Origin of the sequence: Duganella vulcania, from assembly GCF_009857655.1 — a bacterium.
Taxonomy (GTDB): Bacteria; Pseudomonadota; Gammaproteobacteria; order Burkholderiales; family Burkholderiaceae_D; genus Rugamonas; species Rugamonas vulcania.
On sequence record NZ_WWCX01000006.1, the window covers coordinates 1 to 57671 of the forward strand.

The window sequence follows — 57671 nt, forward strand, 5'->3', positions numbered from 1 at the left end:
GGTTGCGGCGTGGGGATGGTCATCGCCAGCACCCGGCGCTGCGGCCGATGCGCCCGCCTCCGTGGCAGTGGCGCCGTCCGGCCCGCTGGCGATGACCATCCCCACGCCGCAACCGGCGGCCACCTCCCCTGGCGGCGGCCTGCTGCAATCGTTGTTCGCGCTGATATTCGTCGTGGCCTTGATGCTCGGCGCGGCCTGGCTGATGAAGCGTTTCGGCCCCAGGAACTTCGGCGGCGGCAACAGCAACGTCAAGCTGGTCGGCGCGCTCAGCGTCGGCGCGCGCGAGCGCATCCTGGTGGTGGAAGTGGGCGAACAATGGATCGTGGTGGGCGCCTCGCCCGGCCGCATGAACGCGCTGGCCACCATGCCGCGCCAGGAAAGCAGCGAACCGGCCGCCACCGCCGCGCTGCCGACCGCCAACTTCGCCGAGTGGTTCAAACAAACGATCGAAAAACGCAATGGCAAATAAGCAGGCCGGCCTCACCCCGGCCACGGCCGTCAAATCCCTGTTGATGCTGGCCGCGCTGGCCCTGCCGCTCGCGGCCGGCGCCGATTCGAGCATCGGCATCCCGGCCTTCAACGCCACCCCGGCGCCGGGCGGCGGCACCAGCTACACGCTGCCGATCCAGACCATGCTGCTGATGACGGCGCTGACCTTCATCCCGGCCGCGCTGCTGTTGATGACCAGCTTCACCCGCATCATCATCGTGCTGTCGCTGCTGCGCCAGGCGCTGGGCACGCAGTCGGCGCCGCCCAACCAGGTGATGGTCGGGCTGGCATTGTTCCTGACGCTGTTCGTCATGGGCCCCACCTTCGACAAGATCTACACCGAGGCCTACCTGCCGCTGCAGGAAAACAAGATCAACATGAGCGTGGCGATGGACAAGGGCGCGGCGCCGCTGAAAACTTTCATGATGAAGCAAACCCGGCAGGCCGACCTGGCCTTGTTCGTGAAACTGTCGCGCAGCCCCGCGCTGCAGGGGCCGGAAGACGTGCCGCTGCGCATCCTGGTGCCGGCCTTCGTCACCAGCGAGCTCAAAACCGCGTTCCAGATCGGCTTCGCCATCTTCATTCCATTTCTGATTATCGACATGGTGGTCGCCTCTGTCTTAATGTCGATGGGCATGATGATGATGTCGCCGGCGGTGATCTCGCTGCCGTTCAAGCTGATGCTGTTCGTGCTGGTGGACGGCTGGCAGTTGCTGCTGGGCTCGCTGGCCCAGAGCTTTTACTAGGAGCGTGCCATGACACCCGAAAGCGTGATGACGATGGGCCGCCACGCGATGGAGGTGACGCTGATGATCGCCGCCCCCATGCTGCTGGTGGCGCTGATCATCGGCCTGGTGGTCAGCATCTTCCAGGCCGCCACCCAGATCAACGAGGCGACCCTGTCCTTCATCCCCAAGCTGGTCGGCATCTTCGTGGCGCTGGTGGTGGCCGGCCCGTGGATGCTGGCGGTCATGCTCGACTACATGCGCGAGATCTTCGGCGGCATCCCCGGCCTGGTCGGCTAGACACTTTGCCAATATGTAACAATTTACGATTCGCTAAGAAGTTGTTTTAAAATAAGAAGGTTGATGCTCGGTGGAAATAAATAGGGAAAACGCCTCATGATTTCGTTCTCCACTGCCGATATCAATCTGTGGATCGCCGGTTTGCTGTGGCCGCTGACCCGCATCCTGGGCTTGCTGGCGGCGTCTCCGCTGTTCGGCAACTCCAGCGTGCCGGCCAGCGTCAAGATCAGCCTGGGCGTGTTGCTGGCCATGGTGGTGGCGCCGGCCGTGCCGCCGCTGCCGGCCGCCGACCCGACCTCGCTGGCCGGCCTGCTGATCGTGCTGCAGGAGCTGCTGGTCGGGCTGGCGATGGGTTTCAGCATCCGCATCGTGTTCGCGGCGGTGGAGATGGCGGGAGAAATCTCCAGTTTGACCATGGGCCTGGGGTTCGCGACGTTTTTCGACCCCAACACCCAGGGCCGCTCGTCGGCGATCAGCCAGTTCCTGGCGCTGGTGGCGACCATGACGTTTTTGGCCGTCAACGCCCACCTGGTGCTGCTGTCGGCGCTGGTGGAGAGCTTTTACACGCTGCCGGTGTCGGCCTCGCCGGTGTACGGGGGCGGGTTCAAGCAGCTGGCCGACTGGGGCGGCAAGATTTTCAGCACCGGTGTGCAGCTGTCGCTGCCCATCGTGGCGGCTTTACTGATTACCAACGTCGCGCTGGGCATCCTGACACGCGCGGCGCCGCAACTGAATTTGTTTGGGATCGGATTTCCGATCACCTTAGGTGTAGGTTTGCTGGTCATCGCCACGACGCTCCCGTACTTGGCGACGCCCGTGCAAAACCTGTTTTTGGATGGCATAGAACGCGCGCGGCTGATGCCGCGGACGTGGTCGCAGCGCCCCCCGACGGCTCCGCCGGCAAGCTTGCCGGTTCGACCTCCCGGGCCGCGGCCATAGCGAAATTCAATAGCCAGCCAGTGATTTTTGGTTTCCATGAGGCAATTATGCGCGTATCATGGAAGCTCCCCGGGAGAACAATGCAATGACTTCGATCGTTACCAGTTTCACAACCGACCAGATCATCAGTCTCACGACTGCGCAGATCGGCCTGTTCACGACCGAAGACATGCAGGCGCTCAGCTCCGACCAGGTCGGCGTGATGAGCTCGGCCCAGGTGCGCGCCATCAGCACGCTGCAACTGAACTTCCTGACCACCGACGGCCTGGCCGGCCTGTCCACCGACAACGTCCCCACCCTGACCCAGCAGCAGGTCGGTGCGCTCAACAGCAACCTGATCGCCGCCCTCAGCACCAACCAGATGGTGGCCCTGAGCACCCGCGAGATGCAGGCGCTGAGCAGCCGCCAGCTCAACCTGCTGAACTCGGACCAGGTCGCCGCGCTGGAAACGGTGGACCTGCGCGCGCTGTCGACCCTCCAGCTGGGCGCGCTCGGCTCGGACCAGGTCGCCAGCCTCACCAGCGACCAGCTCGGTTCGCTGGCCACCCAGCAGCTGCGCGCCCTCAGCACCAGCGCCGTGCAGGCAATCGGCACCGACCAGGTGCACTCGCTGGCCATCGCCATGCTGGCGCAGCTGACCACCAGCCAGCTCAACGCCCTGACGCAAAACCAGCTGGCCGCCATCACCACCGACCAGATCGCCGGCCTGAGCTCGCTGCAGGTGAGCCTGCTGGCGACCGCCTCGCTGGCCAGCCTCGGCAGCGAGCAGGTGGGCGCGCTGGAGACCCGCGACTTGATCGGCCTGAGCAGTGGCCAGGTGGCCGCGCTGGGCGCGCTGCAACTGGCCGGCCTGAACAGCGACCAGCTGCACGCGCTGCGCAGCAACGAGATCGCCGCGCTCACCACCGACCAGCTGCCGCTGCTGGGCACCGAACAGATCAACGCGCTGAGCTCGCTGGCACCGCTCAACTCCGCCCAGGTCGGCGCGCTGACCACCGACCAGGTCGCGGCGCTGACCACCCGCACCATCGCCGCGCTCAGCAGCGCCCAGCTGGCCGCGCTCACCGCCGGCCAGGTGCAGGTGCTGGGCAGCGACCAGATCATCGCGCTGTCGACCGCCCAGGTGGCGGCCCTGAGCAGCGCCGTGCTGGCCGCGCTGACCACCGGCCAGATGCTGTTCATTGAAACGCGCGACATCGGCGCGCTGACCTCGGCGCAGGTCCGCGCGCTTGGCAGCGACCAGCTGGCGGTGCTCACCACCGACCAGATCGCCGCGCTGAGCACGGCCGACGAGGCCGCCCTGCTGCCCGAGCAGCTGGCCGCGCTGGGCACCGACCAGCTCAACGCGCTGCGCAGCGTGGCCCCGCTGAGCACGCTGCAAATCCAGGCGCTCACCACCGACCAGGTCGCCGGCCTGGACAGCAAGGCCACCGTCGGCCTCAGCAGCGTGCAACTGGCCGCGCTGACGGTCGACCAGGTGCGGGCGCTGGGCAGCGACCAGATCATCGAGATGACGGCGCTCCAGTACGCCAACCTGAGCAGCAATATGCTCAACGCCCTCACCGCCACCCAGCTCGGCCTGATCGAGACGCGCGACATCGCCGCGCTGCGCGCCGCGCAGATCGCCCACCTGGCGACCGACCAGCTGGTGGTGCTGCTGAGCGACCAGTTCGTCGCCCTCAGCAGCAGCGCCATCGGCGCCCTCAGCACCGACCAGATCAGCGTGCTGACCACCGAGCAGCTGAACGCGCTGTCGACGCTGGCCGGCCTGTCGGGCAACCAGATCGCCTCCTTCACCACCGCGCAGCTGAGTTCGCTGTCGCTGCACAACCTGGGCACGCTGGCCAGCGGCCAGCTGCGGGTGCTGAACTCGGACCAGATCCAGTCGCTGACCACCGACCAGATCATCGCGCTGAGCGCGGCCCAGTTCCGCGGCCTGAGCTCGGCCGCCATCGCCGCCCTGAGCACCGAGCAGGTGGCCGCCATCGAGACCGCCGACCTGGCCGGCCTCAACACCCAGCAGATCAACAAGCTGGGCACGGCCCAGGTCGCCGCGCTGAGCACCGACCAGATGTTCGCGCTGACCTCGGCCGAGACCGCCGCGCTGGCCACCGACCAGGTGCAGGCGCTAAACAGCGCCCAGATCGACGCGCTGCGCTTCCTGACCGCGCTGACCACGCGCCAGATCCGCGCGCTCACCACCGACCAGATCGGCAACATCACCACCGCCGACCTGTCCAGCCTGACCACCCGCCAGTTCACCGGCTTCACCAGCGACCAGCTGCAAGCCTTGAACAGCGACCAGATCGTCGCGCTGAACTCGGCCCAGCTGGTGGCGCTGAGCACCAGCGCCATGGCGGTGCTGTCGACCGCCGCCATCGCCGCCATCGAGACACGCGACATCCGCGCGCTGCGCACCGCCCAGATCGCCCAGCTGAGCACCAACCAGATCATGGCGCTGACCACCGGCCAGCTGGCCGCGTTCACCACCGGCGAGATCCGCGCGCTGACGTCGGACCAGCTGTCCGTGCTCACCAGCGACCAGATCGTCGCGCTGTCGACGCTGGGCCCGCTGCTGACCAAACAGATCGCCGGCCTGACCACCGACCAGATCATGCAGCTGACCACGGCCGACTTCGCCGCGCTGCAGACCAACCAGCTGGCCGCCTTCAACACCGACCAGGCCGCCGCGATCAGCAGCGACCAGGTGGTGGCGATGTCGACCGCGCAGGTGCGCGCGCTCAGCGCGGCCGCCATCGCCGCGCTTGGCACCGACCGCATCGCAGCGCTGCGCAACGCCGACCTGGTCGCGCTGAGCACGCGCCAGGTGGCCGCGCTCACCACCAACCAGCTGGCCGCGCTGAGCACGCAGCAGCTGCGCGTGCTCACCACCGCCGAGATCGCCGCGCTGACGCTGGGCCAGATCGCCGGCCTGAGCAACGGCCAGCTCGACGCCCTGGCCACGCTGGGCGCGCTGACCACCGCCCAGGTCGCCGCCCTCAGCAGCGACCAGCTGGCCGCGCTGAACCTGCCCGACCTGCGCTCGCTGAGCTCGAAACAGATCCACGCCCTCAACACCGACCAGCTGGTGGCGCTGACCGTCGGCCAGATCGCCGGCATGACCACGGCCCAGCTGCGCGGCATCGCCGCCGGCGACATCGGCGCGCTCACCACCGACCAGATCGTCGCGCTGACCAACACCGAGCTGGCCTCGCTGAGCACCAGGCAGCTGGTCGGCCTGAACACCGCCCAGATCGTCGCGCTGACCCTGGGCCAGGTGGCCGCCCTGACCACGCAGGAGATCGCCGCGCTCACCACCGACCAGAAGGCCGTGCTGAGCAGCGACCAGATCGCCGCGCTGAGCTCGCTGGCCAGCTTCACGCCGGCCGCCATCGCCGCCCTCACGACCGACCAGATCGCCTCGCTGCCGCCTGCCATCCTGGCCGGCCTGACCACGCGCCAGATCGCCGCGCTGACCACCGACCAGATCGGCGTGCTGACCACCGACGAACTGGCGGCGCTGTCGACCGCCCAGTTCCGCGCCCTCACCACCGACCAGATCGGCGCGCTGACCTCGGCCCAGGTGCCGTCCCTGCCGCTGGCCGACGTGCGCGCGCTGTCGACCCGCCAGGTGGCGGCGCTGACCACCAGCCAGCTGAGCCAGCTGACGCCGGCGCAGTTCGGCGCGCTCAGCACGGTCGACATCGCCAACCTCAGCACGCAGCAGATCGCCGCGCTGTCGCTGGCCCAGGTGGCCAGCTTCGCCTCGCTGGCGCCGCTCACCAGCAAGCAGATCGCCGCGCTCACCACCAGCCAGATCGCCAGCCTGGCGCTGGCCAAGATCGCCACGCTCAAGACCAGCCAGATCGCCGGCCTGACCAGCCTGCAGGTGGGCGCGCTCACCACCGACCAGATCGTCGCGCTGAGCACGGCCCAGGTGCGCAGCCTAAACGCCGCCACGCTGGCCGCGCTGTCGTCCGAGCAGGTGGCCGCGATCGAGGCGGTCGACATCGCCGCGCTCGGCACCAACCAGATCACCGCGCTGTCGAGCGACCAGATGGCGGCGCTGACCGCCGGCCAGTTCGCCGCGCTCAGCACCCGCACGCTGGCCAGCCTGACCACCGACCAGGTGGCCAGCCTGCTGCTGGCCCAGATCGCCAGCCTGGCCTCGCTGGCGCCGCTGACCACCAACCAGGTCGGCGCGCTCACCACCGACCAGATCGTCAGTCTCGGCCTGGCCCAGATCGCCACGCTGGGCAGCCGCCAGCTCAACGCGCTGGCCAGCGCCCAGCTGCAGGCGCTCACCGCCGCCCAGATCGTCGCGCTGGAGACCGCGCAAATCCGCGGCCTGAGCGCGGCCACGCTGAACACGCTCTCCACCGACCAGATCGCCGCGATCGAACTGGTCGACATCGCCGCGCTGCGCACCGCCCAGGTGGCCGCGCTGAACACCACCCAGGTGGCCGCGCTCACGCTGGCCCAGCTCGGGTCCTTCACGTCGCAGGAGATCGCCGCGCTGACCACCGTCCAGCTGGGCGCGCTCACCACCGACCAGTTCGCCGCGCTGGGCAGCCTGGCCGGCCTCAACACGCGCCAGATCAGCGGCCTGTCGAGCGACCAGATCATCGCGCTGACGCCGGCCCAGGTGGCCGCGCTCAAGACCTCGCAGATCGCCGCCCTGAGCAGCACCCAGATCCGCTACCTCACCAGCGACCAGATCCCCGTGCTCACCACGGCCCAGGTGCGGGCGCTGTCGGCCGCCGTGATCGCCGCGCTGACCACCGCCCAGATCGTCGAGCTGAGCGGGCCGGACCTGGCCGCGCTCAAGACCAGCCAGCTGATGGCCCTGACCAGCGACCAGCTGGGCGCGCTGTCGCTGACCCAGTACGGCACCCTGATCAGCAGCGAAGTGGCCGCGCTGACCACCAGCCAGCTGAGCTACCTGACCAGCGACCAGATCGCCGCGCTGGCCAACCTGGCGGTGCTGACCACCGCCCAGATCAGCAGCCTGACCACCGGCCAGCTGGCCACGCTGTCGGTGCCGCGCTTCGTCTCGCTGACCACGCGCCAGCTGGGCGCGCTGGGCAGCCGCCAGGTGGCGGGCATCAACACCGACCAGATCATGGCGCTGTCGACCGCGCAGATCCGCGCCCTCAACACCAGCCTGCTGGCCGCGCTCAACAGCGAACAGCTCGACGCCATCCAGGCGCAGGACTTCGGCGCCCTGACCACCAGCCAGCTGCGTTCGCTGACCACGGCGCAGATGCAGGCGCTGCTGACCGACCAGCTGCACGCGCTGAGCTCGGCCGGCATCGCCGCCTTCACCCAGTCCCAGCTGGCCGCGCTCAGCAACGCCCAGGCCGCCGCGCTGGGCAACCTGGCCGACTACTCGACGCTGCAGATCGCCGCCATGTCGACCAGCCGCATCGCCGGCCTGTCGCTGCTGGACATCGACCTGCTGAGCACGCGCCAGATCGGCGCCCTGTCGTCGACCCAGGTGTCGGTGCTCAGCAGCGACCAGATCATCGAGCTCAGCGGCGCCCAGGTGGGCGCGCTCAGCGCCGCCGCGCTGGCCGGCCTGAGCACCGAGCAAATCACCTACATCGAGGCGGGCGACATCGCCGCGCTCAAGTCGGCCCAGCTGCAGGCGCTCTCCAGCGACCAGCTGCAGGCCCTCACCAGCGACCAGGTCGGCGCGCTGACCACGCGCGAGGTGGCCTCGTTCAAGGCCAGCCAGATCCCCTTGCTGACCGCCAGCCAGCTGGCCAACCTGGCCGGCATCGCCGGCCTGAGCTCGGCGCAGATCCGCGCGCTGGGCTCCAACCAGCTCGCCGCGCTGCTGCCGGACCAGATCGCCGCGCTGCGCACCGCCCAGATCGCCGCGCTGAGCAACACCCAGATCGTCTACCTCAACAGCGACCAGATCATCGCGCTGACCACCGCCGACATGCTGGCGCTCAACACGCGCAGCCTGGCCGCGCTGACCGCGGCCCAGATCGTCGCGATCGAGCTGGCCGACATCGCCGCGCTGCGCTCGGCCCAGCTGTCGTCGCTGACCACCGACCAGCTGGCCGCGCTGACCACCGACCAGGTCGCCGTGCTGGGCAGCAACGCCATCAACGGCCTGACCGTCAACCAGGTGCGCGCGCTCACCACCGACCAGATCGTCAACCTGACGGGCGGGCAGCTGGCCGCCCTGTCGACCCGGGCCATCGCCACGCTCAACTCCGACCAGTTCGCCGCGATCGAAGTGGGCGACCTGGCCGCGCTGCGCACCCAGCAGATCCGCGCGCTGACCTCCAGCGAGCTGATCAACATGACCACCAACCAGCTGACCGCGCTCAGCACCGCGCAGATCGCCGCGCTGAGCACCGCCCAGCTGAACTACCTGACGCCGGACCAGTTCCTGCTGCTCGGCTCGCTCGGCTCGCTCAACACCAACCAGGTGTCGACGCTGACCACCGACCGCATCCAGGCGCTCACCGACGACCAGCTCGGCGCGCTGAGCACCGCCCAGCTGACCGCGCTGACCAGCCGCCAGCTGCAAGCGTTCAACACCCACCAGATCCAGCAGCTGTCGGTGGCGCAATGGCGCGCGCTGAGCACCTCGGCGCTGCGCGGCCTGTACAGCGACCAGATCACCGCGATCGAGGTGGAGGACCTGGCGGGCCTGAAGACCAGCCAGATCGCCTCGCTGAGCACGCTGCAGATCGCGCAGCTCACCCTCGACCAGTTCGGCGCGCTCACCACGGCCGAGGTGGCCTCGCTGACCGCGGCCCAGGCCAAGGCGCTGACCACCGACCAGCTCAACGGCCTGGCCACGCTGGCCGGCCTGACCACGCTGCAGGTCAGCGCGCTGACCACCGACCAGGTGGTCGCCCTCAACGGCGACCACATGGCGACGCTGCGCACCGCGCAGATCGCCGCGCTGACCAAGAACCAGCTGCAAGCGTTCACCACCGACCAGGTGGTCAACCTGAGCACCGCGCAGGTGCGCGCGCTGAGCGTGGCCGCGCTGGCCGGCCTGAGCACCGACCAGATCCAGCTCATCTCGCTGGACGACATCCCCGCGCTCAGCAGCATGCAGCTGAACGCGCTGACCAAGGCCCAGTTCACGGCGCTGACGCTGGGCCAGATCGGCAGCCTCGCGACCCAGCAGATCGCCTCGCTGAGCCCGGCCGACATCACCGCCCTGAGCACCCAGCAGATCAACACGCTGAGCACGCTGGGCGTGCTCAACGCCGGCCAGGTGGCGGCGCTGACCTCCGACCAGCTGGGCGGCATCGACGTCGACCACTTCGCCACCTTGCGCTCGGCGCAGATCGCCGCGTTCACGCTGCGGCAGATGGCGCTGCTGACCACCGACCAGCTGGGCGCGCTGAGCACGCAGCAGGCGCGCGGCCTGAACATGACCATCCTGGGCACCGACCAGATCGCCGCGCTGAACGTCGACGCGGTGGCCGCGCTCACCACGGCGCAGCTGCAAACGCTCAAGACCAGCCAGATCAGCGCCCTCACCGGCGCCCAGTTCGCCGCGCTGTCGACCCGTTCGCTGGCCTCGCTGGCGGTGACGCAAATCCGCGGCCTGAGCACCGACCAGCTGGCCGCGCTCGGATCGCTGAGCGCCTTCACCGCCAACCAGATCACCGGCTTCAGCTCCGACCAGATCGTCGGCCTGTCGGCCGACATGATCAACAGCCTGCGCACCGCGCAGATCGCCGCGTTCGGATCGACCCAGTCGCTGGGCCTGACCACCACGCAGATCTCCTCGCTCGACCCGAGCCTGGTGGCGTCGCTGTCGGTGACGGCGATCAACGCGCTGAGCGCCGACCAGGTCCACGCGCTCGACGGCAACGACATCGTGGCGCTGAAGACCGCGCAGCTGTCGGGCCTGAGCGCGACCACCATCACCAACTTCTCGCTCGACCAGGTGGCCGCGTTCTCGACCGCGCAGATCCGCTCGTTCAAAAGCACGCAGATCAAGGCCTTCACGCTGGAGCAGATCGCCGCCCTGACGGTGGGCGAGATCTCCGCGCTGGCCTCGACCCAGGTGTGCGCGCTGACCGCCGAGCAGCGCGCCGCGCTCACCGCCGAGCAACTGGCGGTGCTGCCGGCCGGCAGCCCGGTGATCCTCGACCTGAACGGCGACGGCATCGCCACGCTGGGCATCGAGGCCGGCGTCAAGTTCGACCTGTACGCCGACGGCGAGCGCATCAACACAGGCTGGGTCGGCCGCGGCGACGGCCTGCTCGCGCTGGACCGCAACCACGACGGCCAGATCAACGACGGTAGCGAGCTGTTCGGCACCGCCACCCATCTGGCCGGCGGCGGCAAGGCCAGCGACGGCTTCGCCGCGCTGGGCGACCTGGACAGCAACCACGACGGCGTGGTCGACAGCAAGGACGCGCAATTCGGCGACCTGCGGGTCTGGATCGACGCCAACGCGGACGGCGTCAGCCAGGACGGCGAGCTCAAGACATTGAACGCGCTGGGCATCGCCAGCCTGACGGTCCAGGCCGACAAGGTGAGCGAGCTCGACAACAACAACTGGATCGGCCGGCGCTCCAGCTACACCGGCACCGACGGCGTGGCGCACCAGGCGGCCGACGTCTGGTTCCTGGCCAGCCGCGCCGCGCAAACCAGCGCGCTGACGCAAGCGATCGGCAGCTACGGCCAGCAAGCGGCCGCGATCGACAGCGGCGGCGGACAGCTGACGCAACCGTCCGCGCCCGGCCTGGCCGGCAATGTTGCCGCGCTCACCGAGCAGCTCAAGCAATACGACGCCACCACCAGCCTGAGCGGCAGCGCAACGGCCGGCGAGCAAGACTGGTTCCGCAAGCCCAACACCGCAACCGGCCTGCTAGCCGCCAAATAAAATGGGGGCAAGTCCGACATTCGGACACTAAAATTGGGGTCAAGTCTGGCATTCGGACACGAGCTCAGCTGTAGCGCCCTGCTAAAGCTGAGCTCGTGTCCGAATGCCAGACTTGACCCCAAAGTTGTAGCGCGATGCTACGGTAGAGCACGTGTCCGAATGTCAGACTTGACCCCAGAATTGGCGCAAAAAAAAAGCCCTGAGCGCGCAAGCGTCAGGGCTTTTTTTGGGGCCGCGCTGCGGCGGCGGGATCACGTGATGTAATTGAACAGCGATAGCCCCGCCAGGCTCTTGAACGATTTCTGCGCCGCGTCCAGCGTGGTCTGCTGCTGCGTGAACAGCGAGATCGCCTTCACCGTGTCGACGTCCTGCAAGTCCGACAGCGTGGTGGCGTATTGCAGATTCAAATCGTCGCCGGAACTGTCCAGGTAGTCCAGCTCCTTCAGCCGCGACCCCACCTCCGACTGGATCGACAGCAGATTGTCGGTGGCGTTGTCGATGTTCATGTGCGCCTGGTTCAGCTTGTTGTTCAGGCTGGCCTGCCCCGCCGCGCCGTCGCCCGGCGCGCGCAGCGCGGCGATCAGGTCGGTCACGGTGGTGAAGACCGATTGCTTGGTGCTCGGCTGCACCGTGAAGTTGTCGAGGTCGGCCGGGTCGCCCTTGACGTCGAACTGCACGCCGTCGAAGGTGATGTTCTGCCCGCTGACATAGGGCTGCGGCACGGCCGGCACCGGCGCCGGCGGCACCGGCTGGTTCAGCGTCAGGTCGGTGACGGTGTAGGTGGTCACCTTGGGCGTGCCCGGCGTGGCCGGCACCACCTGGAAATCCACCTGGTACTTGTGGCCGGTCAGCTGGGTCGCGTCCTTGACCGAGCCGGCGCTGATGATGCCCGAGCCGCCGCGCGTGAAGTTGGCCGGATCGGCAGTGGTGACGAAGGTGCCGTTGCCGGTCGCGTTGTTCTCGAACACCGACTCGCCGGAATCGCTGATCGGCAGCTTGCGGGTCGAGCCCACCTGCAGCTCGCGCTGGCCCTGGTCGCCCTGGTAGGCGGCGCCGGTGGCGGTCTGGGTGAACGGCAGGGTGGTCGACTTGTAGCCGGAGAACACATAGCCGCCCGTGCCGTCGGCGGTGTTGGCCTGGCCCAGCAGATCGGCCAGACGCCCCTCCAGCTCGGTCGCCAGCGACTCGCGGTCCTTCTGCGTCATGCTGCCGTTGCCGGCGTTGACGGTCAGCGTCTTGATGTCCTGCAGGATCGAGGTCGAGCTGGCCAGCGCCACCGTCTCCAGCGACAGCGTGCCCTTGGCGTTGGAACGGTTGGTCACCAGCTGGGTGTTGATCGACTGCGACTGCGTCACTTCCAGCGCGCGCGCGGTGGCGATCGGATCGTCGGCCGCGGTCAGGTTCTTGCGGTTGGTCGCCAGCTGCTGCTGGGTGCGGGCCAGCGCGCTCTGCAGCGTGCCGATCTGCCCGACGCCGACGTCGTAGATCGTCTTGGAACTGATGCGCATGGTCATGATAATTACCTAATGTTGAGCAGGACATCAAACAGCGTGCTGGCGACCTGCATGACTTTGCCGCTGGCCTGGTACGCCTGTTGATAGCGTAACAGATTTGCCGCCTCCTCATCCAGGTTCACCCCGGACACGCTCTGCTGCTGCGTGGTGGCCTGGGCCACGGCGGCGTCCGCGGCCGAGCCGCTGATCTGCGCCTCGCGCGCCTTGTTGCCGACGAAGTTGACCATCTGCGCGTAGGTGGTCTGGTAGGTGGCGTTGCCGTTGTCGAGGATGTTCTTGGTCTGCAGCCCGGCCAGCAAGGCGCCGTTGCGGCTGTCGCCCACGCCGCTGACGTTGGGGCCGACGGTGAACGTGTCCAGGTCGGCCGGCGTGCCGCTGATGTTGAAGTTGATGCCGCCGAAGCTGATCGCCGCGCCCGGCGTGTACGGCACGCTCGGCGTGCCGGCCGGATACACCGTGGCCACGCCGTTGACCGTCACCGTCACGTCCTGCGCCGGCGGGAAGCCCGACAGCGATCCGCTGGCCTTGTCGTAGGTCAGCGTGACCGGCGCGGCCAGCGCGTTGCCCGGCGTCAGGTAGGCGGGATCGACCGTGCCGGCGCTGATCTTGGCGTTGCCGGCGTTGGCGGTCGGCGCGGCGGTGGCGATCGGCGCCGCCAGCGCGATCTTGGTGCGGTCGGTGATGGCCACCTTGAAGTCGTTCGCCGCGTTGTAGGTCGGCCGCACCAGGAAGTTGTCCTTGGCCTGCGGCGCGCCGGTGATCGTGTAGTCGACGCCGTCGATGGTTTGCGGCACCGTCTGCGGGAAAGGGTTGATCTGCGTGATCTGGCCGTCGCTCAGGCGGGTGACGTTGAAATTGGTGCCGTCGAAGTCCACGCTGTAGTCGCTGGCGGTGAGCTTGCTGGCGTCGGTGACCACCGCGCTCACCGTGGCCGTGCTGGCCTGCGAGTTGTGGCTGTTGACGCCGACATAGGCGTTGATCGGCCCGAAGAACGGCGTGCCCAGCGCGCCGTTCTGGTCCTGGCCCAGCACGTGCTGGGCATTGAAGCTGACCGCCAGCCCGGCCGCCACCTGGCCCAGCGAGTTTTGCGCGCGGTCCATGGTGCCGTCGCGAAACGAGATCAGGCCGCCCAGCTGGCCGCCGGTCAGCACGCTGTCCGGCAAGGCGCTGAAGGCGCCGCTGGGCGACTGGTAGCCCACCGTCACGCGGCTGACATCGGTCGGCGAGGTGGAGGTCGCCAATTGAAAGGCGGTGTTGCCCACCACCAGCGGCTGGCCGGTGCCGAACTCCACCGTCAGCGTGTTGTTGTCGCCGGGGATGACGGTGGTCTTGACCAGCTTGTTCAGCTCGGTCAGCATCTGGTCGCGGTGGTCCAGCAGGTCGTTGGGCGCCTTGCCGTCCACGCTCAGGCCGGCGATGGTGTTGTTCAGGGCGGCGATTTCCTTGGCGAAGGAATTGATCTCGCCGACATTGGATGTGATCTGGCTGTTGACGCCGGAGGCGATCTCGGTCAGCCGCGCGCTCAAGCCCTGGAAGCGCCCGGCCAGCGAATTGGCGCTCGACAGCATCGCCTGGCGCGACGCGGCCGAGGCCGGGTTCGAGGTGGCGTCCTGCACGCCGTTGAAGAAGTCCTGCAGCGCCGGCGACAGGCCGGCGGTGGGATCGGCCAGCAGGTTGTCGACCTGGCTGATCTGCTTGGTGTAGGCGTCCAGCGAGGCCTGGCTGGACTCGGCGTTGCGCAGCTGCACCGCGAGGAAATTGTCGTAGTAGCGGCGCACGGCCGACACCTCGGTGCCGCTGCCGACGAAGCCGAAGCCCTGGTCCTGGGTCGCCGTGTCGGACTGGATGGCGGCCTGGCGGCTGTACCCGGCAACACCAGCGTTGGTGATGTTGTTGCCGGTGGTCGACAGACCTACCTGGGCCGCCAACAAACCGCTTTTGCCGATGCTGAGAAGTGACATGATGTTTTTACTCTATCTGTAAGGTGGTAACGGCAGGCCGCCGCCAAACTTGACTAGCCGGCCAGCGAGCGCTTGATGATGCTGGTCAGCTTGGTCGCGTAATTCGGGTCGGTGGCGTAGCCGGCCTTCTGCAGGCCGTGCGCGAAGCTGCTGGCGTCGCCCGCGCTGGCCAGTACCTTCTCGTAGCGCGGATTGCTGGCCAACAGCTTGGCGTAGTCCTTGAAGCTGTCGCTGTAGCTGTCGTAAGCGCGGAAGCGCTCGACCCGGGTGTGCGCCTTGCCGTTGACATATTCGGTGGTGGTGGCCTCGACCACCTTGCCCTTCCAGTCGCCGCCGGCCTTGATGCCAAACAGGTTGTGGCTGTTGCTGCCGTCGCGGCCCTTGATCTCGCGCTTGCCCCAGCCGCTCTCCAGCGCGGCCTGGCCCAGCATGAACTTGGCCGGGATGCCGGTGGCGCGGCTGGCCTCCTCGGCGTCCGCGCCGAGCTTTTGCTGGAAGCTGCGCACGTGCGCCGCCTGGCTGCCCTTGACCGTGGCAGGGACGGCGCTGTTGTCGTCCACCGAGCCGGCCGCACCGGCGCCGCCGGCCGCCGCGATGGCGCGCTGCAGCTTGGCGTCCATCAGGCTGGCCAGGCCGCCGAAGCTGCCGCCGTTGGCGCCGCTGCCGGTGTCGCCGGCCTCGTTGCCGATCGCCAGCGCCTGCTTGTCGGCGGTCTTGGACAATTGACGGATCAGCATGTCCGACAGGCCGATGCCCTTCTTGGCGATATTCTGGCTGGTCTGCTGGTCCAGCATGGTGGTGAACATCTTGGTTTGCTGGCTGTCCATCATGCCGTCCTGCGGCGTGGCCTCGCGCATGCTCTTCATCATCATGTTGACGAACATGGCCTCGAACTGCGTGGAGGCCGTCTTCAGCGCCTCCGGGCTGCCGGCCTTGGCCGACTGGCGCAGGCTGCCCATGTCTTTGACGTCGAGGGCGAACTTGCTGCTGAGGTCGTTGGAGGTGGTTGGACTGGTCATGATGCGCCCCGCTTAGATGATTTCCAGTTCGGCGCGCAGCGATCCGGCCGCTTTCATCGCCTGCAAAATGGCCAGCAGATCCTGCGGCGTGGCGCCGATGGCGTTGAGCGCCTTGACCACGTCGGCCAGTGACGCGCCGCCCTTGACCAGCATGACCTTGCCGCTGTCGGCCTTGATGCCCACCTGCTGGTTGGGCGCGACCACGGTGCGCCCGCCCGACAGCGGATTGGGCTGGCTGATCTGCGGATCGGCCGTCACCGAGATCGACAGGTTGCCGTGCGAGATGGCGCAGGTGTCGAGCGTGACCGCGCGGTTCATCACCACCGAGCCGGTGCGCGCGTTCATGATCACCTTGGCCGGCTGCTCGGCCGGGTTGACCTGCATGTCCTGCAGGGTGCCGATGAAGCTCACGCGCTGGTCGCTGCTGCTGGGCGACTGCACGCGGATCACGCGGCTGTCCAGCGCGTAGGCGATGCCGGGACCGTATTTATCGTTGATCACCTCGACCACGCGGCTGGCGGTGGCGAAGTCGGCCGTGTTCAATTCCAGCTTGATGAAGTTGCCCTCGCCCAGGCTGGTGGCGACCGCGCGCTCGACCGTGGCGCCGCCGGAGATCTTGCCCACGCTCAGGTGGTTGACGGTCAGCGAGCTGCCGCCCGCGCCGCCGGCCGCCACGCCCACGCCGCCCACCAGCACATTGCCCTGGGCCATGCCGTAGACCTGGCCGTCGGCGCCCTTGAGCGGCGTCATCAGCAGCGTGCCGCCGCGCAGGCTCTTGGCGTTGCCCATCGACGAGACGGTGATGTCCAGCGTCTGGCCCGGCTGCGCGAACGGCGGCAGCGAGGCCGTCACCATCACGGCGGCGACGTTCTTCAATTGCAGCGACGTACCCTGCGGCAGGTTCACGCCCAGCTGCTGCAGCATGGAGACCACGCTCTGCACGGTGAACGGGGTCTGCGTGGTCTGGTCGCCGCTGCCGTCCAGGCCGACGACCAGGCCGTAGCCGATCAGCTGATTCTGCCGCACGCCGCCGATGCTGGCCAGGTCCCGGAGGCGCTCGGCGCGGGCCGGCTGCACCAGCAGCGCGGCCACGGCCAGGAACGCCAGCAGCGCGGCCAGCTTGCACAGGCCGGCCATGCGGCGCACGCCATCGTTGAGTTTGTGATTGCTGTCCATGATGGCCATCAGAAAGGTAACAGGCTTTGGAAGAAGCGCGACGCCATCGACGCCATCTCGGCGCGGTCGATCTGGCTGTTGGTGCGGTACTCGACCTTGGCGTCCGCCACGGCGGTCGACTGCACCGTGTTGCCGGTGGCGATATTGTCGGGATTGATCATGCCGGAGAAGCGGATGAACTCCACGCCCTTGTTCATCGCCACCTGCTTCTCGCCGGCCACGATCAGGTTGCCGTTGGAGAGCACCTCGACCACGGTCACGCCCATGGTGCCGGTGAAGGTGTTGCTGGCCGACTGGTTGTCGCCATCGGCGTACTTGCTGGCGTTGGTGGCGGACAGCGTGCCGCCGAAGGTCGATTGCAGCGGGCCCGGCACGCTGGCGCTGACGCTGCCGGACTTGTTGCCCGAGCTGGCGCCGGCTTTCACGGCCGAGGTTTTCTCGGTGATGACCAGGGTCAGCACATCGCCCACGTGGCGCGCGCGGCGGTCCTCGAAGATCGGACGGAAGGCGGCGTTCTGGTAGATCGCGCCGTTGGACGGCGCCGTCTGCAGCTGTTCGCTGGTCAGCGGACGGGCCGTCATCGGCATCTGCACGATGGAGGTCGGGGTGGTCATGCAGCCGCTCAGGGCGATGGCGGCGGCGACGATGGTGATGGCGTATTTCATGATCATCTCCTTACATCTGCGACAGCTTCGCCAGCATCTGGTCGGAGGTCGTGATGGCCTTCGAGTTGATTTCATAGGCGCGCTGGGTCTGGATCATATTGACCATCTCCTCGACCACGTTGACGTTCGAGGTTTCCACATAGCCTTGCATGATGACGCCGGTGCCGTTGGTGCCGGGGGTGTTGGTCTGCGGGTTGCCGGAAGCGCCGGTCTCGACGTACAGGTTCTCGCCCTTCGACTCCAGCCCGGTCGGGTTGATGAAGGTCGACAGCTGGATGCTGCCGATCTGCTGCGGCGCCACCTGGCCCGGCAGCGTGACCGACACGGTGCCGTCGCGGCCCACGGTGATCGATTGCGCGGTGATCGGGATGGTGATGGCCGGCTGCAGCACGAAGCCGCTGGAGGTGACCATCTGGCCGTTGTTGTCGCGCTGGAAGGAGCCGTCGCGGGTGTAGGCGGTGGTGCCGTCCGGCAGCAGCACGTTGAAGAAGCCGTTGCCGTTGACCATCAGGTCCTTGTCATTGCCGGTCGACTGCGGATTGCCCTGGGTGTGCACCCGTTCGATCGCGACCGGCCGCACGCCGGTGCCGAGCTGCATGCCCGACGGCAGGTTGGTCTGCTGCGACGACTGCCCGCCCGGCTGGCGGATGTTCTGGTACAGCAGATCCTCGAACACCGCGCGCGACTTCTTGAAGCCGTTGGTGCTGACGTTGGCCAGGTTGTTGGACGTGACATCGAGCGCAGTCTGTTGCGCTTCCATGCCGGTCTTGGCGATCCACAGTGAACGTATCATGATGCTTCTCCCGTTGCTCGGACGGGAGCCGTCAAAAGCGACAGCTACTCATCCCACGCAACCATTATGCGGGAGCGGGCATCAACTCAAAGCGAGGATCTGGGTGGCTTTTGCGGCGTTATTCTCGGCGTTCTTCAGCAGGCTCATTTGCATTTCAAACTGCCTTGCCAGACTGATCATGTTGACCATGGAATCGACCGGATTGACGTTGCTGCCCTCCAGCGCGCCATCGACCACGCGCACCGCCGGGTCGTTCTCGGCCGGCGTGCCGCTGACCTGCCGGAACAGGCCGTCGTCGCCGCGCACCAGGCCCTTGGGGTCCGGGTTGACCAGCTTGATCCGCCCCAGCACATTGGCCGGGCCGGGCTTGAAGTCGGTCGAGATGGTGCTGACCGTGCCGTCGCCGGCCACCGTCACCGTGGTGTCGGGCGGGATGGCGATCGGGCCGCCGTCGCCCACCAGCGTCTGGCCACTGGTGGTTTGCAGCAGGCCGTTCTCGCTGACCTTGAGGCTGCCGTTGCGGGTGTAGGCTTCCGAACCGTCGGCCGACTGCACCGCGATCCAGCCCTGGTCGCGCACCGCGATGTCCAGCGCGCGGCCGGTGGTCTGGATCGGGCCGGCGCGCATGTCGGCGCCCACCGTGGAATCGACCACGAAGGCGCGCGTCTGCAAGCCCTCCGACACCACCGGCACCGCCCGGAACGTATCGAGCTGGGCGCGGAAGCCGGTGGTGGTGGCGTTGGACAGGTTGTTGGCGACGGTGGCTTGCTGCTCCATCACGTGCCGCGCCCCTGTCATCGCGGTATAAACCAGGCGGTCCATGGCTTACTCGATTACCGGAGGTTGACCAAGGTTTGCAGCACCGAATCCTCGGTCTTGATGGTCTGCGCATTGGCCTGGTAGACGCGCTGCGCGGTGATCATGTTGACCAGTTCGGCCGTCAGGTCGACGTTCGACACCTCGACCGAGCTGGCGCGCAGCGAACCCATCGAGCCGGCGTTCGGCACGCCCACCATGGGCGTGCCCGAGGCCGAGCTTTCCGCCCAGGCATTGTTGCCCAGCGGGGTCAGGCCGTCGACGCTGGCGAAGTTGGCCATGGCGATCTGGCCCATCGGACGCGACTTGCCGTTGCTGTACTGGCCCAGGATCACGCCGTTGGCGTCGATGGCGTAACGCTGCCACGAACCGGCCGAGTAACCGTTCTGCACCGAACCCAGGTCGTTGGTGACGCTGCCGTACTGGGTGGTCTTGTCGAAGGTGGTGGCGACCGTCAACGGCTGTTGGGAACCGGTGTCAGGGAAAATCGGCAGCTGGATATTGAACGGCAACGTTTGCGGCGTCGGTTGCATCAAGGCCATCGCCTCCGGGTCCAGCACGCCGGTCTTGCTGAACAACAGGGTGCCGGCCTTGACCGCGGGCACCGTGATGGCGGCGGCCAGCTTGGCATTGATCTGGTCGGGCGTCATGCCGGTGATCGAATTGCTGCCGGTTGGATCGAGCGCGGTAAAGGCGGCATCCAGCGCGTCCAGTTGGGCCTGCGAGGCCGCAGCCGGCGGCACCACCGCCGCCGCCGCCATCGAACTATGGGCCGCCGCCGCATAGGTGAACGCAGCCGCCGCGATGGCGGCGGGGTCCGGCGGCGTCGCGCGCACCGCGTCGTTGTAGGCGCTGCGGGCGATCTTCACGTTGGGGTCGATATTGATCGCCGCCGCCACGCTGCCGGAAATGATTTCCTTGTTGTCGGCCGCCGCGTACACGTCCCAGGTGTTGGCATCGGTCTTGACGTAGTAGGTCGTCATGATGTGCGAGGTGCCCAGGCTGTCGTACACGTTCAGCACGGTCTGCTTGTTGTAGCTGGTCGGATCGCCGGCATCGAACGGGATCGTGGCCGGCACCTTCTCCGCCGAGCTCAGGTTCAGCTGGAAGTTGGCGGTGGTGGTCTGCACCGGCGTCAGGTCGGACTTGTCCAGCGTCAGCGGGGTCGGCGCGCCCAGCTGGATCACGCCGGCCGCGTTCGACAGGTAACCGGTCAGCACCGCGCCCTGCGCGTTGACCAGCGTGTGGGTGTTATCTTCGTGGAACTGGCCGTTGCGCGAGTACTGCACCGCGCCGTTCACCACTTCGCGGAAGAAACCGCCGCCGTTGATCGAGATGTCCAGCGGGTTGTTGCTGGTCTCGATATTCCCCTGCGTGAATTGCTGGGCCAGCTTGGCGGTCGTCACACCGATGCCCGGGTTGTTGCCCGACACGCCGTTCAGCGAGTTGGCGTACAGGTCGGCGAACTGCGCCTGCGAGCCCTTGAAGCCAACGGTGCTGGCGTTGGCGATGTTGTTGCCGATGACGTCCAGCGATTTGGATGCTGCGTTCAGGCCGCTAAGTCCTTGTTGGAACATGGTATTCCCCTATGCTAGGTATGACGTGTGAACTGCGTTACAAAACTTCTTTGATATCGGACATCGCGAACTGTCCGAGCGAGGTATTCAGCTTGACGCCGCCGCTGCCGGTCGACACGCTGGCCACCGCCGCCAGTTGCAACGGCGTGGCGTCGGTCAGGGTCTTGCCGGCGCTCACCGCCTTCACCGTGAAGGTGTAGCTGCCGGCCGGCGCGGCGGTCTTGGCGTCGGTGGTGCCGTCCCAGGTGATCGGGTAGGTGCCGACGTCGGTGCTCTTCATGCTCATGGTGCGCACCACGGCGCCGGCCTTGTCCTGGATCGAGATCGTCACGCTCTCGGCCGGCGAGGCCAGGTCGATGCCGAACACGCTGGTGCTGGTGGTGTTGCCGGCGCTGTCGGTGCTGGTCGTCAGGTCGACCCCCTTGCCCGCCACCAGCACGCCCTTGCCGATCAGGTTGGTCGCGGTCAGCGATTGCGAGGCGGCCTGGTCGGTACGCAGCGATTCCAGCGTGGCGTTGACCTTGTTGATGCCGGTCACGGTCGACAGCTGGGCCAGCTGGCTGGTCATGGCCGCGTTGTCCATCGGGTTCAGCGGATCCTGGTTCTTCAGCTGCGTCACCAGCAGCTTCATGAACTTGTCCTGGTCCGCGCCGACATCGGTGGTGGACTTGGTGGTGCTGCCGGTGTTGGTTGTATTGATCGGCGCCGCCACTGGCGTGTCGATCACTCCGCTGATAGTCATGGTGTCCTCTTAAGAATTACTGGCCGATGGTCAGGGTTTTAAGCAGCAGCGTCTTGGCCGCGTTCATCGTCTCGACGTTGGTCTGGTAGGACCGCGAGGCCGACAGCATGTTGACCATCTCGTCGACCACGTTCACGTTGGGCATGGTCACATAGCCCTTGTCGTCGGCCATCGGATGCTTGGGGTCGTACATCTGCTTCATCGGCGACTGGTCTTCCACCACCTGCTTGACCCGCACCCCGGTCGAGGCCCCGCCGTCGGTCGGCGTGGTGGCCTCGAACACCACCTGGCGCGCGCGGTAGGCCTCGCCGCTGGCGCTGGTGGCGCTGTCGGCATTGGCCAGGTTGGACGCCACCACGTTGAGCCGTTGCGCCTGGGCGCTCATGGCCGAACCTGAAACATTGAAAATATTAAACAGCGACATGATCAGCTACCTCCCTGTATCGCCGCCATCATGGTCTTGATCTGGGCGTTGATTGCGGTGATGCCAGCCTCGTAGCGGATGGCGTTGTCGGCGAACTGGTTGCGTTCCACATCCATGTCGACCGTGTTGCCGTCGACCGCGCCCTGCACCACGCCGCGATACAGCAGCGGCGTGCCGTCCGCCATCGTCGTACCGTCTTGCGGAGGGTTGGGGTAATGCTTGCTGGCGGTGGTCTTCAAGGTGGCGTTGGCGCTGGGGCTGGCCTTGTCCAGCGCGGCCTTCATGGCGCTGGAAAAATCGATGTCGCGGGCCTTGTAGTTGGGCGTGTCGCCGTTGGCGATGTTCGAGGCGAGCACGCTCTGCCGCTGAGAGCGCAGGCTCAGCGCGGCTTCGTTAAAGCGCAGGTAATCGTCGAGTTTCCCAACCATGGCAGCTCCCAATGGACGCACTTGTTATGACAGGATCGATGATACGGAGTTGCCGGCGGTAACGATCGAGCGATAAGCCACTGCTTTTCGGTCCTATTCAAGGCTTCAAGTCCAGGCCGCCAGACTATGATGGCAACATTGAAGGGGACTCTCACGCCATGAAACGACTGCTCATCACCGCCGCCCTGCTGACCCTGCTGCCGGCGGCCCACGCCCAAGCTCAATCCCAGCAAGCGGCGCCGCTGCGCCAGGACGCCGCCGCGCTCAAGCGCAGCGTCGAACAATTCCTGCAGGTGCAAAGCGGCGGCCTGCCGGGCCAGGTGACGGTCGCCGTGGGCGCCATCGACCCGCGCATGAACCTGGCCGCCTGCCCCGATCCGCAGGCGTTCTTCATGCCCGGCGCGCGCGCCTGGGGCAAGACCACGGTCGGCGTGCGCTGTGCGACACCAACGGCCTGGACGGTATATATTCAAGCCACGGTCACCGTGGTCGGCGAGTACATCGCCAGCGCCGCCCCGCTGGCCCAGGGCCAGGCCATCGAGGCCAGCCAGCTGGTGACCTTGAAGGGCGACCTGACCGCGCTGCCGGCCGGCATCGCCACCGACATGGGCCAGGTGATTGGCCGCAGCACCAATATTTCACTGCCGCCAGGCACGCCGCTACGCCTGGACACGCTGCGCAGCAAGCCGGTGGTGCAATCCGGGCAACTGGTGCGGCTGGTTTCCAGCGGCAACGGCTTCAGCGTCTCGGCCGAGGCCCGCGCCATGAGCACGGCCGGCGACGGCCAGGTAGTCCAGGTAAAAACTTCCGGTGGGCAACAAATCACCGGGATCGCCAAGGCAGGCGGGCTGGTGGAGGTGGCGTTTTGACGGAACGCCGGGGATCGGACGGTAAGGCAACGCTAAAGTTTCGCGCGCGCCCGCCGTTATAGACTCAGATCCCGGAGTTTCGTACTCCTACCAGAGAAGGATAATGCTGTGAAAATCAACGATACATTGAAGAGCACGACCGGCTTGCCGTCGTCGTCCCCGGCTTCCACCTCGACCGCGCGCGGCGCGGACAAGGCGGCCGCCCCGGCGACGCCTGCAACGTCCGACAATGTGCGCCTGTCGCCGCAAGGCCAGGCATTGGCGGCCAGTGCGGCCGGCGGCGCCAACGCTGTGTTCGATACCAAGAAGGTCGAGCGCATTAAGCTGGCGATTGCCGACGGTCAGTTCCAGGTCAACTCGGAAAAAGTGGCGGATGGCTTGCTGGATACAGTCAAGGATCTGCTGCACTCTCGCAAACGATAGGTAATACCATGTCAACCGCTACCCCGCTGAACAGCCTGCGTGAAGAAGAACAGATCATGACGACCCTGCTGGGCGTCCTGAAGCAGGAACAGCAACACCTGGTGGCGGCGGAAATCGACGGCCTGACGGCGGTCACCACGAAGAAATCGGCACTGGTCACGCAGATGACCCTGTTGTCGGCCCAGCGCCACCGCGCCCTGGGCAAGGCCGGCTACCCGGCCGAGGAAGCCGGCATGGATGCCTGGGTTGCCGCCAGCGGCGCCGACGCCGCCGAAGCCACCGCCCTGTGGCAGGCGCTGCAGCACCACGCGCGCGAAGCCAAGGAACTCAACCGCATCAACGGCATGCTGATCAACAAGCAGATGGGCCATACGCAAGGCGCGCTGCAGGCGCTGCGTCCGCAATCGGCCGGCGCCAACAATTTCTACGGCCCTGGCGGCCTGTCCACCACCCTGCCCCGCAGCCGCGGTTTCCTGGCCGGCTGATCTGCGCTTTTATTTTATCTACTGCTGAGCCGGCGCCGGCGTCGGCAACTCCGTCACCGTATCCGGAATACCGGACAAGATCGTGACCGCCACGCGGCGGTTGCGCGCGCGGCCGATCGGATTGTCGTTCGACGCCACCGGCACGTTCGAGCTGAAGCCCACCGCGGTCAAGCGTCCCGGCGCCACGCCGGCGTCGATGAACAGCCGCACCACGCTGCTGGCGCGCACCGCCGACAGCTCCCAGTTGGACGGGAACAGCGCGTTGCGGATCGGCTGGTTGTCGGTATGGCCCTCCACCTGCACATTGTGGTCGTCGCTCTTGAGCAGGCCGGCCACGGCGCGCAAGGCTTCGGTCGATTCGCTGGTCAGGCGCGCGTCGCCCGGATCGAACAGCACCGAGGCGTTGATCTCGACGCTGACGCCGCGGCTGTTCTGCGTGACGCGCACCTTGCCCTCCTTGACCAGCGGCGCCAGCGTGGACAACAAGTCCTGCGCCAGCTTGGTCATCTGGGTTTTTTCCTTGCGCAGCAGTTCGGCGTGGCGGCGCAGGTTGGGATTGGGGATGGGCAGGTTGGGCACCTCGGTGGTGACCGGCTTGGCCGAACCGGCGCCGCCGAAGGCGTCCCCCAGCGCGACCGACAGCACCTTGTAGCGGCCGATGTTGACCACCGAGATCGCATACATGACAACAAAGAAGGCGAACAGCAGCGTGATGAAGTCGGCATAGGAAATCAGCCAGCGCTCGTGGTTCTCCGGCTCGTCGTCGAACTTCCTGCGGGCGCGGCGGTTCTGCATGTCAGTGTTCCCGCAGCAGCGTGGCGATGCGCTCGTCGATGACGCGCGTGTGGTCGCCGGTGGCGATGTCGTAGAACACGGCGGCGGCGATCTCCTGCTGGTGCACGGCCTGCGTCACGATGGCCTTGAGCTTGTTGGCGATCGGGTAGAAGAACAGGTTGGCCAGGCCGACACCGTAGATGGTCGACACGAAGGCCACCGCGATGCCCGAGCCCAGCTTGCTTGGATCGGTGAGATTTTCCATCACGTGGATCAGGCCCAGCACCGCGCCCAGGATGCCGATGGTGGGCGAATAGCCGGCCGCCGATTCCCAGATGCGCACCGCCTGGCGCTCCTCGGTTTCGTAGGCGGTGATCTCGGTGTCGAGGATCTGGCGCAGCTTGTCGGGGTTGATGCCGTCGACGATCAGGCGCAAGCCCTTGGTGTTGAACTGGTCCTTGGACGACAGCATGTAACGCTCCAGCGACAGCAGGCCGTCGCGGCGCGCCGCCAGGTTCCAGGCGTTGATGTCGCGCGCCAGCACGGCGCGGGTGTCGGCCGGCGGCGCGAACACCAGCCGCAGCATGCGCACGCCGCGCAAAAAAGTCTTGAAGCGGGTCTGCAGCATCACCGCGCCAAACGTGCCGATGACCACGATCGCGAACGCGGCCGGCTGCAGCAGCGAGCCGAGCTTGCCGCCCTCGAGCGTCTGGCCGACAACGATGCCGGCCAGCGCCAGCAGCACCCCGGCTACGCTGGCCCAGTCCAAGACCGCTCCCGAAGTGAGGCGCGCAACCGCGCCACGGCCTGCGTATGCAGCTGCGATACGCGCGATTCCGATACGCCCATCACGGCGCCGATTTCTTTCAAGTTGAGCTCCTCTTCGTAGTACAGCCCCATCAGGATCTTCTCGCGCGGCGGCAGCGCGTCGATGGCGTCGATCACGGCCTGGCGGAAGTCGCCGTCCAGCAGCGAGCGCAGCGGGTCGCTCTCCTCGTCCGAGCAGTAACGGTCGAGGAAGCTGTCGTTGCCGTCGTCGTCGTGAAAATCTTCGTAGTACACCAATTGGTGGCCGCCGCCGTCGGACAGCATTTCCTGATAGTCGGCCAGCGACAGCTTGAGCATCTTGGCCACTTCCGACTCGGTCGGCGGATGGCCCAGGCGCTGCTGCAGCGTGCTCATCGCGGTCTCGATCTTGCGCATGTTCTGGCGCATCGAGCGCGGCAGCCAGTCGCTGTTGCGCAGCTCGTCGAGCATGGCGCCGCGGATGCGCAGCACGGCGTAGGTTTCGAACTGGGCGCCATGCGTTTCCTCGTAACGGCTGATGGCGTCGAGCAGGCCGATCATCCCGGCTTGCACCAGATCGTCGACTTCGACGCTGGGCGGCAGTTTCGCCTTCATGTGATGGGCCAGGCGCTTGACCAACGGCATATGCTCCGTCAGCAAAGAATCCTTGTCCGCTTTCCCTTTGACCGTGTACATAGCCTGTTTATTATTGATTAAGCGCTAAAATTGTCATGCTCCCTTAACGGAAAGATGGCGAGCTGGCCAGCGCGAAGCGCCCCGCCAGTTGACGAAACGCGACCGAAGCCCCGGCCAGCGGAAACGCATCGACCACCGCACGCCCCAAGCGTGCGGCGCGCTGCAGGTATTCATCCGCCGGCACCGATCCCATCGAAACGAGGTTCACCGCGAGGTATCGGCTGGCCGCCTGTGCCATGTTATCGTATACCACCTTTGCTTCCGATTCGGAAGCCCCGGTGACCACAATTCCGAACGGCCGCCGTCCCAGCTCCTGGTTCAGGCGCTTGATCATACTGTACGCGGCCTTGATCGAGGTAGCGCTATTCGACACCTGCACCACGATTTCCGAGCTGGCCATGACCGGCACCGGGAAGGCCACGCCGTCGAACTCGCCGTCGACGATGACGATGCCGGTCTGCTTGGCCAGCACATCGAAGGCCTTGGCCAGGCGGCGCGTCTCGTCCGGGCCGCTGCGCGGCACGCCGCGTGTCATCGACGCCACAGAGAACCCTTGCGGCACCTGGTGGATCACCTGGTTGAGCGCGCACTCCTGGCGCGCCACGTTGAGCAGGCTGGCGCCGCCGTCCACGCCCAGGCGCGAGGCCACGCCATGGGCGCTGGCGCAGGCATCGACCAGCAGCACGTCGTTGCCGGCGCGCGCCAGCGAGGCGCCCAGGTTGACCAGCATGGCGCCCTTGTCGTCCTGCGGCGTGGCCGACAGGAAGGTGACGATGCGGGGCTGCGGCCCCGCCAGCATGCGGCGCAGGCCCTCCGCCTGGTCGAAATCGAAATTAGCCAAGGTGCACCTCGCGCAGCGCTGGTTCACCGTTGCTCATCAGGAGCGGCAGTTCGGCGTCCAGGTATTGGGTGTTGACGGCGTCGCGTTTCAACTTGAAAGCGCGGTCGATCAGGTAGGCCGGATCGGCCAGGTGCAGGTCTTCCGGCACGCGCTGGCCGTTCGACACGTAGAACAGGTTGAGCTTCTGGCGGATCACCACGTCCAGCACGTTGCCGATGGCGGCCGCTTCATCGAGCTTGGTCATGATGCAGCCGGCCAGGCCGCTGCCCTGATAGGCGCGCACCACTTCGTTCAGCGTTTCCTGGGTGGCCGTCGCATTCAGGCACAGCAGGCGCTTGACGTCGGAGCCTGCGCCTTGCAGCATCGACACCTGCTCGGTCACCATCTGGTCGCGCTGGCTGACGCCGACCGTGTCGATCAAGACCGTGTGCTTGTTCTTCAGTTCCTTCAGGGCGATGCGCAGGTCGGCCTCGTCCTTCACCGAGTGCACCATCACGCCGAGGATCTTGCCGTAGATGCGCAGCTGCTCGTGGGCGCCGATACGGTAGGCATCGGTGGTGATCAGGGCCAGCTTGTCCGGGCCGTGGCGCATCACGCAGCGCGCGGCCAGCTTGGCGGTGCTGGTGGTCTTGCCGACGCCGGTCGGACCGACCAGCGCGAACACACCGCCCTGCTCGATCAGCGCGTCTTCGTTGGCCATGGTTTGCAGGTTGCGGGTCAGGACATTCTTGATCCAGCGCAGGCTGTCGGCGGCGTCGCGGTTGGCCGGCAGTTTTTCGATCAGGTAGCGCGCCAGGCTGGCCGAGAAACCGGCGGCCAGCATCTCGCGCAGCACGGCGGCCTTCTGCGGCTCGCGCGCCTGCGTGGTGCCCCAGGAGATCTCGGCCAGCTGGGTTTCCATCATGCCGCGCATGGCGCGGATTTCGCTCATCATGCCCTGCATCTCGGCGGCGGCGTTCTGCTTGGCGCTGGCGACGGCGGCGCTGACCAGGGCGGCGATCTGCTCGGCATCGATCGTGGCCTTGGCCGGCGCTGGCGCCGGCACCGCGGCTGCGGCTGCGGCCTTGGTGGCGCTGGCGAACGACGAATTGGAAGCCACCACGCGGCGCACCGGTTGCGCTGGCAGGGCGGCTGGCGCCGGGGTTGGCATATTCGATTCGAAACGGGGTTCCATGCGCTGTTCCAGGCGCGGCTCCAGGCGCTGCTCGGCGCGGCCATACGGCGCGGCGGTGTTCAGGTCGAGCGACGGCGCCGGATCGGCCATTGGCGAGTGCGGCGCCGGCATGGCCAGCGAAGCGGCATCGTCGTTGGCCAGCGCGAGGATTTCAACGCCGCCATCGGCCTGGCGATTGGACAGGATCACGGCATCGGGGCCGAGCGATTCGCGGACTTTGCGCAGCGCCTCGCGGGAAGTCGGTGCGGTAAATTTTTTGACGTTCATGGCCGGCTCTCAGGAGTCTAAGTCGAGCAGTGCGTCTTCCGGATGAGACGCCTTTACTCTGACAGTGCCATTATTGACGATGCACTTAGGAAACGATCCGACGAACAGGGGGGCAAATGGGCCGCATTTCGCCATTGCGGACGAGACGGCTTAACTGCTGCGGAAAACCTCCTCCAGCGAAGTGGCGTCGACAAAGTTGCGCGCCCAGGCCGACAGCTGCGGCACATCCGCCCCGGCGATGCGCGCCCGCACCTGCGCATCCAGCGGGCCGAAGCGTTTGGTCAGCAGCTCGGTGAGCATCTCGGCCCCGCCCTCCTGCCTGCCCTCTTGCCTGCCAATTTCCATTCCGATACGTTCGATAGAAGACAAATAAGCCATGGCCTTCCTCCTTTCAATCTGCAACATCCCGGATCGCAAGCGTGCCTCAAGTCCCTCAGGCAAGCGCATGATCCAGTCGATCACCCGGTACAAATTGATGATACGCTGCTTGTCCCAATCACGTTGATACAGAAGCTTGGTAAGCCGCCATTTGGCGATGCGCCGCCGATGCGCGTTCCCCTTGGTTTGCCGCGCCTGAAGATGCGCCATCGTCACCAGCGCAAACGGATTCGGATGCGCCCGCAATTCGTCCATGCGGCCAGCAAAATCGCGCAGCTTCACGACCGGAAATTCGATCTTCATCTCGCAGCCCAGCAGCCGATAGCTAAACGAAGCGGGCCGCCAGCGCGCACCGCCATCGGTCAGCAGCGCCAGGCTGGCGACCGGCCGCTGGTAGTGATCATAGACACGATAATTGTAGACAAACATACGCTCGGCAAACCGCGCATCGCGCCAGCCCTGCACCTCCAGATGCACCAGCACCCACTGCTCGCTGCCGTCATGCAGATACACGCTGACCAGCTTGTCGAGCAGGCGTTTGCCCAGCTCGGCATCGCGCGTCAACGCGCCGAATTCCTGATCGAGAAAAGTATGCGGCCGCGACCAGTCGATCGCGGCGTGCGCAAGGGGAAAGTAGAACGCCATGAACTCCGGAAAGTGGTGCATGACCACTTCCTTCCACGGCGTATCGAAATCGTCGGCCTCCATGCGAGCAGTCTAGGCCGCCCACACGGAGGCAGCCGCGATCCGCTCAAACTTACGCCGGCTGCTGGCCCACCAGCGCGGTCACGCGGATGGTCTTGGTCTCCGGGATCTCCGCATGCGACAGCACCTTCAACTGCGGCAAGGCGCGGCGCAGGAATCGCGACAGCAAAGCCCGCAGCGGCCCAGGCACCAGCAGCACCGGCGTCAAGCCCAGCGCCTCCTGCTGCTGCGCCGCCTGCTGCGCCTGCTGTGCAATGGTGTCGGCCAGGCCCGGCTCGATGCCCGCGCCGTCCGGCCCGCTGGCCGCCAGCGCCTGCATCAGCAAGCGTTCCAGGCGGTTATCCAGCGTCATCACCGACAACTCGCTGGCGCCCGGGAACAGCTGCTGCACGATGGCGCGGCCCAGCGAGATGCGCACCAGCGCGGTCAGGTCGTTCGGATCCTGCGTGTGCACGGCGTGCTCGGCCAGCGTCTCGATGATGGAGCGCATATCGCGGATGTGCACGCCTTCCGCCAGCAGGTTCTGCAACACCTTCTGCAAGGTCGACAACGACACCATCTTCGGCACCAGGTCCTCCACCAGCTTGGGCGCATCCTTGCCCAGGTGATCCAGCAACGACTGCACCTCGGCGCGGCCCAGCAGCTCGGACGCGTGCGTCGTGATCAGGTGATTCAAGTGCGTCGCCACCACGGTGCCGGCGTCGACCACCGTGTAACCCATGCCCTGCGCCTGGTCGCGCAGATTGGCGTCGATCCAGGTGGCCGGCAGGCCGAAGGCCGGATCGGTGGTCACCAGTCCCGGCAAGGTGCCGCTGGCCATGCCAGGATTGATCGCCAGGAACTGGCCGTTGAACGCCTCGCCCGTGCCCACCTCCACGCCCTTGAGCGTGATGCGGTAGGCCGAAGGCTTGAGCTCCAGGTTGTCGCGGATATGCACCGGCGGCGCCAGGAAACCCACCTCCTGCGCGAACTTCTTGCGGATGCCCTTGATGCGCTTGAGCAGTTCACCGCTCTGGGTCTTGTCCACCAGCGGGATCAGGCGATAGCCCACCTCCAGGCCGAGCGTATCGACCGGCATGATGTCCTGCCAGCTGGCCTCCTCCTGCTCCGGCGCCGCGGCCGGCGACGCGGCCGCCGCTTCCGCCGCCGCCACCTCGGCGGTCTTGCCGGCCGCCACCTTGCGCGTCATCAGCCAGGCCGAACCGGCCAGCACGCTCGCCAGCAACAGGAACACCAGGTTGGGCATGCCGGGAATGAGCCCCATGCCGCCGATGATGGCGGCGGTGATGTACAGCACCTGCGGCTTGGCGAACAACTGCCCCACCACCTGGGTGCCGATGTCCTGCTCGCTGGCCACGCGCGACACCACGATACCGGCCGCGGTGGAAATCACCAGTGACGGGATCTGCGCCACCAGGCCGTCACCGATGGCCAGCAAGGTGTAGTTCTTCAGCGCGTCGGCGAAGCTCAGGTCGTGCTGCAGCAGGCCGACCAGCAGGCCGCCGACCACGTTAATCACCGTCACCAGGATGCCGGCCACGGCATCGCCGCGCACATACTTGCTGGCACCGTCCATGGCGCCGTAGAACTCCGCTTCCTGCGCCACTTCGCTGCGGCGCTTGCGGGCATCGGCCTCGCCGATCAGGCCGGCGTTGAGGTCGGCGTCGATCGCCATTTGTTTACCCGGCATCGCATCCAGGGCGAAACGCGCGCCCACCTCGGCGATACGGCCCGCACCCTTGGTCACCACGGTGAAGTTAATGATCGTCAAAATGATGAACACCACGATACCGACCGTGTAGTTACCGCCGATCAGGAAGTGGCCGAAGGCCTCGATCACCTTGCCGGCCGCGTCGGCGCCGGTGTGGCCCTCGGTCAGCACCACGCGGGTCGACGCCACGTTCAGCGACAGGCGCAGCATGGTCGACACCAGCAGGATGGTCGGGAAGGCCATGAAGTCCAGCGGCTTGACGGTGTACAGGCTGGTCAGCAGCACGATCACCGCCAGCGCGATATTGAAGCTGAAGAAAATGTCGAGCACGAAGGCCGGCAACGGCAGCACCATCATCGCCAGCAGCATGATGATCAGGATAGGCGCGGCCAGGCTGCTCTTGTTGCGGCTGTTGGCCAGGCCTTGCAGCCAGGGCGGCAGTTTCAGGTTGCTCAGGGCGTTCATGCGGGTGCTCCGTTATTCAAGTCGGGTTTCTTCTTTTGCGATGCGGGGTTGAGCGGATCGAGCTCAGGCGGCACATCGAGTGTCTTCGGTATATCCGGCCGGTTGCCGCCGCCCTTGCTGAACAGGCGCAGCTGGAACACATAGGCCAGCACTTCGGCCACGGCCGAGTACAGCGCTTCCGGAATCTCGTCGCCGATCTCGGTGTGCTTGTGCAGCGCACGCGCCAGCGCCGGCGCCTCCAGCAGCGTCACCTTGTTCTCCTTGGCGATCTCGCGGATCCTGGCCGCCACTTCGTCGGTGCCCTTGGCCACCACCTTCGGCGCGCCGCGCATGCCGTCGCTGTACTTGAGCGCGACCGCGTAGTGGGTCGGGTTGGTCACCACCACGTCGGCGGTCGGCACGTCGGCCATCATGCGGCGTTTGGCCATCTCGCGCTGCAGCTGGCGGATCTTGGCCTTGATCTGCGGATTGCCGTCCGACTCCTTGGATTCCTGGATCAGCTCCTGGCGGGTCATCTTCAGCTTGTTCGCGTAGTGCCACATCTGGTAAGGGCCGTCGATGGCGGCGATCAGGCCCAGCGCGCCGACGATGAACAGGAAGCAGCTGCCCAGCATGTTCAGCAGGTGCACCGTGCCCAGCTTGAGCGGCTCGACCGCCAGGCCGATCACGGCATCCTTCTGCTTCATCACCACCAGCCAGGCCACCAGGCCCACCACCAGCGCCTTGGCCACGGCCTTGAACAGCTCGACCAGCGAGTTGGACGAGAACATATTGCCCAGGCCGTTGGCGGGATTGAGTTTGTTGAAGTTGGGCGCGATCGCCTTGCCGCTGAACAGCCAGCCGCCCACCAGCAGCGGCGACGCCAGCGCCACCAGCATCACCGCGATGCCCAGCGGCAGGCAGGCCAGCATCACCCGCACCACGTCCACGCCAATGCGGTTGAGCAGGATGTCGGCATCGAAGATTTGTTCCTGGTTCAGCGTCAGGCCGGACACCAGGGCGGAATGCAGCTGGCCGACCAGGCCGTCGCCGGTCATCCACAGGCCGGCGCCCGCGGCCATCAGCACGGTAAACGTCGCCACTTCCCGCGAACGGGGAACATCGCCTTCCTCACGCGCCTGCTCGAGGCGCTTCGGTGACGCGGGTTCGGTCTTTTCTGCGTCGCTGTCTTCTGCCATGGAATCTGCCTGCTGCGGGGTTTATCTCGACCGTGCCATTATCGGCCGCGGCGGGACCAGGCCATCGCTGGAATACGGCGGTATTTCCGGGCCTGCTCGTAGATTCCTTACGGCAATTTCGCCGCGCCCGCCTGCTGGACGCGCTGCTCGATGGCGCCGAACACGGATTTGCCGTCGCCGCCCAGCATTTCGATGCGGATGGTGTCGCCGAAGGCCATGAACGGCGTGACCGGTGCGCCGCCGGCGATCGTCTCCAGGCAGCGCTGTTCGGCGATGCAGGAATAGCCGCGCTTGGCATCCTTGTTGGACACCGTGCCAGAGCCGATGATCGAACCGGCCCGCACGTTGCGCGACTTGGCCAGGTGGGCGAGCAGCTGCGGGAAGTTGAACACCATGTCCACGCCCGCCTGCGGCTTGCCGACCAGCTTGCCGTTCCAGGTCGACAGCAGCGGCAGGTGGACCTTGCCGCCCTTCCAGGCGTCGTCCAGCTCGTCCGGCGTGACCGCCACCGGCGAAAAGCTGGTGGCCGGCTTGGACTGGACGAAGCCGAAGCCCTTGGCCAGCTCGTCCGGAATCAGGTTGCGCAGCGACACATCGTTGACCAGCATCAGTAGGCGGATGCGCTGGTGCGCCTGGTCCGGCGTGACGCCCATGGGCACATCGTCGGTGATCACCGCGACTTCGGCCTCGAAATCGATGCCCCACTCTTCGCGGAACAGCTCGATATCGTCGGTCGGGCCGAGGAAATCGTCGCTGCCGCCCTGGTACATCAGCGGATCCTCCCAGAACGACGGCGGCAGCTCGGCGCCGCGCGCCTTGCGCACCAGCTCGACGTGGTTGACGTAGGCCGAACCGTCGGCCCACTGGAAGGCGCGCGGCAGCGGCGCCATGCAATTCTGCGGCTCGAAATCGAAGCTGCGGCGGGCGCGTCCCTGGTTCAGATCCTGGTAGATCGCGTCCAGTTGCGGGGCGATGAAGGTCCAATCGTCCAAGGCGCGCTGCAGGGTGCGCGCCACGCCGTCGGCCAGCTGCGCCGTCTTCAGGTCGCGCGACACCACCATCAGCTGGCCGTCGCGGGTGCCGTCCTTCAGCGTGGCCAGCTTCATGCGGAAGGGGCCAGCAATGCCAGCTGTTCCGGCGTCAGGTAGCACCATTCGCCTTCGGCGATGCCCAGCGACTCCAGCGTCAGCGTGCCGATGGCGGAGCGATGCAGCGCGCTGCAATGGTTGCCGGCGGCCGCCAGCATGCGCTTGACCTGGTGGTACTTGCCCTGCTCCAGCACGATTTCCAACTGGTGCTCGCCGCGCTTGATGCAGGTCTGCGCCGCCAGCGGGGCCGGTTCGTCGTGCAGCTGCACGCCGGACAGCAACTGCGCCACCAGCTCGTCGGTGACCGGTTCCTGCGTGGTGGCCTGGTAAATCTTCGGCACGTGCCGCTTCGGCGACGATTGTGCATGGATAAACGGCCCATCGTCCGACATCAGCAGCATGCCGGTGGTGTCATGGTCGAGCCGGCCGACCGGCTGCACTTCGCGCCAGCTGAACTGCTCGGGCAGCAAGGTCAGCACGCCGGGATGGTGGCTGGGCTTGCGCGAGCATTCGAAATTGGCCGGCTTGTTGAGCGCGATGTACAGGTGTTCGCGGTACACCCATTCCTCATCGAAGATGGTCAGCACCAGGCCATCGGTCTCGATGCTGGCTTTGTAATTGTCGTGCACGACGCCACCGATGCTCACTTCGCCGTCTTCAATCAGGGAGCGGCAATACTTGCGGGTGCCGTAACCCTGCGATTGCAGGATGCGGTCTAGGGATAATTTACTCATGGCCGGATTTTACAGGATGCCGATGGCAGCGGGAAGGCGCCGGCTGCTGCGTCGCAGCAAATGTCCTGGACAGCCAATCCTTGATGCATATCAAGTCCTATAGCCATTCCATTGATAGACTGAAAACCGCGTTAGGAATCCGCCTAATGCATTAGGAATGCTCAGCAGGACCCACCATGACTACCCTACTCACCGTGACGACAGCGGCACAAGAACAGGCCGCCATGCATAGAACCGAGCTGTTGCTGGCGCGCTGCCGCAGCCACATCTCCGCCGACGAAACGCCGTGCTGCCCGCGCGACCAATGGCATGCCGACCGCCAGGCCCACTTCCTCGCCTGGCTGGACGCCGGCGGTTTCGCACAAAACGAGGCCACAATTGAAAACAGCGGCATTGCGCCGCTGTTTTCAGTCCCATCACAGGACTCATTACGAGGAATCGAAATTCTCTCTACTCCGCATCCATGATGCAGCTGAGTAGTTCCATCAAAACTGAACAAGATCGTGCTGACAACAAGATAAACTGTTTATATCGGCCCCCCTTGGAAAGAACTACAACACCACTATAGTCCACCAAGTCAGATATGCAAGCAGGAATAAGGCTGGATTGTTAATGTTAATCGCTAGTCCAGTGATGCTATCACTGCGGCTAACGGCCAGCCCGCCAGCCGGCCCGCCCCTGCCCGATCAACGCAGGCTGGGCTTGACGTTATCCACCGCGGACTTAACCGCGCCCGCGCCCATCGCCGCGCCGAATTTCTTCAGCACACGCTCCGGCAAGCCTTCATGCTGGGTATAGTCGATGATGTCTTCGGCCTTGACCACGTCGCGCGCCACGCTGTCGACCGTGCCGAAGGCGTCGGCCAGGCCCATGTCGATGGACTTGGCGCCGGTCCAGAACAGTCCGGAAAACATGTCCGGCGTTTCCTTCAGGCGCTTGCCACGGCCATTGCGCACCACCTGGATGAACTGCTGGTGGATTTCGTTGAGCATGGTTTGCGCGTGCTGCTTGTGCTTTTCGGTCAGAGGGCTGAACGGGTCCATAAAGCCCTTGTTTTCGCCGGCGGTCAGCAGGCGGCGCTCGACGCCCACCTTTTCCATGATGCCGGTGAAGCCGAAGCCGTCCATCAGCACGCCGATCGAACCGATGATGCTGGCCTTGTTGACATAGATGCGGTCAGCGCCGGCGGCGATGTAGTAGCAGCCTGAGGCGCAGATCTCGTCCACCACCACGTACAGCGGCTTGGTTGGATAGCCCTTGCGCAGGCGCACCATCTCGTCGACGATCATGCCGGCCTGCACCGGGCTGCCGCCGGGGCTATTAATATGCATCACGACCGCCACCGAGCCGCTGTCGGAAAACGCCTTGTTCAGGGCCGGGATCACCACCGAGGCGGCGCCGCTGCCTTCCGACTCGATCGCGCCGTCGATCTCGATCAATGCCGTGTGGCGGCCAAGGGTCTCCTCGGTGCCGGTCCAGCTGATGTCCAGGTAGGCGCTCAGCCCGACCACCACCACCAGCAGCGTCACCGCCTTGAAGAAGATGCCCCAGCGGCGCGCCGCCTTCTGCTCCTTCAGCGTGGCGAACACCAGCTTTTCCAGCACTTCGCGCTCCCAGCTGGAAGCCGCGACGGTGGCCTTGGGAGGCACAGGAGATACCGGTTTTTCAGCGCCGTTGCCGCCATTTTCGCTAGTGTTATCGCTCATAGTTCTCGTCTTGTTACAGGTCAGGCGCGCGCGGGGCGCACATAGTCATCCGGTTGCCAGAAAATCTGCTGGTCGCGCTCCACCACGCTGATCGGGCGCAAACGGCCGCCCTTGCACGGTCCGCCGGCGCAAAAACCGCTTTCCGGCGCATAAATCGCGCCGTGCGTGGAGCACATCAGGTACAAGCCGCTGGACTCGAAGAACTCGCCTTCGGCCCAGTCCAGCTCGATCGGCACGTGGGCGCAGCGGTTCAGGTAGCCGTACACCTTGCCGCCGTAGCGCACCACGAAGCCGGTGCCGTCGTCGCCGCCGGCGGTCACCAGGAAGCGCACGCCCTTGCCGCCCTCCAGCACCGCATCGGCGGCGCAGACCAAAATATCCTCGTCAGCCATTATGCGTTCTCGCTCAGCCATTGGTGCAGCTCGGCCACCGTGACGGCCGAATACAGCGGATTGCAGGCGGCCAGCTGGTCGGCCGGGTGCGCGCCATACTGGACCGCGATGGCGGACGCGCCGGCATTGTTCGCCATCAACAGATCGTGCGAGGTATCGCCAATCATCACGGTACGGCGCATATCCTGGCCCAACTCCCGCGTCAACTCCTGCAGCATGGCGGGATGCGGCTTGGAGAAGGTTTCGTCTGCGCAACGGGTGGCGTCAAACATGGACAATAGTTTGACGTCGTTCATGGCACGGTTCAGGCCGACCCGGCTCTTGCCGGTGGCCACCGCCAGGAAATAGCCGTTCTGCGACAATTCCGTCAGCATGTCGTGCACGCCGGGGAACAGCGTCAGCTCGTGGTCGCGCGACAGGAAATGGTAGCGGTAACGCTCCACCATGCGCGGATAGTAGGATGGATCGATCTCCGGCAACACCGCCTGCATGGCTTCATGCAGGCCGAGGCCGATCACATGGGCGGCCACGTCGTCGCGCGGGATCGGCAGGGACAGGTCCCTGGCCGCCGCCTGGATGCACTTGACGATCGTTGACGTTGAATCCATCAACGTTCCATCCCAATCGAAGACGATTAAGTCGAATTGCTTTCTTGCCATGTCTTCCGGCCTGCAAGCGCAGGCCGGCTCCTTCAATAAATATTTACGATTAGTTAAGAGGTTTCCCCAAGCTTAGCAAGAATCGCTCACATTCGGTGGCTAAAGGCGCGTTCAGCGTCATGATTTTGCCGGAATCCGGATGGGTAAACGTAATCTGATGCGCATGCAGGAACATGCGCTTGAGCGCGCCGCGCGTGGCATCGGCTTTCAGCAAGGCGCGGTTCAGTGCAAAATCGCCGTACTTGTCGTCACCTACGATGGCGAAGCCGGAAGATGACAGGTGCACGCGGATCTGGTGGGTGCGCCCGGTCTTCAGTTCGGCCTCCAGCAGGGCGAAGTCCTTGAATTTCTTCAGCAGCGTGAACACGGTATGCGACGGCATGCCGTCGGCCTGAACGGCCACGCGGCGTTCGCCCTCGGCGGTGGTGTACTTGTGCAGCGGCAGCTTGACGTGCTGGCGCGCGTTTTTCCAGTCGCCCGCCACCATCGTCAGGTAGCGTTTGTCGGTATGGCCGTCACGCATCTGCTCGTGCAGGCTGGTCAGCGCCGAGCGCTTCTTCGCGAGCAACAGCAAACCCGAGGTGTCGCGGTCCAGCCGGTGCACCAGCTCCAGGAACTTGGCATCCGGACGGGACGCGCGCAACTGCTCGATCACGCCGAAGGACACGCCGGAACCGCCGTGCACCGCCACGCCGGCCGGCTTGTCGATCACCAGCAGGTGGGCATCCTCGAAAATCACCTTGAATTCGGCCGCCGGCACGTGGGTGGTGTCGGCCTTCTCCGCGATGCGGACCGGTGGAATACGGACGATATCACCCTGTACCAAACGGTACATCTGGTCGATACGCCCCTTGTTGACCCGCACCTCGCCCGAGCGCAGGATACGATAGACGTGACTTTTCGGCACGCCTTTGCAAACGCGCAACAGGTAGTTATCGATGCGCTGACCGGCTTCTTCTTCAGTAATTGTGACGAATTGTGCTTGCAGCGGAACGGGGGTTGAAGGGGGAACAACATCATTTTGCATCTTCATTTGCTCTGTCTTCCCAGAAATCTCTCTAAGTCCTTCATTTTGAATATATAATTGTTTCGCTGCGGTTCAATCTGCGGCAAGTGTAAGAATAAAAGCACATTTTACACAGGGGCGTCTCCACTGGCCTCGCCAAATTGCAAATTCAGAGGAAAAAATGTATACGCACCACCCGTGCTGGAATCAAGGTTGCACCGTTGTTGTAATCGGATGCCGGCAAGGATGCTGAATTAATATGGTTGGATTGTAAGGATAAAGTCCGGCCAGCTTGGTCTAGAGTCGAGCTGGCCGGTTGATGAAGTTGATAACGCTTGCCGTTTTCGCCGGACCCCATGCTTTGCTGCAAGCTCGACGGAAGGCTGAAACAAGCCTGGTTACCGAAGTTGCAATACTTGTAGTACGTAAGCCTGGATAGGATTTGGCTCTCAACGACGTTGCTCACCGCCTGCATTTCTCTGCCGTCCGTCAGGGGCCGCATGGATGAATTGCAGGTGATGCGAGCACTCGGCATGTCGATCGACCTCATGCGCCCAGTTGCGGCCGCGATGCGGACGGTTTCGTTCGCGTCTCTGCGCCGCACAGGATGGGCATACCCACCGCAATCACATTAATTCTCGCGTATATCCCTGTACCTCGCTGCCTCGGTCGTAAGAAACCGAGCGGCACAGAGATGACCTACGGGTCGCGGAGTTTATAAAAATGAAACGCATGTTGTTTAATGCTACGCAGCAAGAAGAACTGCGCGTAGCGATCGTCGACGGTCAGAAACTGATCGATATCGACATCGAAACCGCCGGCCGCGAACAGCGCAAATCCAACATCTACAAAGGCGTGATCACCCGCATCGAGCCGTCGCTGGAAGCTTGCTTCGTCAGCTACGGCGAAGATCGCCACGGTTTCCTGCCATTCAAGGAAGTAGCACGCACTTACTTCCGCGAAGGCGTGGATGTCCGCAACGCCTCCGTCAAGGAAGCGCTGCGCGAAGGCCAGGAAATCATGGTCCAGGTGGAAAAGGAAGAGCGCGGCAACAAGGGCGCCGCCCTGACCTCCTTCGTCTCGCTGGCCGGCCGCTACCTGGTGCTGATGCCGAACAACCCGCGCGGTGGTGGTGTTTCCCGCCGCGTCGAAGGTGAAGAGCGCCAGGAACTGCGCGAAACCATGGACAAGCTGGACTTGCCGCCAGGCATGTCGGTGATTGCCCGCACCGCCGGCATCGGCCGCAACGTCGATGAACTGCAGTGGGACTTGAACTACCTGATGCAACTGTGGCGCGCGATCGAAGGCGCCGGCAAGTCGGCCTCGGGCGCCTTCCTGATCTACCAGGAATCGTCGCTGGTCATCCGCGCCATCCGCGACTACTTCCAGCCGGACATCGGCGAAATCCTGATCGACACCGACGACATCTACGAGCAGGCTCACCAGTTCATGAGCCACGTGATGCCGGACATGGTCCACCGCGTCAAGCGCTACAGCGACGACGTGCCGCTGTTCTCCCGCTTCCAGATCGAACACCAGATCGAAACCGCCTACAGCCGCACCGTGCCGCTGCCATCGGGCGGCGCCATCGTGATCGACCACACCGAAGCGCTGGTCTCGGTTGACGTCAACTCGGCCCGCGCCACCCGCGGTTCGGACATCGAAACCACCGCCTTCAACACCAACTGCGAAGCGGCCGAAGAAGTGGCCCGCCAGCTGCGCCTGCGCGACCTGGGCGGCCTGATCGTGATCGACTTCATCGACATGGAAGTGGCCAAGAACCAGCGCGAAGTCGAACAGCGCCTGAAAGACGCGCTGCACCACGACCGCGCCCGCGTCCAGATGGGCAAGATTTCCCGCTTCGGCCTGATGGAACTGTCGCGCCAGCGCCTGCGTCCATCGCTGTCCGAAGGCTCGCACGTGACCTGCCCGCGCTGCTCCGGCACCGGCCACATCCGCGACACCGAATCGTCGGCCCTGCAAGTCCTGCGTATCATCCAGGAAGAGGCGATGAAGGAAAACTCGGCCACCATCCACGTGCAGGTTCCCGTGGACGTGGCAGCCTTCCTGCTGAACGAAAAGCGCGGCGAAGTGCTCAAGATCGAGACCCGCCACCGCATCAGCATCATCCTGGTGCCGAACAAGCACCTGGAAACCCCGCACTACAAGCTCGAGCGCATCAAGCACGACGATCCGCGTCTGGAAGACAGCCAGGCAAGCTACTCGCTGGCCGAGCAAGCCGAAACCGACATGGCCTACAGCAAGCGCCAGAAGGAAGAAGCCAAGCCGCGCCAGGAAGCCATGGTCAAGACCATCACCCCGGACCAGCCAGCACCGCTGGTCGAGCGCAAGCCGACCGAAACCGTCATCAAGCCAGCGCCGGCCCCGGTCCCAGCGCCAGCCGAGCAAGGTTTCTTCGCCAAGCTGTTCAGCTTCCTGAGCCCGAAACCGGCGCCGGCCGCCCTGCCGCAGCAGCCGACCATCGTGGTCAAGGCGCCGTCCGGCGACCGTGGCGAGCGCAACCCACGTGGTCCGCGCGGCCGCAACCGTAACGGCAAGGGCCCAGGCCGCGGCGAGCGCGAAGAGCGCGAACCAGGCGCAGCCCGTCCGGCAGCGGACGAAGCGAAGGCAGCGGACGCCAACGGCCGTCCGCCACGCCCACCGCGTCCACCGCGCGAGCCACGCGAACCGCGTGAAAACCAGGCGGCCGAAGGCCAGGCGCCACGCGAACGCGCTGAACGTGCCGAGCGTCCTGAGCGCGCCGAACGCACGCCGCGTCCTCCACGCGAACCACGCGCGGACAAGGCCCCGGTCGAAGCCAAGGTTGAGGAATTGGCGCTGAACGTCGGCGTGCCGTCGACCGGCCCGGTGACCGAAGCGGCCACCAGCATCCTGAAAACCGCGCCGAGCACCGGCCCGGAAGGCGAGGAAAACGAAGCAGCGGTGGACGGTGAAGAGCCGCGTCGTCGTCGTCGTCGTGGCGGCCGCAACCGCAATCGCCGCGACCGTGACGGCGCCGAAGGTGTCGAAGGCGCGGAAGGCCAGGAATCGGCCGCAGGTGAAGCCGGCGAACAAGGCGAGCAGATCGCCCTGAGCTTCAGCGCACCAGCAGCAGCCGAAGTAGCGGCAGCCCCGGCAGCCGTGGTCGAAGCAGCCGCAGCACCAGCAGTGGAAGCGCCAGCCGCCACCACGCCAGTGACCGCCGAAGCGCCGGCCGCCATCGAGGCACCGGCCGCCGAGCCAGTCGCAGCCGTCGCAACGCCAGTGGCGGAGGCGCCAGTCGCCGTCGCGGCACCTGTGGTGGAAGCCGCACCGGTCGTCGCCGAACCAGCAGCCGCCGTGGTGGAGGCCCCGGCCGCAGTGGCAGCGCCAGCCGCCGTGGAAGCCCCGGCCGTGGTGGCTGAAGTTGCCGCCCCTGTCGTGGTGGAAGCCGCGCCGGCCGTAGCAGAGCCTGTTGCACCAACGCCAGCCCCGGTTGCAGCGCCAGCCGTTGCCGCCCCCGTTGCAGCGCCTGCCGCAGCTCCAGTTGCCGCACCGGTGGTAGCCGAACCGGTCGCCGCAGCGCCGGCACCTGCCCCAGCGCCGGCACCGGTAGCGCCATCGGCCCCGATCGACCTGCAAGCTGTGCTCGGCTCCGCCGGCCTGACGCTGGCAGCCACCGATCCAGCCAAGCTGCGCGCCGCCCAGGAAGCAGCCGCGAAAGCAGTCGCGCCGGTCCGCGTTCCACGCGAACGCAAGCCGCTGCCGCCGCAAAATGACGAACCGCTGGTCCAGGTGGACACCCGCCGCTAATCGCAGCGGACCGCAACACCTGAAAAGCCCCGCCGGCACGGGCGCGCTCTTGAGCGCGTCCAGGCCGGCGGGGCTTTTTTAATGGAGCGCCGCCCCACCGAGTTGGCGGCGTCGTGCTATCGTAGCTTCTTGTAGTTGTCCAACTGTTGCCCCGCATTTCAAAAACCGCAAGATTGTAGAGCCATGGCAGAGAAAATTATCATGATGGCTAGCCAGCGCCCCGCGCCGCCCGCCATCCCCGCGATCCTGGAAGCGCCGACCGGCCTGCTGAGCGACCAGCTGGCGCGTCCGCTGCACGACCTGCGCATCTCCGTCACCGACCGCTGCAATTTCCGCTGCGTCTACTGCATGCCCAAGGCGGTGTTCGACAACGACTACCAATACCTGCCCCACGCCTCGCTGCTGACCTTCGAGGAAATCACCCGCCTGGCGAAAAACTTCATCGCCCACGGCGTCGAGAAAATCCGCCTGACCGGCGGCGAGCCGCTGCTGCGCAAGAACCTGGAGCGGCTGATCGCCATGCTGGCCGAGCTCAAGACCATCCACGGCAAGCCGCTCGACCTGACGCTGACCACCAACGCCTCGCTGCTGGCGCGCAAGGCGCAATCGCTCAAGGACGCCGGCCTGCAGCGCATCACCGTCTCGCTCGACGCGCTCGACAACGCCACCTTCCAGCGCATGAACGACGTCGACTTCTCGGTCGACGACGTGCTGCGCGGGATCGATGCGGCACATCAAGTGGGTTTGGGCCCGATCAAGATCAACATGGTGGTCAAGGCCGGCATGAACGACCAGGAAATCCTGCCGATGGCCCGCCATTTCAGGCACACGCCCTACATCCTGCGCTTCATCGAGTACATGGACGTGGGCGCCTCCAATGGCTGGAAAATGGACGAGGTGATACCATCGTCCGAAGTCGTGCGCCGCATCCACGCCGAGATGCCGTTGACGCCACTGGACGCCAACTACACCGGCGAAACCGCCGCGCGCTGGCGCTACGCCGACGGCGGCGGCGAGATCGGCCTGATATCCAGCGTCACCCAGGCCTTCTGCAGCGACTGCAGCCGCGCGCGCCTGTCGACCGAGGGCAAGCTGTACACCTGCCTGTTCGCCAGCAGCGGCCACGATCTGCGCGCCCTGCTGCGCGACGGCCGCAGCGACGAGGAAATCAGCACCGTGCTGGCGCACCTGTGGCGCGCGCGCGGCGACCGTTATTCGGAACTGCGCACCAACAATACCGACGGCCTGCAGCGCAGCGCCAACAAGGTGGAAATGTCTTACATCGGAGGGTAGTTTGTCTTTGAAGAGCAAAGTCACAGGACTGATACTGGCGGGCGGCCGCGGCACGCGCATGGGCCGCGTCGACAAGGGCCTGCAGCCGTTCCGCGGCACGACGCTGGTCGAACACGTGATGCGCCGCCTGGCGCCGCAAGCCGCCGGCATCGTCATCAACGCCAACCGCAACCTGCCGCAGTACCAGGCAGTGGCGGGCGAAGCGCCTGTGCTGCCGGACTACCTGGACGGCTTCGAAGGCCCGCTGGCCGGCCTGCAAATCGGCCTGCAGTACTGCCCCACCGAACTGCTGCTGACGGCGCCCTGCGACTCGCCCTTCCTGCCGCCCGACCTGGCAGAACGCCTGCACGCGGCCATGCTGGAACAGGACGCCGACGTCGCGCTGGCCGTGACCATGGAATCCGAAGACGGCGGCGAGCCGCAGCCCCAGTTGCATCCGGTGTTCGCGCTGCTCAAGGCCAGCCTGCTGCCGCAGCTGGACGCCTACCTGGCCACCGGCGCGCGCCGCATGGAGAGCTGGTACAAATCGCTGCGCGTGGCCGAAGTGATGTTCGACGACGCCGACGCCTTCCGCAACATCAACACGCTGGCCGAACTGCAGCAGCACGAGCGCGCGCCGGCGCCAGCACCCGCCGCCCCAGCGGGCGAGCCCGCAGCCGACGCGATGCCGGTGGCCGAAGCGCAGCGCATCATCTGCGAGCGCATGACGCCCGTCGCCGCCACCGAAACGCTGCCCCTGCGCGCCGCCCTCGACCGCGTGCTGGCCGAGGACATCGTCTCGCCGATCAACGTGCCGGCCTACGACAACTCCGCGATGGACGGCTACGCACTGCGCGGCGCCGACCTGCCCGCGGCCGGCGCGCCCGAGGTCACGTTCAAGGTGATCGGCATCGCCTACGCCGGCCGCCCATGCACGCAGACGCCGCAGGCCGGCGAATGCATCCGCATCATGACCGGCGCCGCCATCCCGCCCGGCTGCGACAGCGTGCTGCCGCAGGAACTGGCCGCGCACATCGGCGCCGACACCGTCACCATCGCGCACGGCGCCATCCGCCCGGGCGCCAACCGCCGCTTCGCCGGCGAAGACCTGAAAGCCGGCGGCGTCGCGCTGGCCAAGGGCAAAATCCTGCGCCCGGCCGACCTGGGCCTGGTCGCCTCGCTCGGCATCGGCGAAGTCGCCGTGCAACGCAAGCTGCGCGTGGCCTTCTTCTCCACCGGCGACGAACTGCGTTCGCTGGGCGACAGCCTCGATGAAGGCTGCGTCTACGACAGCAACCGCTACACCCTGTTCGGCATGCTGACACGGCTCGGCTGCGAAATCATCGACATGGGCATCGTGCGCGACGACCCGGCCGCATTGGAAGCCGCACTGCGTGAAGCAAGCGCGCAGGCCGACGCCATCATCACCTCCGGCGGCGTCTCCGAAGGCGCGGCCGACTACACGCGCGACATCCTCGCCCGCATCGGCGACGTCGCCTTCTGGAAGCTGGCGATGCGTCCTGGCCGCCCGCTCGCCTTCGGCCAGATCCGAACGGAGGCAGGCAGCGCATGGCTGTTTGGCCTGCCCGGCAATCCGGTGGCGGTGATGGTGTCGTTCTACATGTTCGCTCGTCCCGCGCTGCTGCGCATGATGGGCGCGCAATCGACGCTGCCCATGATGCAGGCCCGCTGCACCGAAGCGATCCGCAAGCGCCCTGGCCGCACCGAGTACCAGCGCGGCATCATCAGCGCCGGCGCAAGCGGGGAACCGCAAGTGCGCCTCACCGGCGCGCAAGGCTCCGGCATCCTGCGCTCGATGACCGAGGCGAACTGCATCGTCGTGCTGCGCGAGGCGCAAGCCAGCGTCGCCGCAGGCGAGATGGTCGACGTGCTGCTGTTCGACGGCTTGGTCTGAGCCGATGCTCCAGACGAGTGGCACGCCCCGCCTGCGCATCCGCAACCTGCAGTCGCCGCTGGCCGGCCCGTTCTCCTTCGATCTCGAAGCTGGCCAGTGCCTGACCATCTCCGGCCCGTCGGGCGCCGGCAAAAGCCTGCTGCTGCGGATGCTGTGCGACCTCGATCCCAACACCGGCGAGGCGCTGCTGAACGGCCAGCCGCGCGCCGGCATGAGCGCCCCCGCATGGCGCGCCGCCGTGGTCTACCAGCCGGCCGAAGCGGCATGGTGGCTGCCGACCGCCGGCCAGCATTTCAAGCCCGAACAGATGGAGCGCGTGCGCGAGCTGCTGCCGCAACTGAACCTGTCGCCGGCGCTGCTGGAGAGCGACATCGGCCGCCTCTCCACCGGCGAGCGCCAGCGCATGGCGTTGATACGTTCGCTGGCCTGCAAGCCGCAGGTGCTGCTGCTCGATGAACCCACCGCCGCGCTGGACCCGGCCGCCGTCGCCGCCACCGAACAGCTGCTGCAAAAGGAACTCGCCGCGGGCCTGTCCATCGTGCTGGTCACGCACTCCGAATCGCAGGCGCAAACGCTGGGCCACCGCGCCATGACGATGCGCGACCGCCGCCTCACCGACAACGGAGCCACACCATGAGCAGCGGCATGACGCCGATCCAGCCGGGCGCCGTCGACCTGGCGATCGCCTCGTCGCTGGTGCTGCTCAATGCCGGCATCTCGGCGTATTTGGGCTTGCGCATGCAACGCAAGATGCTGTGGTCCGCCACCCGCATGGTGGTGCAGCTGCTGCTGGTCGGGCTGGTGCTGCGCTGGGTGTTCGCGCTGGCCTCCCCCGCCGCCACACTGGCCGTGGCGCTGCTGATGATCATGGCCGCCGCGCGCGAAGTGGCGATGCGCCCCGCGCACGGCTTGCGCGGCTGGCCCGGCGTGTGGCTGTCCACCGCCAGCGTCGGCCTGTCCAGTATCGCCACCGTGGTGCTGGCGCTGCTGACGGTGCTGCATCCCACGCCGTGGTACGAGCCGCAGTACGCGGTCCCGCTGATCGGCATCGTGCTGGGCAACGTGCTCAATTCCGCCAGCCTGGGACTGGACACCTTCTACGGCGGCGTAGTCAACTCGCGCAACGCGATCGAGGCGCAACTGGTGCTGGGCGCCACCCGCAACGAGGCGCTGGCGCCGCTGATACGCGAATCGGTGCGCAAGGGACTGATCCCGCTGATCAACCAGATGTCGGCCGCCGGCATCATCACGCTGCCCGGCATCATGACCGGCCAGATCCTCGCCGGCATGGACCCGATGGACGCGGTGCGCTACCAGATCCTGTTGATGTTCCTGCTGGCCGGTGGCAGCGGCATATCGGTCACGCTGGCGGTCTACCTGGCTGCTCGCAGCGTCACCGACGAGCGCCATCGCCTGCGCCTGGAACGTTTGAGCAGCCGTTAGCCGGAGCTGCGCGAAGAAGCCACACCCATGCCCGCGCTGGCCGCCACCAGCAGCATGCCGCAGGCGAGTCCCGCGAACGCCAGCTGCAATCCGAATGCGTGCGCCACGAATCCTATCAATCCCGGCCCGGCCAGTATGCCCGCATAGCCGATGGTGGTGATGGCGCTGATCGCCAGGCTGGCCGGCATGTCCTTCTGGTTGCCCGCTGCGCTGAACAACACCGGCACGATGTTCGACGCGCCGGTGCCGATCAGCGCGAAGCCGGCCAGCGCGAACCACGGCGAGGGCGCCAGCACCACGCTCAGGAATCCCAGCGCGGCGCACAAGCCGCCCAGCAGCAGCAAGCGCCCGCCGCCCCAGCGATGCACCAGCTTATCGCCATTGAGCCGCCCCACCGTCATCGCCACCGCGAAGGCCGCGTAACCGAGGCCGCCCTGTCCCGCCGTGAAGCCGCCGCCGCTTGTCAAGAAGACGGCGCTCCAGTCCAGCACCGCGCCCTCGGCCAGGAACACCAGCGAGCATAAGGCGCCGATCAATATCACCGCGCCGCGCGGAACGACAAACAAGGGGGCGTCACGCTCCGACGGCACCGGATCGCGCAACAGGTGCGGGCCGGCGAAGGCCACCACCAGCGCGACGATAGCCGCCAGCACCAGCGACGCGGCGACCAGGTCCAGCCCCGCCCACAGCATCAGCGTCATGCCGCCTGCACCGACGATGCCGCCCACGCTGAACAATCCATGAAAGCCCGACATCAGCGCGCCGCCGTATTCCTTCTCGACGATCACGGCCTGGATATTCATCGCCACATCCAGCGTGCCGATCGCCGCGCCGAACAGGAACAGCGCCAACGCCAGCGACCACGCGGCCGGCGCGATGGCCAGGAAAGGGAACACCAGACAGCATCCGAAGCCGGAGGCCAGGACGATGCGGCGGCAGCCGAAGCGCGCGGCCATCACGCCGGTCACCGGCATCGCCAGCAGCGAACCTATGCCCAGGCAAAGCAGCAGCAGGCCAAGCTGGCCAGGCTCCACACCGGTGCGCGCCTGCGCGAACGGCACCAGCGGCGCCCAGGCGGACATCGCCATGCCGGCGGCCAGGAAGGCCAGGCGGGTTGAAACACGTCGTTGTAATCCAGTGGTCATCGGGGCGGCTCTCATTATTGGGCGCGCAGCAGGCGGGCGCCGGCTGCGGAATAGGCATCCATCAATCGCGCGTCGGTATCCTGCTCGACCACCAGATGCGTCAACTGGGCGATCGGCAGCACCAGGAAGGACGCGACCGCGCCCAGTTTCGCGGCGGTGGCGACGACGGCGGTGGCCTTGGTGTGCGCAGCCAGGCGGCGCTTGAATTCGGCCTCTTCAAAATCAACGGCGGTAATGCCAGCCTGCAGATCGACGCCGCATGCGCCGACGAAATACAGGTCCGGCCGCAGCAGCTCCACCTCGCGCAGCGCGGTCGCGCCCACGCTGCCGCCCAGGCCCTGCTTGATGCGCCCACCGATCATGATCAGTTCCACGTGCGGCTTGTCCAGCAGCCGCGCAGCGATTGAAGGCGCGTTGGTCAGCACCGTCAGCGGCGCGTTCGGCAAGGCGTCGGTGATGGCCAGGTTGCTGGAGCCGGCATCGAGGAAAATCACGCTGCCCGGCTTCACCAGCGTGGCGGCGGCCGTGGCCAGGCGCGATTTGCCGGACTGCTCGCGGCCAAGACGCTGGGTCAGCGTGCCGCTTTCCGGCGCGGCGGCGATGCGCACCGCGCCGCCATACACTTTCTGGCACAAGCCGGCGGCGGCCAGGTCGCGCAGGTCGCGCCGTATCGTGTCTTCGGTGACGTTCAGGTCCAGCGCCAGCACGGAAGCAATCACGCGGCCGTCAGCCTCCAATTGCTTCAATATCAAGTCGTGGCGCTCTTGCAGCAGTAGGTTTTCACGTTTCATGCGTAAAAGTGTACATGTGGGCGCGCCAAATGTAAACAAACACGCATAAACAAGTATAAATGCGCACTCAAGGTTCCTGCAAACGCAGCAGCGCCTCGGCGGAGTTGGCGAACAGCGCCGCGTCCTTCTCGATGCGGCGGAAAGCGCGCCCCAGACTGGCGCGCATGAAGGTGCTGTGCGCGTAGCGCGTCACCTTGCTGTAGTAGCGCTCCGCCAGCTGGTTCACCGATTCCACGTATTGGTCCATCAGCTCCGGCGTGATCGAGAAGTTGTCGTAGTTGATCACCGCCGGCACCTTGCGGCCCAGCGGCGCCAGGCGCTCCGCCACCAGCGCGCAAATCTCGGCGATGGTCTCGGTGTCGCTCACTTCGAAGCCTTCGAAGTTGACGAAGAAGAGTTCCTGCTGCGCGTCGTACACCAGCCGCTGCTCCAGCGGCAGCGCGAGGAAATCGGTGCGCCAGTTCATCGGCAGTGGCGCGAAGATGCGCGCGTCCATCACCTTCAGCTGCGCGCTGATGGCCGGCTTGAAATCCATGTGCGCCAGGATGTCCCGCTCCACGTCGACGCCTGGCGCGATCTCGATCAGCTCCAGCGCCGACATGCCGCCGTCCAGCACCAGCCGCATCACGCAGCGCTCGGTGATGAACAACGCCTCCTGCCCGCGCCGCGCCGCATACTCGCCGCTGTAGGTGCGGTGCTCCACCTCGTCGACGAACTTGCGCGTGGCGCCCTTGTCCGCCGTGAAGGTGCCGACGAAAACCACCTTGCGCGCGTTCTGGCTGATGTTGATGAAGCCTCCCGCGCCGGCCAGCTTGCTGCCGAATTTGCTGACGTTCAGATTGCCGTGGCGGTCGGCCTGCGCCAGCCCGAGCACCGCCACATCCAGCCCGCCGCCGTCGTAGAAGTCGAACTGGTAGGGCTGGTCGATGACCGCGTCGGCGTTGGTGGCCGCGCCGAAGTTCAAGCCGCCGGCCGGCATGCCGCCGATCACACCCGGTTCCGCCGTCAGCGTCACCAGGTCGAGCAGCTTCTCCTCCGCCGCCACCGCCGCCACGCCTTCCGGCATGCCGATGCCGAGGTTGACCACATTGTTAGGCCGCAGCTCCATCAACGCGCGGCGGGCGATGATCTTCCGCTCCGTCAAAGGCATCGGCGCCACCGCCGACAAGGGCACGCGCAACTCACCCGAATAGGCGGGGTTGTACAGCTCCGCAAAAGTCTGCATGTGGTACTCGAGCTTTTCCGCCACCACCACGCAGTCGACCAGGATGCCGGGGATCTTCACCTGGCGCGGATGCAGCGTGCCGCGCTCCGCGATGCGCTCGACCTGCACGATGACGATGCCGCCCGAATTATGCGCGGCCATGGCGATCGCCAGCGCCTCCAATGTCAGCGCCTCGCGTTCCATGGTGATGTTGCCGACGGCGTCCGCCGTTGTGCCGCGGATGATCCCCACGTGCACCGGCTGCGATTTGTAAAACAGGTATTCCTTGCCGCCCAGCGTGAGCAGCTCCACCAGCTCCTCGGTGGTGCGGGCGTTGATCTTGCCGCCGCCGTGGCGCGGATCGACAAAGGTGCCCAGGCCCACGTGCGTGAGCAGGCCGGGCTTGCCGGCGGCCGTGTCGCGGAACAATTGACTGATCACGCCTTGCGGCAGGTTGTAGGCTTCGATCTTGCCGCTCATGGCCAGCTGCTGCAGCTTGGGCACCAGGCTCCAGTGACCGCCGACCACGCGCTTGAGCAGTCCCTCGTGGCCGAAGTGATTCAGGCCGCGTTCCTTGCCGTCGCCCTGGCCGGCGGCATAGACCAGCGTCAGGTCGCGCGGATGGCCGCCGCTGTCGGCCGACAGGAAGCGCCGCTCCAGCGCCACCGCGATGTTCTCCGCGAAGCCGACGCCGACAAAGCCGCCGGTGGCGATGGTGTCGCCGTCGCGTATCAGGCCGACCGCATCGGCCGCGCTGACGATCTTGTTACGCTGGACGGCTGGTTTGCCGATCGTGGAAAAATCGAGAGTGCGACCATGCATGGCGGGCTCCGTTTCTAATCTATGTCGAGATCATTCTTGTCGATTTCAGGTCCCAGCAGCAGCTGCGCCGCCTCGCTCGGCAGCGCCTCCACCGTCTTCAGCTTGCGCGCCATCTGGCGGCTGCGCGTCTCGGCCGATTCGATATTCTTGGCGGCCCGCTCCAGCGCCAGCTTGGTGGCCGACAGCACGTCGCCGAATTTGCCGAACTCCGTCTTCACCGCGCCCAGCACCTGCCACACCTCCGACGAGCGCTTCTCGAGCGCCAGCGTGCGGAAGCCCATCTGCAGGCTGTTGAGCAGCGCCGACAAGGTCGACGGCCCGGCGATGCTGATGCGGTTCACGCGCTGCAGTTCGTCGGCCAGGCCGGGACGGCGCATCACTTCCGCGTACAAGCCCTCGGTCGGCAGGAACAGGATGGCGAAATCGGTGGTGTGCGGCGGCGACACGTACTTCTCCGAGATGGTCTTGGCCTCGCCGCGCACCGCGCGTTCCAGCTCGCGGCCGGCCAGCGTCACGCCTTCCGCGTCGGCACGGTCGGCGGCGTCCAGCAGGCGCTCGTACTGCTCCTTCGGGAACTTGGCGTCGATCGGCATCCACACCGGCGCGCCGCCCTCCACCTGGCCCGGCAGCTTGAGCGCGAACTCCACCCGCGCGCCGCTGCCGGCGATGGTCTCGACGTTCTTCGCGTATTGATCGGGAGTGAGCACCTGTTCCAGCAGCATCTCCAGCTGCACCTCGCCCCAGGTGCCGCGCGTCTTCACATTGGTCAGCACCCGTTTCAGGTCGCCCACGCCCAGCGCCAGCTGCTGCATCTCGCCCAGCCCCTGGTGGACGCGCTCCAGCCGCTCGGACACCTGCTGGAACGAAGCGCTCAGGCGCGCCTCCAGCGTCGCGTGCAGCTTCTCGTCGACGGTCTTGCGCATCTCCTCCAGCCGCGCGCCGTTGTCCGCCTGCAGATCCTTGATCTTCGCCTCCAGCGTGGCGCGCACTTCCTGCATGCGGGCGGCGTTCGACTCGGTCAGCCGCGCCAGGTTCTGGTTCATGCTGTCGGCGAACTGCTTCAGGCTGCGGCCCTGCTCATCGCGGCCGACCAGTCCCTGCGCCTCCAGCTGGCGGCGCAGGGCCTCGAACTGCTGCACGCTGGCCGCGTGCGTGGCCTGCGCCGTGGTCTGCAACTGCATGCGCACCTCGCGCTCGACGCGCTCGATGCGCTCGGCCAGGCCATCGCCGCCGCTCGCAGGGCCGCCGCGCGCGCGCAGCAGCGACAGCACCTGCAGGACCAGCACGGCCGCGATCGCGGCCAGCAATACATAGAATTCGGTTTGGGTCATGGTGTCAATCGGGCGTCAATCGGGCTTGTTGCGCATCCAGTCGGCGGTTTGATAGAAGGACTCCATCAACCGCAAACGCAGCGCCTCGTCGATGCCGACGTCCTCCATCGCCCACGCCATCGCGCGCAGCCACTGGTCGCGCTCCTGGGTGCCGATGGCGAACGGCATGTGCCGCATGCGCAGGCGCGGATGGCCGTGCGCTTCGATGTACAGGTCCGGCCCGCCCATCCAGCCGCTCAGGAACATGAACAGGCGCTCGCGCGCGTTGTCCAGGGTCGGTGGATGGGTGGCGCGCAGCAGCGCGAACTCCGGCTCCAGTTCCATCAGGTCATAAAAACGGTCGACCATCTCGCGCACGCGCGATTCGCCGCCGATTACTTCGTAGAGAGTTCGGGATTCAGTCATACCCTGCATGATAGCGCACCGGCGGCCAAACGCGGCCTCACACCAGGGCAAGCCGGCGCAGGCGCCGCGTCGACGACCAGTTCTCCAGGTCGGCCTCGGCGCGGATGTCGTCGCAGGCCTGGATGATGCGCGACAGCTGCGTCCGGTCCAGGCCGGAGTTGAGCGTCAGCCGCACCAGCGAGCGGTTTTTCGGCGTGGCCGGCGCGCAGAACATGGCGCCGTAGATGCCGTGCCGCTCCAGCAGCTTGCGCAGCGCCAGCGTCTTGGGCTCGGGACCGGGTTCCAGCGCGATGATCTGCTCGCTGCCATCGCTGACGTTGTAGCCCAGCGCGGTCAACTCCTCGCGCACTTCCAGCGCGTTGGCGCGCAGCGCGGCGCGGCGGCCGTCGGCCGCGGCGACGAAGTCGATGGCGGCGTCGAACCACGCCAGCTCGTGGCCCAACAGGCACGAGCTGAAGATGGCCGGACGCGACTCCGACAGGAAGTAGCCCTTGAATTTGCTGGAACAGGTGATGAAGCCGGCACGCCCGGCGAACGCCTTGGCCAGCGAGGCGGTGCGGAAGTGCACCCGTTCGCCCAGGCCCAGCTCCGCCACCAGGCCGGCGCCGCGCGGGCCGTGCGTGCCCAGCGAGTGCGATTCGTCGACGATCAGCAGGCAGCCGTGGCGCTCGGCGATTTCCACCAGCTCGCGCAGCGGCGCCACGCTGCCGTTGGTGCTGTACAGCGCGTCCACCACGATCAGGCCGCGCCCGTGGCGCGCCAGCTGCTTTTGCAGGTGCTCCATGTCATTGTGCAGGAAAGGCACCGGCGCCGCCCCGGCCGACTGCACGCCCTCCCACAGCGAGGCATGGGCCTGCATGTCCAGGTAGACCGGGATGCCGGGCGCGGCCAGCGTCTGCACCAGGCCGACGTTGGCCGCCCAGCCGGATTGCGCCAGGATGCCGTCCTGCGCCCCCATCAGGCCGGCGAACTTGCGCTCCAGCCGGTGCTGGGCGCTGCCCTCCTGCAGGTACACGGCCGACATCAGCAGCTCGCCCTGGCTGCGGGCCAGCGCCGCCATTTGCGCCCCCATCAGCGCCGGCTCGCCGGCCAGGCACAGGTAGTCGTTTCCGGCCAGGAATACCGCCCCGGCCGGCGTCGGCTGCCAGGCGTGCGGATGCTCTCCTCCCAACAGCTGCTCGATACGGGTGATGTAGTGCTCATCCATGCGCCGGGTCACGAAATCTGGCATCTGCTGTTCAGCCGGGATGGCAAAACCAGCGGTACGGATATGATCTTGAGCAATCGCGTTGGACATGTTCAGGTTCCTTTCGTCGTTTTGGAAATGGTTGTTTTTTTTTGAGTCCGACTCCAACCTTGAGGCCAAAAAAACAAGCGGGGATTGATACTGATCAATTAATGTTTTGATACGCAGAAGTGCGTTGCAAATTCAGGCGATCATGGGACCTTGATAAATGTCAATTTCGCCATGACGCAATCCCTGCAAGAACGCTGGAAACGCTGGCAGCACGGTTTGGTCCAGTCGCTGCTGCATTACCATGGCCGCGAGGACCATGCGACCGTGCGCGTTCTGCTGCTTGCGAGCATCGGCACGGTGGGCATGCCGCTGTACTACGTGATCTGGCAAAGCTTCTTTCCGCAGGAATACGAATCGCTGTCGCTGCGCCTGCTGGGCATCCTGCTGTGCGCGCTGGGCCTGTTCGCCCGCCAGTTCAACCGCCGCATGCTGCACCTGTACCTGCTGGTCACGCTCAGCTACATCTTCCCGTTCTTCTTCACCTTCATGTTCCTGATGAACCACGCCTCGGGCGTCTGGAGCGAGTCGCTGCTGGTCGGGCTGGTGGTGCTGTTCCATTTCGACACCGGCCTGGCGCTGACGGCCTACCTGACCGGCACGAGCATGGCCTGCGCGGCGGCCGTCATGCTGGGCGAAAGCGAAACGCTGCTGAGCAGCCAGGTGCTGCAGCAGTTGCCGATCCACCTGTTCACCATCGCGGTGCTGTCGGTGGCCAAGATCAGCCGCCAGGTGCTGGCGCAGGAAAAGCTGGCCGGGCTGGGCGCCGGCCTGGCCACCGTCGCGCACGAGCTGCGCACGCCGCTCACCAGCGTCGACGCCAATGTGCGCGGCCTGCTGCGCGTGTACGCCGAGGCCGGCAGCCGCACGCAGGAGGACCGGCTTGGCGCCATCGACGCGCTGGCGCGCATCCAGTTCGAGGTGCGCCACATGAACCACATGATCGACCTGTTCCTGCTCAGCGCCACGGCGGTGCGGCAGAACCTGCGGCCGGTCGAAAAGGTGACGATGGAGGGCGTGGTGGAGGCCGCGCTCAAGCGCTACCCCTTCCCCAACGCCACCCAGCAGAAACTGGTGACGCTGGAAGTGCGCCGCAACTTCATCTTCGCCGGCCAGACCGAGTTGTCGGTGGTGATCCTGCTGAACCTGCTGCGCAACGCGCTCAAGGCCGTGCAGCGCGCCGGCAAGGGACGCGTGCGCATCGTGGTCGACGGCGCGCACGTACCGCCGCGGCTACTGTTCATCGACACCGCCTGCGGCATCCCGGCACAGCAGATGCCGATGATTTTCCGGCGTTTCTACTCCCATCCCCCGCACAACGGCGCCGGCATCGGCCTGGCCTTGTGCGAGGAGATCATGCACGCGTGGAACGCCACCATCCGTTGCGTATCGCGCGAAGGCGCCTACGCCATTTTTATCCTTGATTTTCCCCAGCTGCAGTCCATTCCGAGGTGACACATGCATTTGCCCGTTTATTCCCATCCCACCCTGACCGTATTGGTCGACGACAGCGACTCGTTCCTGCGCAGCCTGTCGTTCCAGCTCGACCCCATGCTGGCCAGCCAGACCTTCCACGACACCACCACCGCGCTGCAATGGCTGCGCAGGGAACCCCAGTCGGGCTGCGTTCCGCTGCACGTCAACTTCGACATGCACAACCTGCCGGCCGACCAATGCAACGTGGCGCTGGACCTGGATCGCATCTACCGCATCGGCCAGCAGCGCCACCGCTTCGAGACGCCGTCGGTGCTGGTGGTCGACTACTCGATGCCGCAGATGAACGGACTGCAGTTCTGCGAAGCGGTGGCGCACCTGCCGTGCAAGAAGATCCTGTTCACCGGCGCGGCCGACGAGAAGATCGCCGTCAGCGCCTTCAACCGCGGCCTGATCGACCGCTACATCAAGAAGAGCGACGACCATGCGCTCGACCTGCTGGAAATCGAGATCGCCTCGCTGCAGCGCGACTACTTCGACGCCCAGTCCGAAACGCTGCGCGAGCTGGTGCTGCTGCACAACTACCACTTCCTGGGCGATCCGGCGCTGGCGCGGCTGGTGCGGGAACTGAGCGCCAGCATGGGCTTCGTCGAGCACTACATCTTCCCGAATCCGACCGGCATCCTGTTCCTCGACAAATTCGGCAAGGCCAGCCTGATGATGATAGAAACCGAACAGGGGATGTACGCGCAGTACGAGATCGCGCGCGACAGCGACGCGCCGCCGTCGTTGCTCGATGCGCTGCTGGAGCGGCGCGTGCTGCCATTCTTCTCCGACCCGGACGGCGACGGCATGTACTCGCGCCGCGTGGGCGACAACTGGCACCGCTATTGCGCGGCGCCGCGCGTGTGCCAGGGCCGCGAGACCTACTACTGGGCGCTGTTCGACCTGCCGCCGCACTACTTCGACAAGCAGCCCTACTCCTACGCCGACTTCCTCAGGGAGCGGGCGGCGCTGGAGACCATCGCGGCCTAGGCTTCGCGCAGCGTCTGCAACGGCGGCTGGCGCAGCACGTTGCGCAGGCCCAGCCAGCCGCCGGCGATGGCGCACAGCGCGCCCGCCACCAGGCCCACCAGCCACACGGCCGGGCTGAAGCTCCAGGCGAACTTGAACTGGTAGGTGGCCAACGCCCAGCCCATGGCCGCCGCGCCGGTCGCCGCCAGCACGCCGGACAAGGCGCCCACCAGCGAGAACTCGATCAGCTGCGCCTGCGACAGCTGGCGGCGGGTCGCGCCCAGCGCGCGCAGCAGGCCCGATTCGCGGGTGCGTTCATCCTGCGATCCCATCAGTGCCGCGTACAGCACCAGCACGCCGGAGGCCAGCGTGAACACGAACAGGAATTCGACCGCCGTCACCACCTGGTCCAGCACCGCCTGCACCTGCCGCAGCAGGCCGCCGACATCGACGATGGTCAGGTTGGGATAGTCGCGCGTGAGGGCGTTCATCAGTGCGCCCTGGCCTTGCGGCAGGTGGAAGGCGGTGATCCAGCTCTGCGACACTTCGGTCATCGCCGCCGGGTTGATGATGACGAAGAAGTTGACCCGCATCGAGCCCCATTCCAGCTTGCGCAGGCTGGTGATGGTGGCGTCCACCGGCGTGCCGGCGATGTCGAAGCGCAGCTTGTCGCCCAGCTTCCACTTCAGCGTCTTGGCGATGCCCTCCTCCACCGAGGCTTCCGGCGCGCCCGGCTTGTCGGCGAACCACTGGCCGGCGCTGATCTTGTTCTCGGCCTGCATCCGCGCCATGGTCGACAGGTTGAATTCGCGGTCGGCCAGGCCCTTGGCCCGGTCGTCGGTATAGGTCTCGGCGGTGACCGGCTTGCCGTTCACCGCGGTCAGGCGTCCCCGTATCATCGGGTACTGCGGCGCGTAGCTCACGCCCGCCGCCTGCAGGCGCTTGCCGATATCGGCCGCCTGCTCCGGCTGGATGTTGATGATGAAGCGGTTCGGCGCGTCCGGCGGCGTGGCGTTGCGCCAGGCCGTC

General features: G+C 66.2%; 49 protein-coding genes (1 of these 49 running past the window's edge). 16 read left to right on the forward strand and 33 right to left on the reverse strand.

What is annotated here, in order from left to right; genetic code table 11:
- The 5 genes from fliO to GTP90_RS06695 all read left to right on the forward strand — a co-directional run.
- On the forward strand, window positions 1–469 hold a 469-nt coding region (gene fliO, locus GTP90_RS06675), incomplete at its 5' end, for a flagellar biosynthetic protein FliO (RefSeq protein ID WP_161082765.1).
- Entirely contained in the window at window positions 459–1235 is a 777-nt protein-coding gene (gene fliP, locus GTP90_RS06680) for a flagellar type III secretion system pore protein FliP (protein ID WP_161082766.1), read from the forward strand. The genes fliO and fliP, both read left to right, overlap by 11 nt.
- A 9-nt stretch (window positions 1236–1244) precedes the next feature.
- Window positions 1245–1514: a flagellar biosynthesis protein FliQ gene (gene fliQ, locus GTP90_RS06685; protein ID WP_117011636.1), complete on the forward strand. Its 270-nt coding sequence runs from the start codon at window positions 1245–1247 to the stop codon at window positions 1512–1514.
- Between the two features lie 96 nt (window positions 1515–1610).
- Window positions 1611–2453 (forward strand): flagellar biosynthetic protein FliR, encoded by an 843-nt coding sequence (gene fliR / locus GTP90_RS06690; RefSeq protein WP_161082767.1) that lies wholly within the window; start codon window positions 1611–1613, stop codon window positions 2451–2453.
- An 85-nt stretch (window positions 2454–2538) separates the two neighbouring features.
- The gene (locus GTP90_RS06695; protein WP_161082768.1) at window positions 2539–11328 is read left to right on the forward strand and encodes a beta strand repeat-containing protein; all 8790 of its coding nucleotides are present in this window, start codon (window positions 2539–2541) and stop codon (window positions 11326–11328) included.
- A 251-nt stretch (window positions 11329–11579) separates the two neighbouring features.
- Here GTP90_RS06695 and flgL read toward each other — a convergent pair whose 3' ends face one another.
- From flgL to flgB, 11 genes are all read right to left on the reverse strand, one after another.
- Window positions 11580–12842, reverse strand: a complete 1263-nt coding sequence (gene flgL, locus GTP90_RS06700; protein WP_161082769.1) for a flagellar hook-associated protein FlgL — start codon at window positions 12840–12842, stop codon at window positions 11580–11582.
- 5 nt (window positions 12843–12847) lie between these two features.
- On the reverse strand, window positions 12848–14803 hold the full coding sequence (gene flgK, locus GTP90_RS06705; RefSeq protein WP_161082770.1) for a flagellar hook-associated protein FlgK: 1956 nt from the start codon (window positions 14801–14803) through the stop codon (window positions 12848–12850).
- A 53-nt stretch (window positions 14804–14856) separates the two neighbouring features.
- Window positions 14857–15822 carry a flagellar assembly peptidoglycan hydrolase FlgJ gene (gene flgJ / locus GTP90_RS06710; RefSeq protein ID WP_161082771.1) on the reverse strand — a complete coding sequence of 322 codons (966 nt, stop codon included), beginning with the start codon at window positions 15820–15822 and terminating at the stop codon, window positions 14857–14859.
- Between the two features lie 12 nt (window positions 15823–15834).
- Complete coding sequence (locus tag GTP90_RS06715; protein WP_161082865.1) at window positions 15835–16959, reverse strand: flagellar basal body P-ring protein FlgI; 1125 nt, start codon at window positions 16957–16959, stop codon at window positions 15835–15837.
- Between the two features lie 47 nt (window positions 16960–17006).
- Window positions 17007–17663 carry a flagellar basal body L-ring protein FlgH gene (locus GTP90_RS06720; protein WP_161082772.1) on the reverse strand — a complete coding sequence of 219 codons (657 nt, stop codon included), beginning with the start codon at window positions 17661–17663 and terminating at the stop codon, window positions 17007–17009.
- Between the two features lie 10 nt (window positions 17664–17673).
- Entirely contained in the window at window positions 17674–18456 is a 783-nt protein-coding gene (flgG, locus tag GTP90_RS06725; protein ID WP_117011644.1) for a flagellar basal-body rod protein FlgG, read from the reverse strand.
- Between the two features lie 81 nt (window positions 18457–18537).
- Window positions 18538–19278: a flagellar basal-body rod protein FlgF gene (gene flgF / locus GTP90_RS06730; RefSeq protein ID WP_161082773.1), complete on the reverse strand. Its 741-nt coding sequence runs from the start codon at window positions 19276–19278 to the stop codon at window positions 18538–18540.
- A gap of 11 nt (window positions 19279–19289) precedes the next feature.
- On the reverse strand, window positions 19290–20849 hold the full coding sequence (locus tag GTP90_RS06735; protein WP_161082774.1) for a flagellar hook protein FlgE: 1560 nt from the start codon (window positions 20847–20849) through the stop codon (window positions 19290–19292).
- Window positions 20850–20886: 37 nt separating this feature from the next.
- Entirely contained in the window at window positions 20887–21591 is a 705-nt protein-coding gene (locus GTP90_RS06740) for a flagellar hook assembly protein FlgD (protein WP_161082775.1), read from the reverse strand.
- 16 nt (window positions 21592–21607) lie between these two features.
- Complete coding sequence (gene flgC, locus GTP90_RS06745; RefSeq protein ID WP_117011648.1) at window positions 21608–22015, reverse strand: flagellar basal body rod protein FlgC; 408 nt, start codon at window positions 22013–22015, stop codon at window positions 21608–21610.
- Window positions 22016–22017: 2 nt separating this feature from the next.
- Window positions 22018–22443, reverse strand: coding sequence for a flagellar basal body rod protein FlgB (flgB, locus tag GTP90_RS06750; protein WP_161082776.1), 426 nt, complete (start codon window positions 22441–22443; stop codon window positions 22018–22020).
- A gap of 158 nt (window positions 22444–22601) precedes the next feature.
- Between flgB and flgA the strand changes: the two genes are divergently transcribed.
- The 3 genes from flgA to GTP90_RS06765 all read left to right on the forward strand — a co-directional run bounded on the left by flgA (window position 22602) and on the right by GTP90_RS06765 (window position 24220).
- Window positions 22602–23312, forward strand: a complete 711-nt coding sequence (gene flgA / locus GTP90_RS06755) for a flagellar basal body P-ring formation chaperone FlgA (protein ID WP_161082777.1) — start codon at window positions 22602–22604, stop codon at window positions 23310–23312.
- 108 nt (window positions 23313–23420) lie between these two features.
- The gene (gene flgM / locus GTP90_RS06760) at window positions 23421–23735 is read left to right on the forward strand and encodes a flagellar biosynthesis anti-sigma factor FlgM (protein ID WP_161082778.1); all 315 of its coding nucleotides are present in this window, start codon (window positions 23421–23423) and stop codon (window positions 23733–23735) included.
- Between the two features lie 8 nt (window positions 23736–23743).
- Complete coding sequence (locus tag GTP90_RS06765; protein ID WP_117011651.1) at window positions 23744–24220, forward strand: flagella synthesis protein FlgN; 477 nt, start codon at window positions 23744–23746, stop codon at window positions 24218–24220.
- A gap of 18 nt (window positions 24221–24238) precedes the next feature.
- On the opposite strand, the gene motD is transcribed toward GTP90_RS06765, so the two are convergent.
- From motD to GTP90_RS06815, 10 genes are all read right to left on the reverse strand, one after another.
- Window positions 24239–25015: a flagellar motor protein MotD gene (motD, locus tag GTP90_RS06770; RefSeq protein WP_161082779.1), complete on the reverse strand. Its 777-nt coding sequence runs from the start codon at window positions 25013–25015 to the stop codon at window positions 24239–24241.
- A gap of 1 nt (window position 25016) precedes the next feature.
- Entirely contained in the window at window positions 25017–25763 is a 747-nt protein-coding gene (locus GTP90_RS06775) for a flagellar motor protein (protein ID WP_161082780.1), read from the reverse strand.
- The gene (locus GTP90_RS06780; protein WP_161082781.1) at window positions 25745–26476 is read right to left on the reverse strand and encodes an RNA polymerase sigma factor FliA; all 732 of its coding nucleotides are present in this window, start codon (window positions 26474–26476) and stop codon (window positions 25745–25747) included. Before GTP90_RS06780 ends, GTP90_RS06775 begins: the two co-directional genes overlap by 19 nt.
- A 43-nt stretch (window positions 26477–26519) precedes the next feature.
- Complete coding sequence (locus tag GTP90_RS06785; protein WP_161082782.1) at window positions 26520–27317, reverse strand: MinD/ParA family ATP-binding protein; 798 nt, start codon at window positions 27315–27317, stop codon at window positions 26520–26522.
- Window positions 27310–28758 (reverse strand): flagellar biosynthesis GTPase FlhF, encoded by a 1449-nt coding sequence (flhF, locus tag GTP90_RS06790; RefSeq protein ID WP_161082783.1) that lies wholly within the window; start codon window positions 28756–28758, stop codon window positions 27310–27312. Before flhF ends, GTP90_RS06785 begins: the two co-directional genes overlap by 8 nt.
- A 150-nt stretch (window positions 28759–28908) precedes the next feature.
- Window positions 28909–29844, reverse strand: coding sequence for a DUF4351 domain-containing protein (locus GTP90_RS06795; protein ID WP_161082784.1), 936 nt, complete (start codon window positions 29842–29844; stop codon window positions 28909–28911).
- A gap of 49 nt (window positions 29845–29893) precedes the next feature.
- Window positions 29894–32017 (reverse strand): flagellar biosynthesis protein FlhA, encoded by a 2124-nt coding sequence (gene flhA, locus GTP90_RS06800; protein ID WP_161082785.1) that lies wholly within the window; start codon window positions 32015–32017, stop codon window positions 29894–29896.
- Window positions 32014–33195, reverse strand: a complete 1182-nt coding sequence (flhB, locus tag GTP90_RS06805) for a flagellar biosynthesis protein FlhB (RefSeq protein WP_161082786.1) — start codon at window positions 33193–33195, stop codon at window positions 32014–32016. Before flhB ends, flhA begins: the two co-directional genes overlap by 4 nt.
- Before the next feature lie 107 nt (window positions 33196–33302).
- Window positions 33303–34301: a fumarylacetoacetate hydrolase family protein gene (locus tag GTP90_RS06810; protein ID WP_161082787.1), complete on the reverse strand. Its 999-nt coding sequence runs from the start codon at window positions 34299–34301 to the stop codon at window positions 33303–33305.
- On the reverse strand, window positions 34298–35017 hold the full coding sequence (locus GTP90_RS06815; protein WP_117011660.1) for a pseudouridine synthase: 720 nt from the start codon (window positions 35015–35017) through the stop codon (window positions 34298–34300). Before GTP90_RS06815 ends, GTP90_RS06810 begins: the two co-directional genes overlap by 4 nt.
- Window positions 35018–35193: 176 nt before the next feature.
- On the opposite strand from GTP90_RS06815, the gene GTP90_RS06820 reads away from it, so the two are divergent.
- Window positions 35194–35484: a hypothetical protein gene (locus GTP90_RS06820; protein ID WP_161082788.1), complete on the forward strand. Its 291-nt coding sequence runs from the start codon at window positions 35194–35196 to the stop codon at window positions 35482–35484.
- A gap of 219 nt (window positions 35485–35703) precedes the next feature.
- On the opposite strand, the gene GTP90_RS06825 is transcribed toward GTP90_RS06820, so the two are convergent.
- From GTP90_RS06825 to GTP90_RS06845, 5 genes are all read right to left on the reverse strand, one after another.
- The gene (locus tag GTP90_RS06825; protein ID WP_161082789.1) at window positions 35704–36723 is read right to left on the reverse strand and encodes a S49 family peptidase; all 1020 of its coding nucleotides are present in this window, start codon (window positions 36721–36723) and stop codon (window positions 35704–35706) included.
- A gap of 20 nt (window positions 36724–36743) precedes the next feature.
- Window positions 36744–37115 (reverse strand): Rieske (2Fe-2S) protein, encoded by a 372-nt coding sequence (locus tag GTP90_RS06830; protein ID WP_117011662.1) that lies wholly within the window; start codon window positions 37113–37115, stop codon window positions 36744–36746.
- Window positions 37115–37774: an HAD-IIIA family hydrolase gene (locus GTP90_RS06835; RefSeq protein WP_161082790.1), complete on the reverse strand. Its 660-nt coding sequence runs from the start codon at window positions 37772–37774 to the stop codon at window positions 37115–37117. The genes GTP90_RS06830 and GTP90_RS06835 overlap by 1 nt, the downstream gene beginning before the upstream one ends.
- Before the next feature lie 49 nt (window positions 37775–37823).
- On the reverse strand, window positions 37824–38807 hold the full coding sequence (locus GTP90_RS06840; protein WP_161082791.1) for an RluA family pseudouridine synthase: 984 nt from the start codon (window positions 38805–38807) through the stop codon (window positions 37824–37826).
- A 142-nt stretch (window positions 38808–38949) separates the two neighbouring features.
- Window positions 38950–39330 carry a hypothetical protein gene (locus GTP90_RS06845; RefSeq protein ID WP_161082792.1) on the reverse strand — a complete coding sequence of 127 codons (381 nt, stop codon included), beginning with the start codon at window positions 39328–39330 and terminating at the stop codon, window positions 38950–38952.
- A gap of 173 nt (window positions 39331–39503) precedes the next feature.
- Between GTP90_RS06845 and GTP90_RS06850 the strand changes: the two genes are divergently transcribed.
- The 5 genes from GTP90_RS06850 to GTP90_RS06870 all read left to right on the forward strand — a co-directional run bounded on the left by GTP90_RS06850 (window position 39504) and on the right by GTP90_RS06870 (window position 47202).
- Window positions 39504–42572, forward strand: coding sequence for an Rne/Rng family ribonuclease (locus GTP90_RS06850; protein WP_161082793.1), 3069 nt, complete (start codon window positions 39504–39506; stop codon window positions 42570–42572).
- A 183-nt stretch (window positions 42573–42755) separates the two neighbouring features.
- Window positions 42756–43865 carry a GTP 3',8-cyclase MoaA gene (gene moaA, locus GTP90_RS06855; protein WP_161082794.1) on the forward strand — a complete coding sequence of 370 codons (1110 nt, stop codon included), beginning with the start codon at window positions 42756–42758 and terminating at the stop codon, window positions 43863–43865.
- A 7-nt stretch (window positions 43866–43872) separates the two neighbouring features.
- Window positions 43873–45759: a molybdopterin molybdotransferase MoeA gene (moeA, locus tag GTP90_RS06860; protein WP_308937298.1), complete on the forward strand. Its 1887-nt coding sequence runs from the start codon at window positions 43873–43875 to the stop codon at window positions 45757–45759.
- A gap of 4 nt (window positions 45760–45763) precedes the next feature.
- Window positions 45764–46396 carry an ABC transporter ATP-binding protein gene (locus GTP90_RS06865; RefSeq protein WP_161082796.1) on the forward strand — a complete coding sequence of 211 codons (633 nt, stop codon included), beginning with the start codon at window positions 45764–45766 and terminating at the stop codon, window positions 46394–46396.
- Window positions 46393–47202 carry an ABC transporter permease gene (locus tag GTP90_RS06870; RefSeq protein ID WP_175048000.1) on the forward strand — a complete coding sequence of 270 codons (810 nt, stop codon included), beginning with the start codon at window positions 46393–46395 and terminating at the stop codon, window positions 47200–47202. The genes GTP90_RS06865 and GTP90_RS06870 overlap by 4 nt, the downstream gene beginning before the upstream one ends.
- Here GTP90_RS06870 and GTP90_RS06875 read toward each other — a convergent pair.
- The 6 genes from GTP90_RS06875 to cqsA form a co-directional block, all read right to left on the reverse strand.
- Window positions 47199–48347: an MFS transporter gene (locus GTP90_RS06875; RefSeq protein WP_161082797.1), complete on the reverse strand. Its 1149-nt coding sequence runs from the start codon at window positions 48345–48347 to the stop codon at window positions 47199–47201. The two genes, GTP90_RS06870 and GTP90_RS06875, sit on opposite strands and share 4 nt — an antisense overlap.
- Before the next feature lie 14 nt (window positions 48348–48361).
- Window positions 48362–49138, reverse strand: coding sequence for a DeoR/GlpR family DNA-binding transcription regulator (locus tag GTP90_RS06880; RefSeq protein ID WP_161082798.1), 777 nt, complete (start codon window positions 49136–49138; stop codon window positions 48362–48364).
- Window positions 49139–49205: 67 nt separating this feature from the next.
- Complete coding sequence (locus GTP90_RS06885) at window positions 49206–51164, reverse strand: acyl CoA:acetate/3-ketoacid CoA transferase (RefSeq protein ID WP_161082799.1); 1959 nt, start codon at window positions 51162–51164, stop codon at window positions 49206–49208.
- Window positions 51165–51178: 14 nt separating this feature from the next.
- Window positions 51179–52495: a DNA recombination protein RmuC gene (locus GTP90_RS06890; RefSeq protein ID WP_161082800.1), complete on the reverse strand. Its 1317-nt coding sequence runs from the start codon at window positions 52493–52495 to the stop codon at window positions 51179–51181.
- A gap of 15 nt (window positions 52496–52510) precedes the next feature.
- The gene (locus GTP90_RS06895; protein WP_161082801.1) at window positions 52511–52909 is read right to left on the reverse strand and encodes a group II truncated hemoglobin; all 399 of its coding nucleotides are present in this window, start codon (window positions 52907–52909) and stop codon (window positions 52511–52513) included.
- Window positions 52910–52937: 28 nt separating this feature from the next.
- Complete coding sequence (cqsA, locus tag GTP90_RS06900) at window positions 52938–54197, reverse strand: alpha-hydroxyketone-type quorum-sensing autoinducer synthase (protein ID WP_161082802.1); 1260 nt, start codon at window positions 54195–54197, stop codon at window positions 52938–52940.
- A 171-nt stretch (window positions 54198–54368) separates the two neighbouring features.
- Between cqsA and GTP90_RS06905 the strand changes: the two genes are divergently transcribed.
- Both GTP90_RS06905 and GTP90_RS06910 read left to right on the forward strand, forming a co-directional pair.
- Complete coding sequence (locus GTP90_RS06905) at window positions 54369–55649, forward strand: sensor histidine kinase (protein ID WP_161082803.1); 1281 nt, start codon at window positions 54369–54371, stop codon at window positions 55647–55649.
- 3 nt (window positions 55650–55652) lie between these two features.
- The gene (locus tag GTP90_RS06910; protein WP_161082804.1) at window positions 55653–56663 is read left to right on the forward strand and encodes a response regulator; all 1011 of its coding nucleotides are present in this window, start codon (window positions 55653–55655) and stop codon (window positions 56661–56663) included.
- Here the strand turns inward: GTP90_RS06910 and GTP90_RS06915 are convergent.
- Window positions 56660–57671, reverse strand: the end of a protein-coding gene (locus GTP90_RS06915) for an ABC transporter permease (protein ID WP_161082805.1). The gene runs 1526 nt beyond the window's last position; the window shows 1012 of its 2538 coding nt (coding positions 1527–2538); its start codon lies beyond the right edge, outside the window; it ends in the stop codon at window positions 56660–56662. The two genes, GTP90_RS06910 and GTP90_RS06915, sit on opposite strands and share 4 nt — an antisense overlap.

Excerpts from the sequence above, each read along its gene's own strand:
- fliP (WP_161082766.1), top strand. The coding sequence starts at position 459 with ATGGCAAATAAGCAGGCCGGCCTCACCCCGGCCACGGCCGTCAAATCC.
- fliQ (WP_117011636.1), top strand. The coding sequence starts at position 1,245 with ATGACACCCGAAAGCGTGATGACGATGGGCCGCCACGCGATGGAGGTG.
- fliR (WP_161082767.1), top strand. The coding sequence starts at position 1,611 with ATGATTTCGTTCTCCACTGCCGATATCAATCTGTGGATCGCCGGTTTG.
- GTP90_RS06695 (WP_161082768.1), top strand. The coding sequence starts at position 2,539 with ATGACTTCGATCGTTACCAGTTTCACAACCGACCAGATCATCAGTCTC.
- flgL (WP_161082769.1), bottom strand. The coding sequence starts at position 12,842 with ATGACCATGCGCATCAGTTCCAAGACGATCTACGACGTCGGCGTCGGG.
- flgK (WP_161082770.1), bottom strand. The coding sequence starts at position 14,803 with ATGTCACTTCTCAGCATCGGCAAAAGCGGTTTGTTGGCGGCCCAGGTA.
- flgJ (WP_161082771.1), bottom strand. The coding sequence starts at position 15,822 with ATGACCAGTCCAACCACCTCCAACGACCTCAGCAGCAAGTTCGCCCTC.
- GTP90_RS06715 (WP_161082865.1), bottom strand. The coding sequence starts at position 16,959 with ATGGCCGGCCTGTGCAAGCTGGCCGCGCTGCTGGCGTTCCTGGCCGTG.
- GTP90_RS06720 (WP_161082772.1), bottom strand. The coding sequence starts at position 17,663 with ATGAAATACGCCATCACCATCGTCGCCGCCGCCATCGCCCTGAGCGGC.
- flgG (WP_117011644.1), bottom strand. The coding sequence starts at position 18,456 with ATGATACGTTCACTGTGGATCGCCAAGACCGGCATGGAAGCGCAACAG.
- flgF (WP_161082773.1), bottom strand. The coding sequence starts at position 19,278 with ATGGACCGCCTGGTTTATACCGCGATGACAGGGGCGCGGCACGTGATG.
- GTP90_RS06735 (WP_161082774.1), bottom strand. The coding sequence starts at position 20,849 with ATGTTCCAACAAGGACTTAGCGGCCTGAACGCAGCATCCAAATCGCTG.
- GTP90_RS06740 (WP_161082775.1), bottom strand. The coding sequence starts at position 21,591 with ATGACTATCAGCGGAGTGATCGACACGCCAGTGGCGGCGCCGATCAAT.
- flgC (WP_117011648.1), bottom strand. The coding sequence starts at position 22,015 with ATGTCGCTGTTTAATATTTTCAATGTTTCAGGTTCGGCCATGAGCGCC.
- flgB (WP_161082776.1), bottom strand. The coding sequence starts at position 22,443 with ATGGTTGGGAAACTCGACGATTACCTGCGCTTTAACGAAGCCGCGCTG.
- flgA (WP_161082777.1), top strand. The coding sequence starts at position 22,602 with ATGAAACGACTGCTCATCACCGCCGCCCTGCTGACCCTGCTGCCGGCG.
- GTP90_RS06765 (WP_117011651.1), top strand. The coding sequence starts at position 23,744 with ATGTCAACCGCTACCCCGCTGAACAGCCTGCGTGAAGAAGAACAGATC.
- motD (WP_161082779.1), bottom strand. The coding sequence starts at position 25,015 with ATGCAGAACCGCCGCGCCCGCAGGAAGTTCGACGACGAGCCGGAGAAC.
- GTP90_RS06780 (WP_161082781.1), bottom strand. The coding sequence starts at position 26,476 with ATGTACACGGTCAAAGGGAAAGCGGACAAGGATTCTTTGCTGACGGAG.
- flhF (WP_161082783.1), bottom strand. The coding sequence starts at position 28,758 with ATGAACGTCAAAAAATTTACCGCACCGACTTCCCGCGAGGCGCTGCGC.
- GTP90_RS06795 (WP_161082784.1), bottom strand. The coding sequence starts at position 29,844 with ATGGAGGCCGACGATTTCGATACGCCGTGGAAGGAAGTGGTCATGCAC.
- flhA (WP_161082785.1), bottom strand. The coding sequence starts at position 32,017 with ATGAACGCCCTGAGCAACCTGAAACTGCCGCCCTGGCTGCAAGGCCTG.
- flhB (WP_161082786.1), bottom strand. The coding sequence starts at position 33,195 with ATGGCAGAAGACAGCGACGCAGAAAAGACCGAACCCGCGTCACCGAAG.
- GTP90_RS06810 (WP_161082787.1), bottom strand. The coding sequence starts at position 34,301 with ATGAAGCTGGCCACGCTGAAGGACGGCACCCGCGACGGCCAGCTGATG.
- GTP90_RS06815 (WP_117011660.1), bottom strand. The coding sequence starts at position 35,017 with ATGAGTAAATTATCCCTAGACCGCATCCTGCAATCGCAGGGTTACGGC.
- GTP90_RS06820 (WP_161082788.1), top strand. The coding sequence starts at position 35,194 with ATGACTACCCTACTCACCGTGACGACAGCGGCACAAGAACAGGCCGCC.
- GTP90_RS06825 (WP_161082789.1), bottom strand. The coding sequence starts at position 36,723 with ATGAGCGATAACACTAGCGAAAATGGCGGCAACGGCGCTGAAAAACCG.
- GTP90_RS06830 (WP_117011662.1), bottom strand. The coding sequence starts at position 37,115 with ATGGCTGACGAGGATATTTTGGTCTGCGCCGCCGATGCGGTGCTGGAG.
- GTP90_RS06835 (WP_161082790.1), bottom strand. The coding sequence starts at position 37,774 with ATGGCAAGAAAGCAATTCGACTTAATCGTCTTCGATTGGGATGGAACG.
- GTP90_RS06840 (WP_161082791.1), bottom strand. The coding sequence starts at position 38,807 with ATGAAGATGCAAAATGATGTTGTTCCCCCTTCAACCCCCGTTCCGCTG.
- GTP90_RS06845 (WP_161082792.1), bottom strand. The coding sequence starts at position 39,330 with ATGAGGTCGATCGACATGCCGAGTGCTCGCATCACCTGCAATTCATCC.
- GTP90_RS06850 (WP_161082793.1), top strand. The coding sequence starts at position 39,504 with ATGAAACGCATGTTGTTTAATGCTACGCAGCAAGAAGAACTGCGCGTA.
- moaA (WP_161082794.1), top strand. The coding sequence starts at position 42,756 with ATGGCAGAGAAAATTATCATGATGGCTAGCCAGCGCCCCGCGCCGCCC.
- GTP90_RS06865 (WP_161082796.1), top strand. The coding sequence starts at position 45,764 with ATGCTCCAGACGAGTGGCACGCCCCGCCTGCGCATCCGCAACCTGCAG.
- GTP90_RS06870 (WP_175048000.1), top strand. The coding sequence starts at position 46,393 with ATGAGCAGCGGCATGACGCCGATCCAGCCGGGCGCCGTCGACCTGGCG.
- GTP90_RS06875 (WP_161082797.1), bottom strand. The coding sequence starts at position 48,347 with ATGACCACTGGATTACAACGACGTGTTTCAACCCGCCTGGCCTTCCTG.
- GTP90_RS06880 (WP_161082798.1), bottom strand. The coding sequence starts at position 49,138 with ATGAAACGTGAAAACCTACTGCTGCAAGAGCGCCACGACTTGATATTG.
- GTP90_RS06885 (WP_161082799.1), bottom strand. The coding sequence starts at position 51,164 with ATGCATGGTCGCACTCTCGATTTTTCCACGATCGGCAAACCAGCCGTC.
- GTP90_RS06890 (WP_161082800.1), bottom strand. The coding sequence starts at position 52,495 with ATGACCCAAACCGAATTCTATGTATTGCTGGCCGCGATCGCGGCCGTG.
- GTP90_RS06895 (WP_161082801.1), bottom strand. The coding sequence starts at position 52,909 with ATGCAGGGTATGACTGAATCCCGAACTCTCTACGAAGTAATCGGCGGC.
- cqsA (WP_161082802.1), bottom strand. The coding sequence starts at position 54,197 with ATGTCCAACGCGATTGCTCAAGATCATATCCGTACCGCTGGTTTTGCC.
- GTP90_RS06905 (WP_161082803.1), top strand. The coding sequence starts at position 54,369 with ATGACGCAATCCCTGCAAGAACGCTGGAAACGCTGGCAGCACGGTTTG.
- GTP90_RS06910 (WP_161082804.1), top strand. The coding sequence starts at position 55,653 with ATGCATTTGCCCGTTTATTCCCATCCCACCCTGACCGTATTGGTCGAC.